This window comes from Serratia sp. PAMC26656, assembly GCF_016469055.2.
In the GTDB taxonomy this organism is placed as follows: Bacteria; Pseudomonadota; Gammaproteobacteria; order Enterobacterales; family Enterobacteriaceae; genus Serratia; species Serratia plymuthica.
On the sequence record NZ_CP150486.1, the window covers coordinates 1,946,286 to 2,000,205 of the forward strand.

The following is a 53,920-nucleotide window of genomic DNA, read 5'->3' on the forward strand; positions in this document are numbered from 1 at the left end:
TCTGCCAGCAGGGCGGAGATCACTTCGGGGTTTGCCGCATGCAGCCATCCCACAGTTGTTTTCCCGCCGTTGGTTTGCTGCCACGTCGCCATAGCCGCCGGAAGATGCTCTTTCAGTTCGCTGAATTTATCCATTGTTCTTGTCCCGCTGAAATTCGAAGAAGTCGCCGCCAGCGCCCATGTGGTACATCAGTTGCTGGTACTCGTTTGCGATAGCTTGAGATACCCGAAATTCATCACGTAGTGCCTGCGCTGCCGCCTGCCATGCGTCACGGTCTGAAAGCAGGGCGGATACGTACTCTTGCGAGTAGAGGGCGTGCTCCCCATATCCTCTAATGGTCACCTGGCCAAGTATCATTCGGCCAGATTGCATTAGCTCGATGTCTTCTTTCGCTGCATAACCCACAGGCTTGCTCAGTTCGCTCAGCTTATTGTCCATCTTTGGCCTCCCGAACCTGTACGCTTATCACCAATTCACGACCGTCTCTTAACTGATAAACCTTGCTCTTTTTCGTGGTATACAGATGCTCTGCAACGGCAGAACACGCCATGTCTGTTACGTCAGTTTTCTGCCCAACCCACAATCCCTTTTCAGTGTTCAGCGTACCGTAGTAGATGTTTCCAGTTATAGCACTGGCACCCATCGTCTTTATCTTGCTCATCACTCACGCTCCAGGGCGATTGCGCCTTCTTCCGGATACTCAGCATCGTGAGCGATTAGGCCGTGATAGTCAGGACCGCCTTGTTCACCAGCGATAGTGCCTTCACCGATCCAGACTTCAGTATCGAGTTGACCGGCATCCGGTTGTTCGTAGTTGATGCCCATCAGGTCGCAGATGTCGCAAATTTGTTGGATTGTCAGATTCATAATGCTTTCTCCTCTGGTATCAGCGGCATAAACGACAAATCAGCAAAAAATTCCCCGAACCCAAAACAGACGGAGTATGCCAATCGGCCGTGCGGTTTGAATCCGGGGTTAGTGATATCGGTTGTCGCGTAGGTCGCTGTGATTTCATCGACAACAGCCTGTGGTAGTGACGGCTCATCGACCCACGGAATGCAAATCAGGTCGAAGTCTCTGGCCATCGTCCCGTGAATAGCCATTGCATACCCATGTTTGCGAGCAATTTCAGCCAGCGCCGGGTAGAGTGAGCAGTAAACCGGTGCGAAATTTGCTGGTTTCATGATGCTTTCTCCTGGGCTTCAGCCCGTCGTACTGCGTTTTCAAAAGCTATGCACTGGCGGGACAGATAGAATCCTTCCGGTACAGACCAGCTTCTGGTTTGCGTTACAACCCAATCGCCGGAATGTTTGCATCTTCCCTGAAACTGGGTATTGCTGAGCCAGTGCGGCATTCCCATCACACGCCGTGCCTGCCTGTTGCTCTTACGCTTAGCCACAGCTCACCTCCGCATATCTGACTCGCCCGTAGTACATGCCAGTGCGCCAGCGGTAGTGCTTGCTCGGCTGCCACATGTCCTGTTCTGTCGTTAATTCGATGCCGCGCACCAGACGCGGTTTGCGCTTAGCCATGCTGGGCCTCCTCGCGGTAATCTCCGGCGGAATTTATCCCGTTCAGCCATACACCTTCTCGTTCTTCAATAATCGAACGAACCAGGTGAGCGGCACTCACGATACTTTCCTTGATGGTGGCCAGGTCGCGATTGCGGTCGGCGGCCTTCATCTTTTCACCTGCGATAGCGGCAGAGATATGCGCCGAAACAAGGCCATCTAACAGCTTGCGGATTTCCAAGCTGTCAAAGTCGCCAGGGTATTGGACTTTTGCTTTTTCATTTGCTGGCATCACTACCTCCCACACGCTTGAACTCGATCACCCACACCCAGGGGTTAACCTTGAAATCGTTATCTGGGTAAATTCCGTCCCACAAATCACGGAACCACAGCCATGGGTCATGCGCGCCACCATCCACTTCACGCTCCACTGGGTATCCCTCAGCCTTGGCATCCTCCTCGCTGATATCGTTCAGTCGCTCAACGCGCACGGCGGTGATTTCCAACAGGATGCGGCAGGCTTTACGCGGCATGTGAAGCGAAGGTGTCCACTTAAGCCCATACTCTTTGCGGACTTCATCGCCATAACTTCCAGCCGGGGTGTCTGCGCGATATGCGAACCCGTCAAATTTCCCGGTAGTGGCTTCAATGCCGGTGCCGGTTAAGTCCATGAACGTCTCGCGTACCCACAGCCGATCGCCTACCTGGCCGAATGGGCAACAATGCTCTTGAAAGAAATGATGGCAATCGGCAATAGGTGAGTTGCCTGGCATGAAGTCCGAAACATGAACCATGCTTTCTAATTTCTTCGACGAAAACCAAAAGTCTCCTGGCCGTGTTTTTGATGGCTTTGGCTGAACCTTCATAACCCGACGCGTCTGGGTCTTGCGTCCGTCGAGGATGGCGCGAACCATCTCACCGTTGAAAATCACTGGGCGCTCTTTCATTTGGCCTCCCGCAGTTCGTCGCCTTCGAATTTAGTTCCGCAGAGAGGGCAGTAACTCATCATGCAAAGGTGATCTGCTTTGGTCTGGTTGGTAGCGAGTCCGCCGCCCTTGCGCTTGCGGTAATAGCGGAATTTAAAATTCATCGCCACCGGAGACTGATCGCCACCGTTGAAGCTGTAGAGCGAGTTCTCGAACCCAGCATCTTCAATCTCACCAAGCGCATCGCCGACTTTCTCAGAAATGCGTTGCTTGAACAGCGCAGCTGTTTTTTCAAAGCAATTACAGGCCATGTTATTTACCCTCCCGCAGTTCGGTGGCGAACTCTTCACCTTTAGCTTCCAAATGGTCAGCATATTCACCAAAATGCACTAGGCTGTATCCATCTTCACCGCCAGCCGTGCGTAAGCGTTCAGCAACTTTGGTGACGAACTTCTCCACTCCCCGCGCTTCGATGGCGGCAAGGGCGGCGTCAGTGTCCGGGGTTTCTGGATTCCAATCATTGTCTCCAAACCAGTTATCAAGCGGTTCGGTTGCCCCGTTCAGGTGCCACCCCAAAACCTCAAACCCTTTTCCGTATAGTTCTTCGTTAAATCCGTCAACCGCCACCCGCAGCGTCGCATTCTCCACAGCCAGCGCATCGGCTCGTTTCTGCTGCGCATCGCGATCAGCCTTCACCAATTCCAGTTCAGAAAACAACGTTGCATAGTCACCGTGTGCCACGTAGCCGCCCTCCGGGGTTTCACGCATATAAGCGAGCTCATGGGAAATGCTCAGCGAAAAGTCAGGATTAAAGCGCTTGATCATCGATGGCCTCCTGGGCGGGGTTCTGCTGCCGGTACTCGTTGAGGATTTTGTTTATTTCCTCTCTGGTTCCCGGAGTGAGCAGTAACACATCACCTTCTTCACGAAGCATTGGGGCAGCGTCATAAAGCAGCTCGCATAATCTGCGTGCGCGGGTGGCACTGAATAGGGGGGTGATAAAGGACTTGGTGACCTTCTTCTTGCCTGCCTTCTTGGCCTTTTCGACGTCACCGGCAAGCACTTTTCCCGCTGCTTCGCCGTGCTCTTTCACGCGGTCCACAGCAGCATCAACGGCAACAGAACCTTCTCTAACAAGCGTCTGAACGTCGTGATTTGCTTGGCTGAATGCCAGCAACTTATCGACTGTCGCGCGACTCTTGCCGACCAGCGCCGCTATTTCATCAGGGGAAAGGTTAAACCCAGCCAGCTCTTTCACGACGAGCGATTGCTCGTAAGGGGATAGTGGTAACTGGGTGTTGCTGTTCATGATGCGTGCGATGCGCTCTACATCATTCCCAACGAATGGAATTATTTGTATGCGCTCTACCGGCTTACCCGCTTCTCGGCAGCGACTGTAAGCACGATGGCGGCGATGGCCTTCGACTACCCAAACACCACCTTCATCGCGAACCCTTACTTCGAGCGGTGGCACTTGCTTACCTTTCATCAGGTGCTGAAAGAGCTTTTCATCTTCGGCCTGAGAGTGTTCATTCTCCACGCGCTTGTTAAAGCCTTCCTGCACATGAATATCGTCCAGATCCATTGTCATGCGGCCGTCAGGGCGCTTTATGGTGCCGTCCTTTGCCATCTGCTTAAATGAGTTAGCCATTATTTGCTCCGTCAAATGAGTGCTTAAGCTGGATCATGGCGAGGTACCACAGAGAAGGGCTTTGAAGAGACTTAGCCGCCCGAGCTGCAAACTGAGCGGTTCTGAATTGGCAGTTTCTGTTCAAACTCACCATGCTGGGCTCCGTTGCTGAGCATGCAGGCGGCGCTGCAGGGTTTTAATGGTCTGCCGGGTGATGTAATAGTTAGAGCAGGTGTCAGCGCAGACGAGCATTCTCACAGTCTTATATCTGCCGCCTTCGTAGCGCTGAATGCTCACGCCTTTTTTCTCTACGTCTCGCGTCTTACCGCAGTGCTCACAGCATTGTGTGGTGGTTTGCATAACATGTCCTCTCATTGAAATTCACATGGGTAAAGGCGCTGCCTGGGTTGATGCGCGCGCTCGGTTTCCCTACGGTTCCAGCACTCCGGAGCAGTGGGCAGAGCCTTTATTGATGTGAAAAAAAGGCCCCGGCGAGCGGGGCAAAGGATGTAGCAAGGGAAGTGGTACGAGCAGGCTTGTGATAACTCACGCACCTGGTGGCACATCGAACCGGGGCTTTATACTGTGTAGGTTAAAAGGATGAACCGGAATGATGTGCCACCAGATAAGTGAGTAACGCCGGTGTTACCCGGCGAAATAGAAACCCGCGACTGACCAGAACGCGACGCAGATGACAACCACGCCCAGCCAAACGATTTGATTAAATGTCATGATTGCCTCGGTGAGCCCCGTAGGGCGCGGTTGGTGTTATTGCGGCTTACCTTTTGGGAAACATTTTTTGCAGAAAGATTCAGGCTGCGCTGCGGCCACCACGTTCTCGTCTATCTGCGTATTTCGCATTCCGCGATGTCCTGAGCTACAGCCAACGGCCTGCGGACCTAAGCGCCAATGAATAATACCGGTCCTGCTCTTCCCGTATTGCCTAACTCTGACGTAGTTGCTCATCGTGTAACCCTCTGCTGTGTAGTGGTCTTATGCCTACCGCCCCAAACTGGCAGCGGCAGGGTAAATCCACTCGTCATTTTTAGGCTGGTTGCTGCGTTAATGGGGCGCCATGCCAAACTGCCCAGTGCGCAATGCGCTTCCTTTCCCCTGGTGCGTCGCTGCGGGAACTTGGCCCTTACCGCTATGCGGCTGGACGGTATTTGCGGTCGTCCCGTTTATTCACTACATGATCAAGCCCTCCAGTTGTCTGCCTGTTCGTTGCTGGGTCAGGCTCCCGCGCTTAAGTCCCACGCACCCGTCATAGCCGAAGCTGATAAATGCGCTGGGGTAAAAGTTGTGCATGACCTGTCAGCCTCCCACTGCGTAATCCTCTCCGTAAGCTATCGCCCTCAAGCGACTCACCTACCTGCCTGGTATCCGTACCGGCGCTCTTTCAATTTGCCAGGGCGCGGCGGTCAGCCTGTCATGCGGTTCTGATTGTTAAAGAGCGTCCCGGTGGTTTGGGGTGACGTTGTTGCTGTCGATGGAATGAGTTTAATAAATAATAAACTTTATCGTCAAGTAAACACTAAACATAAAAGGGTGGTTAATCGTTAACTAATTGAGTGTTTAGAGAATTTAGTTTTTGTGATTTACTTGAAGGGAATGACTAGGCCGGGATATGGGTGTATTTTGAGTGAAATTTGTACGGAGGTGGGTATGGAAACGAACTGGGAAGACGAGCGGGCTGCTTTTATGGCGGGTGAAATCGGAGAGGCGGTGATGCAACTGGTAATTGATGGGGCAGAGATAAGTCAAGGCAACATCGTTGATTACCTGGAACTGAAGCGAAAGACCGTTGGCAACACGATTCACAAAGGGGTGTTGCGTGATGCTGCAGCTTTAGTTCGAAGGGGAGGGAGGTAGGGCATAAAAAACCCGGCACATAGGGCCGGGTGAGATGCTACTGAGTTACTGCCTTTATAATTGCCGGAATTGCAGGAATTAGCTGCGCAAAAACGACCGCCCCAACAACCCATAGAATTATGCTTGTTTTTGCATCGCTTACATCTGCTTTGGTAGCGTAATTTGAGCGCATGACAGCGATGTCAGTTTTCATGCTTTGCACGTCGTCTTCTAATTTTTTGATTCTACCGATCACGTCATCGCCTCCACCGTTGCCATCACCATGCTTGATAGTATGGGGGTGTTCAGGCTGATTTTCAATTGCGGATAGTTTGTTGGGGAACTGAAACATCTGGGCCATTAAGCTTCGTCCTTATGTTCAGCAACAATGAGAGAACAAGACTTTTTCTCAACTAGTTCTTTTTCACTTTCTGATTTATAACGAAATAGTTCAAGAACGAACGTATAAATGCCTGGCTTTTCTAAAGCAACCCCCCTCATATACATCGAAGAAATCAGTGCTAACTGATTAGGGATCGGGATGCCGTACAAAGGAACATCCATAGTGCTCTCTTCGTTTTTATCTACCTTCAATACAGATTGCCCATCATAGAAAACGTCAGCCGATGTCATGTATGCATGCTCATCTAAAAACATCAATCCTGCAGTTATATAAAATGAATATAGATTTGAAAAATCAATATCATAAAGAATAAGTGTCGGTAAGTGCAATCCTGACGCCGCAGTGCCCTCTTGTATTAAAGTGGGGTATAGAAAAGCTATTTTCTCTTGACGCTCTGACATATGGAGTCCTTTATGTCTTCAGCATTTAGCCATGTCGCTTAAATGCTTGGGATTGGCTCAGCAAAACCCTACCAATGACCTTAAGCTTGTGTTCATTTTCTTCGGTGATTGCCCAGTCGGTGTACTGAGAATTGTCAGAGTGAACCAGTAAGTGATCTGGAAGCATCTGGAGTCTTTTCACGTGCAGATGGTTTTTGTACAGAAATACATAGATGCCATCGCCACTGAAGTAGTCCTTGCTCACATCAACAAAAATCGCATCACCAAGCTCGATAGTGCCAGCCATGCTGTCACCATCTACGGTAATCATCTTTACCTGTGACGCTTGCTTGCCGCCGAACATCTGCAAAGCGTGCTCATCAGTGTATTCAATCGAACGTATTGTCTGAACCACTTCGCTGCTTATTACTCCCGGTCCAGCACTCGCCTGGACGTCCAGAACTTCGATTTTGTAATTGGAACTTTCCTGCTGCTCCAGCCGATCGTCGCTGACGTCATCTAGAAAGCCCGTAGGCATTCCATAAGTTGTTTCAAGCCGTCTTGCAGCTCTCTCACCAAAAGATGCCTTACCCGTCATCAACTGTGATAGGTAGCTCTTTTCATTGGTTGGTAGCGTCTTATCTGCGAACCAAGCCTTCAGGCGCTCACGCCGATTTTCAGTCGTATTCATTTTTCCATTCTGCTTAGTAGCTACTAAACAAGCAAATACTTGACGTTTAGTTTAGTGTTCAATAAACTTCAGTTAACTTATGAGGTGATCTATGCAACTAAAGCAATACATCGACGAATTAGAGCGTGGGGAGGCAAAAAAGCTTGCTGAGCGATTGCTTGTTTCCAGCTCCTACTTATCTCAGATGGCTTCTGGCCGGTGTTCCATTTCACCTGCGCGTTGCGTCGAGATCGAAACAGCAACAAACGGCAAAGTTAGTCGTCGGGATCTTCGTCCAGATGATTGGCAAAAGATTTGGCCGGAGCTATCTGCTGCTTAACAGGGACAATTATCAATGGAAAACAATGCAATAGCACGAAAGTCAGAACTACCGAAACTCAAGCCAGTTGAAATGGAAGGCTTAATTCTCAAACGCCTTGCGTCAGTTGGGCAAAAGCCAGTGGCGGACGCAATTAGCGTTGATGAATCGACGCTTAGTCGGTGGAAGGGAAAGGGCGGTCACATTGAGCAATTTTGCCGATTGCTGACGGAGTTGGGGATTCAGTTGGCACCACCAGGCGCGGTCCTCGTTCGTCGTGACTACCTCTTTTCGATGGAGACGCTTGCAGAGATTGGAATGAAAGCTGAACGCATGCGGCCAGAGCCGCTGGGATGGGACTAATGGCGTGGGACACATTCGTTTATGAAAACGTCAGGAAGCAACTGATAGCTGAGGGATTTAGTGAGGCTCTGGCGGTTGTGGGGGGCATCACGCAGCGGACCTGTATCGCCGGAAGTCACAGGCGAGCAAGAAAGCTGCGATGTATGACGACTGTCTCGCTATGGCTCGGCGGTATGTGCTGGGAAGTTGCACAAAGGACGAGAAGCCTGTGGCAGGGAAGAAAAAAAGCCGAACAGCTGTAACTGGTCGGCCATCACTTTTCTGAGAACTAATTCTAAGAGGCGAATTCATTATGGCAAACGTAGCGATCTGTGGCAACAGCCTGAAAATGACCAGCCGTGAAATTGCCGAGTTGACTGGCAAGCAGCACGGCCACGTCATGCGCGACATTGAAGCCATGCTTGAGCAGCTTGGTGAAAACGCTGAGGGGTATATCCAGCTTTGGGTACACCCCCAGAATAGCCAACATTACCGGGAATACGCTCTCGACAGGGAGCACACCGAATGCCTGGTTACTGGGTACAGCGCAGCCCTGCGCATGAAGGTAATTAAACGCCTGCATGAGCTGGAAGAGAAAAACTCCCTCGTACCTCAGACCCTGCCTGAGGCTTTGCGTCTGGCTGCAGATATGGCTGAGCAAAAAGCGCAGTTGGAGCTGAAGGTTCGGGCCGATGCCCCGAAGGTGGCATTTGTCGATCACTACGTCGATGCCTCGGGTTCAAAAAGCCTGCGTGCCACTGCCAAGGTGCTGAACATGCCTGAGAAGGCAATGATCGACGCTTTAATCCGCGACAAGGTGCTATTCCGCCAGTCAGGGAACTTGCTCCCCCATGCTCTACGCCAGCGTGATGGTCTTTTCACCGTCAAAACCGGCACATCTGATTTTGGTCACGCCTTTATGCAAACCAGGGTAACGCCCCGTGGCATTCAATGGATCGCTGAACGGTATGCCTCTGAGCTGATGGCTAGCTAACTGATGGAAGAAGAACGCATTGAGGCTTTGGATATGTATTTCCGCGACAGCTACGGCGTTGTAGTGCACGTCATTGGCGTGGACACGAATAACCAGAGGGTGATCTTCAATCGCCCGAGCTTCTTCGGTCGGCCCGGTTATGAGCATGGTCTGTGTGTCTGCCCGCGAAGAGATTTCAAGAAAAAATTCAAAAAGGTTGAAGTATGAAGCCATCCGATCTGGTGCGCGAATTTGGCAACCCGGTTGCGTATTACCCTGGGCTTGTGAAGCACTTGGGTAGCGTAAACGCGGTAGTCCTGTTCTGCCAGTTCTTCTACTGGACCGGTAAAGAGACGTCCGAATTAGGCATCTACAAGACCACTGAGGAGATCGAAGTGGAAACTGGGCTTACCTATGAAGAGCAGTTGAACGCGCGCAAAAAACTGAAGCGAAAAGGCGTGCTGATAGAAACAAATAAGCGTCTTGAGCACAAAATATACTATCGCATAGATACTGACAAATTGGACACAATCCTAACGCAAGCTATTGATATTTCCCCAAATGGGCAAAACCCATCTCGGGAAACCGGGAAAACCCATTTCGCGAACACGGGAAACCCTGATTCGCCAGCACGGGAAAGCCTCGTTGGCGGGGACGGGAAAGCCCATTCCGATCCTACAGAGAATACAACAAAGAATACTACAGAGATTACTACAGAGAAAAAGACTGTACGTCCGCCGGCTGCGCCGACAGACCAGTCGCCAGAGGATTCTCTGAAAATCGATTACGCCGCTGTGCTGGAAGCATTCCACACCACGCTGCCAGAGCTGCCTGTTGTGCTCAAGATGACTGATGGCCGCCGAAAGGGGCTGCGCAAACTCTGGAAGGACTACGACTTAACCACGGAGAAGTGGGGGGCCTACCTACGCTACATCGCGAAGAAATGCCGCTGGATGCTGGAAGACCGTGCAGATACCCAAACGGGCAGGACCTGGAGGAAAAAGGATTTTGATTACCTGATCACTGAGGCGTGCTACCTGAGCGTGAAAGAGGAGCGGGCCAACGACCTGCCGAAGGTTCAGCGCTTGGACAATGCGGCACGTGATGAGGCTTACACCCGACTGGTATCCCAGAGGCAGCAGCCACGTAACGAGGTGGAACGACTGGCGAAGGAAATGTCCGGGGCATTGGGCCGCATGAGCGATTTCGATGCCCGACGCGCATTTGTAGGAATTTGGGCAAAGGCCGTAGAAATGGCCAGTGAAAACGATTTAGCGAGGATTTCCTAATGAGAATGATTCTGAAGTCCAACGTGCAGCGAGACATGGGCATTGCTCTGATTAAGGCTGATCAAACCTTGCTGCCGTACCTGTCAGGACGAGTGATGATTTCAACCGTGCCTGACGAATACAAGGAATTGCCAGAGGGTGCCCTGCCCAAAGTGGAGCACGAGATAGCGAACGATCCCCGCTTGCAGTCTTTCTTCCAACATGAGCGGGTTATTGGCGCTGCTGGTGGTATTAGCTCGATAGAAGCCTGGGCAACGCGGTTTATGGGGTGTCAGTACTGCGGAGATGAGAAGCCTCGCCAGCTGGAAACTCGCCGCTATGGAAATTCGGCTATGCGAATGTGCTGGGGTTGCGACAACAAGACCGACGGGCATATCTCGCCAAAGCTTGATGAACTGGCGAATACGAACGCGGCACGTTGGGTTGTTGAAACAGCGAAATGGCGGCTCAAGTCACCAGGGCAACTGACGGTGCCGGAACTCGTACTGTGGGCGGCAATTTCCGGTGTTGTTGATCTGATCCCCAACGAGATATCGGCCGAACTTTTAGCGCTACCGAATCCGGTACGGGTATCTGGGGCAAGAAAGGAATCTGACATGGCTGTTGGCCCTGCACCCACTGAAATTCTGACCAGGAACGCGATGAAGGCTTTCAAGGTTGATCCTGAACCTCCGAAGGCTTTTATGCTGCGCCCCAAACTGACGCGCGTCGAAGACAGCAAATACACCCGGTGGGTAAAAACTCAGCCGTGCTGTGGTTGCGGTGCGCGTGCTGACGATCCTCACCACATCATCGGGCACGGTCTCGGCGGCATGGGCACCAAGCCAAGCGACTACCTGACAATCCCGTTGTGCCGCACCTGTCATCGTAACCTGCATGACAACCCAACAGCGTGGGAAGCAGAGCATGGTAGCCAAACAGACTTGTTTGCGCAGTTCTTCGATTACTCGGTAGGCATAGGAGCAATAGCGTGAGGACATACAACATCGTCCCGATCCCAAAACCACGCCAAACGCAAAAAGACCGGTGGGCCAAGCGCCCGCCAGTTCTCCGCTACCGCGCTTTTTGTGACGAGGTGAGATTGAACCGCATATCACTGCCTGAGTGCGGCTATCACGTGACGTTTGTATTACCCATGCCAGATAGCTGGAGCAAGAAAAAGCGTGCCGAGATGGCCGGTAAACCGCATCAGCAGAAGCCTGATAAAGACAACTTGGAAAAGGCTTTGTTGGATGCCGTTTTTGAGGACGACTGCCGGATCTGGGACGGTCGAGTAACAAAGGTTTGGGGCGAAGTAGGCAAAATCATTATCGGAGAAATAGCATGAGAATAGAGCACGCACTTTTAGCCAGCAGCCCAAAGTCTCCTTCTGTTATGAGTATGGCTCCAGACACGAAACCGCAGTCAAAGTTGCTAATCGGTCAGGATGGAATACAGCAAGAGAGGCGGATTGTTAGAGCCTCGCAGTGCCAAGGCGGCGGGCAAGGGGGCTATACCGATGTCATGGTTGCATTGGGGATCACGCAGTCCAGGGAGGCGCAAGGGCTCAGCCTGCTCTATGCAAAATTTAACAAAGACAGATCAGAGAGAGAAAAGGCGATAGAGCGGCTAGCTCAGCTTGCTCTTAAACAGGCCCCAAAGCTGGTGGGTAAAGCTGCCGGTAGACAGATGGCGCGTTGCATGGTGCTGTTGTCCAAGCTTGCGGTTGATGATTACTGCAGAACTGCGGACATAGTAAGGGCGCGCTGCAGATGTGGTGGAAGCGGGAAGGTATACGATATCGCGGCCACAAAGGCAGGAGGCAATGCCGTAGAAAAAACCTGCAGTAGATGTCACGGGACAGGGCTAAAGCCAACAACTACGGCCCCGGCGTACAAGGTGGTTAAGGGGTTAATACCAGACCTGAGCCAACCAACGTGGAATAGAAACTGGCAGCGCTTCTATCAGATGCTGATCAGCAAGTGTTACCAGGACGCTGAATCAGCTGAGATAGTGCTTGGCAGGGTGACATCAAATTCGCATGATTGAGTATTATGTCAACTAATTTGCAAATTTTAGAAACCAACTCTTGCATTTTTGAATAAATTTGGCTAGATTTGCTCTTAATGATGGGATTTCAATGTCTACGGGCTGACAAATCACCACCGACACATCAAAAGAACCCGCCTCCGAGCGGGTTTTCTCGTATCTGGAGGTAGGATGTCAAAACACGTTACCGAGAGTCTCGTTTTCCGACCCGCCAGCGAATTACCGACCGCTGATCTGAATGGCCGCGCGGTGCTTGTGTTCAATCCTTGCGATGGTTGGCATGATGGATTTATCCGTGCTCGAGAGGAGGACGGTGAGGTTTATCACGTTGGTATTTACCCTTGGATGGGTAGCGAGCTGCTGCCGCATGATTTTTATATCACCTGGGCTCTGCTGCCTGATGCAGATAAGCTAGCTGAGAAATTCGAATCAGAGAAGCGCTGCTGGTAGCGGTACAACAGGTAAGAGCACTGCAAGCGCTGGAGTATGGGCCGCTATCGGGCGGGCCTGAGAAACCTTGTTGCCTGATAGTTGTTGAATTAAGCAGTGCTCTTTCCGTTGTGATGTGTGCAAGCGCACTGCACCGCAGGCGGGAGGAAGACCGGAAATCGGCTGGGCGGCCACCATACCGCCAATACAGAAACCGAGCGGCCGGAAGTAAGCAGGGGTAGCGCCCTGGTGTCACAACAATCATTAATGGCTGCGCTTATGCATGGCCTTTTTGCATTTCAGCCCCAGCCAACATCCGACACACACTGGCACACCCCGTATCGCCGACTCGTTTACGGTTGGTGGCTGAAATTTGTTAGTTGGTTTTATAGGAAATATTTTTTTACACTCACTTTATTTATGCCAATTTTGTGTTAATTTTTCTCTAAAGGAAATTGACAAATTAAGGGTATAACGTGTTATCGAATCTTGACAGATGGGTTTCATTTTTTGATTTTTCTTTTTCACCCACGCACCCAGCAGCTCCTGATATACCCGTAAATGAAGTGTTACTAAGACTAAAGAATCTTGTAGATCAGGGCGATGCAGTAAAGCTGTACAATAACAGAACTAGAGCTGTCCGCATTTCAGAAATGACCTATGCTGATGGCGATCCTCATGCTGTAATGTTAGTTCAACTCTGCGATCAGAACGGGTCTGACCCTGTTTTTGGGGAGTTGGCAACAGGGGCGTTAAGGCTTGAGCCAAAGCTCGCAGGTGAGGGGATAGCCGTATCTAGCCATATAGTCATATCAACCTCGGTGGTTCCTTTCACAGCAGACCATTTTAAGACTCTAGTAGAGTCAGTGCCGGGTATCAGTAAGTCGATACTCGAACCGTTCCTAAACGCTCTACTTAAGGATGCTTTTGATGGGCAGGAATTTCAAAATCCGGCAACAAAAGCTAAATGTAAGCACCGTCCTAAATTGGCTATTGTTTCCCATGGGTCCCAGACTTTAATGGACGCTCTTCAGGGGGCCAAGCTTCACAACGTCAAGCTGGTTAGCACTAAGAAGATGGGTGGGATGGATAAGACCTCCTATACCGAACTAGCGGAAAGGTCTGTGAGATACAAAATCGTGAAACAGCCGCCGCCGAAGTACAAAGAAAAACTTCTAAGAATCCTCAGAAAGAAAGGCCAGCAGTCTGGGTACACTAAGGTATCAATCAGTTATTCTAAGGATGGGAAGCAGGCCAGCCTTGATCTTGATCGGAATGAGGATGCTGCTACCAAGCTCTTCACCAAGAGCGAGAAGGTCATTCTTGCTGGTGGGATAAATCAATGCGAGAGCGCCATACATCAGCAGCTTTCTGCAAGCATGGTAGGGCTTTTATAGATGAGGTTTCGGAATGAAACTGTTTTCACCATTGGGTTATTTGCGTATCAAACATGAAGAGAAAAAATGGTACGATTATATAATCCCATTTATTGGTAGTGTAATAATAACTATTGTTTATTATTTTTCTAGCAATAAAATTCCACTAATTGGCAATGGTGGACTACTATCTCAGGTCAACGGGCTGTTACAAGTGTTGATCGGTTTTTATATAGCTGCGTTAGCCGCCGTATCTACCTTCTCTAACGCAACAATAGATGAAGTGATGTCTGGAGACCCTCCAACTTTGATAGAGAAGTTCAGGGGGAAAAAGTTAAAGGTTACTCTTACAAGAAGACGGTTTGTTTGCTATCTATTTGGATATTTGGCATTAACCAGCTTTGTGCTTTTTTGCATCGGCCTGGTTTCCCTGCTTATAGGGAAGACGCTTTCAATATGGTTGCTTGCCACAACATCAATTCAAGTGTTGATGGTGCTAAAAACAGTATTCTTCTTCTTTTACTCTTTGATTTTGCTTAATGTTATAACAACAACCTTGTTGGGGTTATATTTCCTCTCAGTACGGTTCCATCAGTCATCTCTTTAGCCTACAGCTAAGATATCAAGAACATTAGGCCCGCTCTACGCGGGCCTTTTCTTTTACTACAGCACAGCCCGATAACCGGGAGGTGGAGTCATGAAAATGCACCCAGACAACCCAAACCTGCCGTACTGGTGGTCGGCACTGCTCGGCTTCTTTTCGTTGCTGTCGCTGCAGGATTACATATTTATCATTGGCGCGGTGATATCGGCCTTCTTCACGATCAAGACGTACTACGCAAAGCGAAAAGAAGAGCGTGAGCGCTTGGCCGAGGAGCGGCGGCGCACTCAAATTATGCAGGACTACCTACACGGCGTGTCAGTTAAGCCAGAAGGGGAGCGTCCTGCAGCGGTGGAAGTAGTGGCGGAAGCAATGCGCAGGGCAGAGGGCTGATATGGCGATAAGTAAATCCAAACTCAGTGCCGCGATACTGGCATTGATCACCGCTGGTGCTTCAGCGCCGGTGATAATGTCGCAGTTTCAGGATGAGAAGGAAGGACAGCGGCTAACGGCGTATCAGGATGCTGGCGGGATCTGGACAGTCTGCGGTGGGGTGACAATGGTCAACGGCCAGAAGGTTGTGAAGGGCCAACGCCTTACCGCCGAGCAGTGCAAGAAGATTGACGCGGCCGAGCAGAAAAAAGCGCTGGACTGGGTAGAACGCAACGTCAAGGTGACGCTGACCGAACCGCAAAAAGTCGGAATTGCCTCGTTTTGTCCGTGGAACATTGGCCCCGCGAAGTGTTTCACCTCCACTTTCTACCGGAAGCTGAACGCCGGTGATCGCCTTGGGGCATGCCGAGAAATCCGCCGCTGGATATTCGACGGTGGCCGGGATTGCCGGATCCGCTCGAACAACTGTTTTGGTCAGGTGTTACGGCGCGATCAGGAATCAGAGCTCGCTTGCTGGGGGCTAGACAAATGAACCGATTAACGGCGGTCATTGTTGCCGTTCTGCTGATCATCTTCATTGTGCTGGCATGGCTGGCTTTTCACTTCCACGGTAACGCGGTAAAGGCTGGTGAGCAGGCTAAGCAGCTTCAGAGCGATAACAGCCTGCAGGCGACTACCATTGCTACCCAGTCGTTTCAGTTCCAACGTGCCAACGCAATCAGCACCGCAGCAAGCCAGTACGGAATAACCACCGACGCGGCCACTCAGAGGAAAGAAATTGAATACCGGACAATCCTCAAAAATCAGCCTACGTGCGATTTGGCTGTGCCTGCCGCTATTGCTGGTGGGCTGCTCGACTACACGAACAGTTTACGTACCCGCGCAATGTCAGCCGATACCGGCGACGCTGACGCAACCGGTGCTGGCACCACTGCCTCCGGCACCCTGACATATTGCCAGGCGGTGCTGTGGATTGATCCGCTGCTGGCTGCGCTCGACAAGGCGAACAACCAACTGCTGGCGATTCGTCAGTTAGACGCGGAAAGGATAAAGCAATGACATGCAATCTGGTATGTGAAGTCAGGCTGCGCCGCTGGGTAATGCCCATTCTGGTTATCGCTTATTTAACAAAATGGGATTGGCTGATGATGAAGTGCATCAGCATGAAGGTAAAAACAGTCCCAAAAGGGCGGAACTATGAGCGAAATTGAGAGTGCCTTGATGTACCTCGGCCTCGGTTTTGCATTGAGCGTGATATTTATTGGCAAGCGTAGTGGGGGCTGCATGCGCAATCCTCCGCCGCCAGCCAATTACATCAAGCCATCGCCTCCGCCGCCACCTCCAAGGCCACGGCAGAATTTTTGTTGCATGCAGAAGTGCGGTAGAAATCCGCCACCACCGGAGCACTATGTCAAGCCAGCCCCGACCCCGCCGCCACCCAAGGTGCAGTGAGGTATTACAGGTGGCATTCACTGAGTGCTACCGATAATGCTGATGTATAATCCTCCCCAATAGGAGGATCCCATGTCATACAATCTCGGCAATCTGCCAAAAGAAGAAATGGACAAGGTAAACGTAGACCTTGCAGCATCAGGCGTTGCGTACAAAGAGCGCATGAACCAGCCAGTGATAGCTGACCAGGTGGAGCGAGAGCAGCCTGAGCATCTGCGTGAGTACTTTCGCGAGCGGGTGGCGCACTACCGTGAGGTGAGCAAAAGGCTACCTACCGGCTCCGCACCGGTTTATCTGCAAATGGCTGAGGCCAACGGCAAGAAGTAACAGAGCTTCGATAACGACCCGCTTCGGCGGGTTTTTTTATGCCCGCAAGAATAGGAGGCTTTAATGTCCGAAACGAAAGAAGTCACTCAGGCGCAGAGCATCCGCCTCAAGTTATTGAGCCTGGTTGGTTATGACACCGCAGCAGCAGCCGACGCCATTGCGTTTGTGGCAGACGACCCTTTTAGCGCAGAGCTTTTTGAGAAACAGTTTGAGCGCCCTGAATTGATGCACCTTGAGGTAATTTCCAGGGCGCGGAAGGCTATTCAGGAAAGCAAAGAGGCACTGTTGATTCTCAACGGCCCAGAAGCGTAAGCATCGCAACAGCCATTCAGTGAGTGGCTGATTCAATGCTACTAACAACCGGCAGGAGAAAGACATGGCGAAGCAAGTTCCGGATGACAGCCATGACCGGCGGCCATATCCGCCCCTGCAGTTCATCGAGTCACATCAGCTAATGCCATATATCGGCCTTGTTCCAGCAAATGAAGTACAAGAGTGGGTGCGCAGCCAAATCTTGGGTGACACCGGCAGCCTGCATAACCCTGACCATATTCACCTGATGGATGCTGACATACGGTTTATGTGGGCATCATCCGCGTTTGAGAAGAAAGGGCGCTATGTGCTCGGTCAGGCTGAAGAGGTGGCTATGCGTGCCGGTGGTTGGCAAAAAGCCAGGATGGAGCAGCAGATGCATGAATGGTTCGGCGAAGTGCCGAAGTTCATCATCACGCTGGCAGCGGATTACGTCGCTCAGTGCTCCGATCTGGAGTTCTGCGCGCTGGTTGAGCATGAGCTCTACCATATTGCCCAGGCTACTGATGAATTCGGCGCTCCGAAATTCAACAGGGAAGGTCAGCCGGTGCTGAAGCTGCGCGGCCACGACGTTGAAGAGTTTGTTGGCGTGGTTCGCCGGTACGGTGCAAGCGTGGAAGTTCAGGAACTGGTTGATGCGGCCAACAAGCCTGCGGAGGTGGCACACCTAAACATTGCCAGGGCATGCGGTAACTGCATGTTGAGGCTGGCGTAAATATTGGACTGTATTGGACGGATGGTGAAACATGGCTGCATTAAAACCAGACGTAAAAGCCTTCATCATTCAGTCGCTTGCGTGCTTTGATACCCCTTCACTGGTGGTTGAGTCCGTCCAAAAAGAGTTTGGGCTAAAAATAACCCGTCAGCAGGTTGAGTCTCACGACCCGACAAAGGTCAGCGGAAAGACGCTTGCGAAGAAATGGGTAGAGCTGTTTTACGTCACTCGAGAACGTTTTCAGACTGAGATTTCAGATATTCCGATCGCTAACAAAGCCTATCGGCTGCGAGTGCTTGATCGTATGGCGACCCGCACCGAATCAATGAAAAACTACGCCTTGGCCGCTCAGATTGTTGAGCAGGCAGCAAAAGAATGCGGGGACGCCTACACCAACAAGCAAAAGATTGAAACCAAGCTATCCATTGAAGACGAAATGGTGGACCTGTTGAAGGAGATATCTTCTGAGGCGTGATTTATGGCTGATCTTAATAAGCAATTCAGCGAGCTGAAGAAGAACCTTAAAGACCGATTCTGGCGCTTAAATAACCTCTACTTCATCACCGACAAATCGGGGAAGAAGGTTAAGTTCAGGATGACTCCTGAACAGCTCGAATACTTCGAGGGCGTTCATACTCGCAACATCATTTTGAAAGCGCGCCAGCTTGGTTTTACGACGCTGGTTTGTATTGTCCAGCTTGATGCAGCCTTGTTCGAATCCGCCAAATGTGCGCTTATCGCCCATACCCTGAACGATGCAAAACGACTGTTTAGGGAAAAGGTAAAGTATGCCTACGATAACCTCCCAGCACTCATCAGAAAGGCAAACCCAGCCAAGAACGACTCTGTTGGAGAGTTGGTTTTCAATAACGGCGGATCACTCTACGTAAGCACGTCGTTTCGTGGTGGCACGCTGCGTTACCTGCATGTTTCTGAATTCGGTAAGATCTGCGCTAAGTACCCGGATAAAGCCCGAGAAATCGTTACTGGTGCTTTTGAAGCGGTATCTACCGATTGCTTTACCACTATCGAAAGCACTGCTGAGGGGCGTGCCGGGTATTTTTTCGATTACTGCCAATCAGCTGAAAAAGCTCAGTTGCAGGGTAAAACGTTATCTAACCTCGACTGGAAGTTTTTCTTCTTCACCTGGTGGAATAATCCGCAGTATGCAATCGACCCGGTAGAGCCACTCCCGCAGCGCCTGGTTGATTACTTCACCGAGATGGAGGCCAAGCACGGCGTTACTCTCGATGAGCGTCAGAAGGCATGGTATTACGCCAAAGAGAAAACTCTTGGCGATGACATGAAACGGGAATACCCGACGATACCGGCTGAGGCATTCCAACAGTCTGTCGAAGGGGCGTATTACGCCAAGCAGTTCCGCTGGCTGTATACCAACAAGCGCATTGGCACTCTGCCTGATAATTCACATCTGCCGGTTCACACGTTCTGGGATATCGGTGTGGGTGACTCTACAGCCATTTGGTTCGTGCGCGAGGTTGGTGAAGAGTTCCACGTCATCGACTACTACGAAAACTCCGGCGAAGGTCTGCGGCACTACATGAAAGTGCTTAAAGACCGAGGTTATGAATATGGCGACCACTGGGGCCCGCACGACATCGAAAACAGGGAGTTCGGATCTGATGCCAAATCCCGAAAAGAGCTGGCTCGCGAAGGCTACGAAATTGACGGCCAGGTTTATTCCATGACGTTCAAAGTGGTGCCGAAAACTGGCGTTGATACCGGCATTGAGTCCGTCCGTGAAATCCTCCCGAAATGCGTATTTGACGATCAGAAGTGTGCAGAAGGCATCACTCATCTGGAAGGGTATAGAAAGGAATGGGACGTCAAGCGGGGATGCTGGAAAGACAAGCCACTTCACGACCACACGTCTCACGGCGCTGATGGGTTCCGCTACTTTGCTGTAGCCAAGAACAACCATAAACAAGTCGGGGCAGTATTCTTCTAAGGAGTAATCAGTGAGTGAACAAAATAACGAGGCATTATTCCTCGTCAATGCCCTTGCTGATGCTATGGGGCGGCAGCGGGCGCTGTATGCCGGTCAGTTTAATGGCAATACGAAGCGCACAAAGTTATGGGACGAGTTTGGGTACCCGGACACCGTAAGCTTTGACATGCTATACCGAGCTTACCGGCGTAATTCAGCAGCCCATGCAGGCATCCATAAAACGTTGGACTCCTGTTGGGTCGATAAGCCAGTGGTAATTGATGGTCCTGTTGCAGACAAGTCCAAAAAAGAAACCCAGTGGGAAAAAACAGTAACCAGGCTGCTGAAAAAGCATTGGGCGAAAATCAAAGATGCCGATCGCCGAAACATGGTCGGACATTACTCCGCCATTATCCTGCAGATAAAAGATAATCGGCTTTGGTCTGAACCAGTAGACACTGTGCTTGCTGGTAAGCTCGGTGAGGCTGCTTTGGTTAAGCTAATTCCTGCGTGGGAATCTCAGATTAAGCCAGGTAACTACGACATTGATACTTTGTCTGATACCTATGGGCAGCCAATCAACTACACGTTCAATGAGCAACCTGTCGGCGATGATGGTACTTATGGCAATGTCCGTAGTGTCACCGTTCACCCGAGTCGAGTGATAATTCTCGCGGAAGGCTCAGAAGACGAAAACATGTTGTCTGGAATTCCGCTGAATGAGGCTGGTTATAATGACCTGCTTGATATTGAAAAGGCTAAGGGTGGTAGTGCCGAGGGTTTCCTGAAGAATGCCAGTCGTCAGTTGGGTATCCATTTTGATGGCGTGACAGATATGAAAACTATCGCAGATCAAGCCAAAGAAGCAGGCTATAAAACCCTGAATGAGGCTATGAATGACAAGATCAGCAAGTTAAATCGAGGGACGGACTCGGCGCTTGTTACCCAATCAGGAACAACCTCCGTTCTCTCAGTAGTCGCAGCAGATCCAACGCCAACATGGACCGTGTCCGCCAATAGTTATGCATCTACCATTCGCTGTCCGTTTAATATCCTGTTCGGTAAGCAGACGGGTAACCTCGCATCCACTGAAGATAAAAAAGCATGGGCTGCCACCTGTAACGAAAGGCGCAATGGCTGGCTATCATGGGTGCTTACTACGACTATTCAGCGCTGGTGCGATATTGGTATTCTCGCGCAGCCGGCGAATGGCGAAATTACGGTTGATTGGTCAGATTTGCTCGCACCAAGTGACAGTGAAAAGTATGAAATCGGCGCTAAGGTTGCAGATATTGCATATAAAACACAACAGGCATACGGAACACCATCAGTAGATGCTAATGAAGTCCGCGCTGCCTGTGGTCTTGAGCCTATAAAAGAGCCAACTACGCCAAATCCAAACGCAAAGCCAACCGGTAAGGATCCGCTGAATGATGACGACAGCGAAACCTAAAGTCGGTACGCCGATCATCCCCCGAAATAAAGCGGACCCCACTCAGTCCTACCGAGTCATTAATAAAATGTATCGTGATATCGAAGATAGGTATTACGGCATAAAAAAAGACCTTCGGGCTCTGTTTGACCAGCGATTAACTGGAAAGGATAGGGTGGGTAATGGCCAGTCGGCGTTGATGGCCTGCAATAATGATGAAGGAGAGCTTCCCAGCCTCTACCAGGTCAACGCGGGCACATTCATTTACGACATGACTGCTCAACAGTTGGCAGACCTTCTGCAGGTCATGCAGACGATTTTGGACGACTATCTATTAGCGGGTAACGGACAGGATATCTGGTCGCTTCAGTATGTCGCTACTGAGTATGAACGCGGCACGCTGGGGGCTTATACCAACCTGTCAGTTCAATCGCCCATCTATGCTTCGCAAACCACACTCAGCGCCTTGCTGTCTTCACCGGCATATCAAAATCAGGTAGCCGCTGCCTTTGTTTCCACATACAGCGACTGGAAGGGCATTAGCGATACGGCACGTACCGATTTAGCCAATATCATCGCTGATGCGGTGGGGCGCGGAGTGAGCCCTCGCGAAACAATGAAAGTAATCAGCAAGCGCCTGGATGTATCGATGTCCAAGGCTAAAACGATTGCCCAGACCGAACAGGTTGGCGCACTGCGTGAGGCTCAATGGAATGAAACAACGTGGGCGCAGGATAGGTTAGGTCTGCATACCAAGCTACTGCACTTATCCGCACTGAAGCCGACAACGCGAACATGGCACGCATCACGGCATGGAAAGCTGTTCACAGTTGAAGAAGTTCGGGAATGGTACTCGAAGGATGGCAATCGCTTTAACTGCTACTGCAGTCAGATTCCGGTGCTGCTCAACGAAGACGGCAGCATTTTCAACAAAGGGCTGGAGGAAAAACTGGCGGAAGAGCGTAAGAATTGGAAAACAGGTTGAAATCATTTTTTCAATAACATATTGCATGCAATTATTAAAGGGAGTTTTAATTTGGGGGAAGGCATGAAAAATATAAACGCTCTTGATGATTGGTTGGCTGGTCTTTGGCACACCTCTGGTGGATTAGACGATCGGCAGTTCAATATTGCTGTTTTGGAGCTAATTCGCTCCAATCCCGGTAGAATTTTAGATAGTGGACAGATAAGAGAGTACATCCTATCCAAGTATAACGGGGTCGCCGAAGAAGGAGGGGGTATTTGGAATACAGCATGTGAGAAAGCTTTCTTGGTAACAAATATATCCGAATTCATGGTGATAAATAACATCTGATCCAAAGGTCGCTAAGGCGGCCTTTTTTAATGCCTGAAATCCACCAAAGAGGACACAGCATGAAACGCAATCGCGTTAACGTGCTGACCGTCGTCAACTCCGCTTCAAATATCACTACCGAAATCATCGACGGGAAACCACACATCGTGGTTCGCGGCATCACGCCCGTTGTTGACGATATCGTGATGAACCGGAAGTTGTACCCGGCAGCAGAAATTGCCAAGGCCTATAACACCCTTGAGCGTAAACCGATGCCGCTGGGGCATCCAAAAATAGACGGAAAGCACGTATCGGCGGGTGATGTCCGCGCGGTGAACAACTATCACGTTGGCGCCTGGCTTCAAGACGTTCAGCACATCGATGGAAAGGTCGATGGTGATATGTATGTCGACCGCCGTTATGCCGAAGGCAGTGAAAAGGGTAAGCGACTGGTAAATCGACTGGATGAAATGATCGCTGGGACAAACATAGAGCCCATTCACATCTCAACCGGGCTTCTTTACTCAGGCATTGCGGCAAACGGCGAATCAAAGGGTAAGAAGTACAACGAAATCGCCACAAACATGGTGTTTGACCATGTTGCCGTTTTACTGGATGAGCCTGGTGCCGGAACACCGAGCGAAGGCGTGGGCATCTTCGTAAACGCTGACGGCGACGATCAAGAGATCGAAGTGGCAAGCCTGGCCGATGGGGCGGACTGCACCCGTGAGGGGCTGCTCAATAAAACCAAGTTCTTCTTCACCAACGCCTCTAATTTCTCATTCGATGAAATCCGCGATGCCATAAGCAACAAGCTTCGGGAAGGGCGCAGTGATGATTACTGGCCATGGCCTGAATCGGTATGGCCTGACAGCTTCATCTACCGCGAAAAAACAAAATATTTCAAACAGAAGTACCTCATCGGCGATGACGGCAAGGCCGTGTTCGTCGGCGAACCTGTAGAAGTCGTGCGCAAACCCACCGAGTACGAAATCAAAACCAACGGAGCTAACAACCCCATGAAAGAACTGATCGTCAATGCGCTCAAAGCCGCTGGTAAGCCGACTGATGGCAAGACCGATGCGGAGTTGATGGACGCATACAACCAGATGACTGCTGAAAAAGCAGCGGCAAAAAATGAGACACCGGAAGAAAAGGCGGCACGTGAGCAAAAAGAAGCTACCGGAAAGCCTGCTAAAGACAAAGTAAATAACAGTGATCAGGCACCGGCCTGGTTCGCTCCGTTTGCAGAAAAGCTGAACGCCATTGAGTCTGGACTGAGCGTTAACTCTGATAAGGAAAAATCAGAGAAGCGCGCAGCCGTCAAAGCCAAGTTTGGTTTTGACGACGTCACTGTAAACGCATTGGAAGGCGCTGCTCTGGACGGCTTGTTTGCCCAATGCCCAACCTCTACCGGCCTGAATGGTTCTTTCCGCCAGGTCAATTCCAAAGAAACTTTCAGCGAAATGCCGGAGTAAATAATGGCTAAAGATGGGAAACATATTATTCATGCAGGTGGCGTTTATCCTAACCCACTTCTGAATCGTGAAGGCGGTGCAGCTGCCTCTACTCTGCCAGGTACTGTTGGTTTTTTCAGTGCCGCTGACAAATTTACTGCCTCAGTGGCTGGCGCTGAAGGTGCCATTAAGTATGTGGCAAATAAAGATTACCTGCGCTGTTTGAGCGTAGATGATGCGATCGCCGCAAACGAGCTGGTGGTTGGTATTCATCCACTGCCAGGCATGTTCCTGAACGTGCGGGCCGCTGCGGGCACTTATACCAAAGGTCAGCCAGTAGCGGTTGCAAATGGTCGTATCACCGCCGTTGTCGCTGATGCCGTCGTATTCGCCTACATCGAAGAAGATAAAGCCGTCACTGCTGTGGCGGGAGATCTTGTTCGTGTCGTGTTCAAGTAAGGAGCACTGAATGTTTGTTTATTCGAAGAAAATCGGCCAGGAAACTGGCAACCTGGAGATTAACCAGGAGCAGTTCAATTCTCTGACGGCAGAACGCAACGCGGGCGCTCAGGCTGCTGCAGACTTTATTGCACGTGCCCAATTCCGGGGTATGGCAGAGCAAGCGCCGCGCCTGGATGCAGTTAACGCAGTAGACGACATCCGTCGCCTGTACCGCGCATTTGACACCACCGTTCTGCAGCAGTTTGAGCCAAACACTGAGTTCACCCTGCTGAATGACCTGATGCCGCTTTCACGCTCTGTTCGTCTGGAGCAATCCCGCTATGACTATGCTCGTACCGGCGGCCGTGGCTGGGCGCATACGTCCATGTCTGGTCAGGTTGGCGCGGCGCTGGACGCCCGCTCTTACACCTTTGACGGCACTATGGTTCCGATCCATGACTCCGGTTTTAAGTTCGAGTGGCGCGACCCTATCTTCAACAGTCCATCAGCATTGCAGTCTCAATCTGATGCACAGCGTGGTTCTGTAGAAGATGTTCAACGTCGTTATGTTGATTACATCTACAACGGATTCCGCGATAAAGCAGGCAGCTTTGCAGTATTCGATGGGCTGACATGGAAAGGGCTGAAAGATGATGAGCGCGTTGCTCAAATCGATCTTGGCTCCTCCGGGCTTAACGTCGACTTCACATCTGGGGCCGCCACCTCTCAGGCACTGCGTGCAGGTGCTATCGCGCTGCGTGATCAGTTGCGTCGTATCAACAACCAGTATGCAGACCAGACCTGGTATGTGTCGGGTGAGATTATTTCTAACCTGGAACGCTATTTCTCCGACAACTTCCAGTCAGGCACGATCATGTCAGAAATCCTGAAGCTGACTGGTATTTCGGCGATCAAAGAAGACGGACAGCTTTCCGGTAACGAAATCGTAATCGTTCCGCTGCGTGCAGGTGTTATCGCTCCGATCGTCGGCCAGGCGATTGGCACTGTTGCCTCTCCACGTCTGGAGTACAACAGCGACTATATCTGGCGTACCTGGGGTGCAATGGGGCTGATGGTCAAGCAAGACATCAACAACAAATACTCCGTCATTCATGCATCGAGCTAAGGAGCTCTTATGGCACTGGTAGAAATCTTGGCAAGCAGCCTGCACGCCGGTGCCAACCTCCGCAAACTGGAGGTTGGCTCAGTGGTGGAAGTTGACGATGCAACCGCTTCACGTTGGATTAGCTCCGGCAAGGCAAAGGAGACTGACCAGAAGGAAGGGGAAAAACTCTCCTTCGAGGTGCAAGCACCATCCGATTCAATCAGTCCGGGTGGGGCGGAGCTGCAGTCAAAATTGGATGAAGCGCTGGAGCAGTTGAAGCAGGCTCTGGCTTCATCCGAGGTAAAGGATAAAGAACATGCCGCGACGCTGGAGCAGTTGAAGCAGGCTCTGGCTTCATCCGAGGTAAAGGATAAAGAACATGCCGCGACGCTGGAGCAGTTGAAGCAGGCGCATGAATCCGAAATGTCAGTCGAGAAAAAACGCGCCGACACCGCAGAAGCTGCACTTGTAGCAGCAAACAAGAAGGATAAGTAATCATGGCAGTGCAGATAACGGCAGCGCAGGTGAAACAGCAGTTATCTGCGCTGGGTTACACCATTCCTGACTTTATGATCGATGCCTACCTGTGCAAGCTGGAAGTCATTAGCCAGTGCCTGGGGGCGGCTGGCTACGACGATTGCGATCTGATGCTGATACAGGTTTATGCCGTCACCCTCATGGCAATTACGGCCTTCAGCCAGCGCATTAAATCGCAGTCAGCGCCTTCAGGGGCGTCGCGGTCATTCGACTATAGCGGCGATATCAAAACCATGCGTAATACGCTGGCGGCGCTGGATACGGCAGGATGTACCACGAACCTGCCAATCGATGTTGGTACAAGCGTGGGATTCTTCGACGTTGTGGGAGGTTGCTGATGCCGAAAGAACTCGAAAGCGATGAAGAAAAACCAGATTGCGAAAAATGCCCTGATTGCCCCGGATGTCCTGACCAGTACGAGGAGTATCTCTCATGAGTGCTGCCGCGAATTGGAGCTATACCGCGGTCGCGACGGTCTGGAAGAAGTTGGGCATGGATGATTATGGCAAACCGTCATTCGCTGCGCCCATCCAAATTATGTGCGATTACGGCGGTGATGCTACTGCGCGGCTTGGTGATATCGGTCTGGAGTTTGTCGTAAAAAACACTCACTGGACTGAATATGCTGACGCAGGACAAGGCGATTATATCCTCATCGGCACGTCTGTGGATCTCGACCCACTCAAGGTAGATGGTGCTGACGAAGTTCGCCATATCATCCGTTACGCCGACACGTTCGACCGCATGGCTGACGACTACGCGATTATTACGGGAGTTTGATATGGGCGCTAAGGTAAAGGGCATCCGTGAGGCCCAGGCTAATCTGGATCGGCTGATTGGCAACATCCGAGGGCGCAAGGTAGTAAGGGCTATTCAGTCCGCTCTGCTGATTGGTGGTAGCCAAGCTGCGCTATACACCCCGATCGATACATCCACTCTTCTTAATAGCCAGTATCGCGAAATCTCGGTCAATGGCTCGAGGGTAACTGGCCGTGTTGGTTATTCAGCCAATTATGCCATCTACGTACATGACCCTAACGTTCCTCAAACATTTCGCCGCGCTACAGCTCAGAAAGAGTTCCTGACCGAGGGGTTTGGCGATACCAAAGCGCAAATAGACAGGGCTGTGAATAAGGAGATGCAGCTATGACGCCTGCAATGCATCGCCGGGTACGTGATTACTTTGTTGGTGCGGGACTGACTACCGGATTTATCACGCAGATGTTGCGCTGGAGGGATACCGGTAAGGATGTCGATAAATTCATTGTATTTAGGCCAAACGGCGGCAGCTCGATCCAAAAAGACCTATCCAGTGACTATTTAGTGCTTGTGGACGTAGTGGGGGCTGTCAACGAGGATGAAGACGTAGACAACGCTGTGCAGGCCATTATCAGCCACATCCAGAACAACCCCATGCCGAATGGATGCCTGGGACAGATTGAGAACGTGGGAGGAATACCGCCCCCGGTACCAACAACTGAGGGCCGATTAGTCTACCGTCTTCAGTTTTCCTGCCTATATGGCGGGTAAATAACAAAATCTATCAAGGTCGCCTGGAGCGGCCTTTTTTATTATCAGAAATGAGGTAAGCAACTATGCAAGGCTGCTCCACACAAAACGGTCAGTTAATTGGCCGCGCCAAGACGCTGGAATTAGCTTATGGCTGCCCAGACCAGGTGCCTGCCGAAGGAGCCTGGAAGCTTCTCGGTCTTCCTACATCAGCAACATGGGATTTAAGTCCCGAGGCTTTAACCTCTGATGCTGATAACGGTGGGTTCAGCTCTAACCTGATCGCAAGCTTAGATCCGACGTACTCAATTGATGGGGAGGTAAGGGTTAACGACAAAACTGACGAATTCGGTATTCAACAGTTTGTTAAATATGTTGTTGATGAAGTTCGCGCCCGCCGCCAACCGACGGTATGGATGCGATTCCAATGGGGTGATTATTACCACATCGGTTATATGGTATCGACTGGCTTAAGTGATGGCGGTGGCGTCAAGGAGATTGTTACATACAGCCTTGAGTTGAAGATCAACGACGGTTCCACCTTCCAGATCATCGAAGCGGCTGGGGATATCCCTGTAACTGGCGTCACAGTGGCTCCGACATCCAGTTCTATCGCTGCCGGTGCCAGCACTACCTTTGCGGTAACCGTTGCGCCTGCTGATGCAGATAACAAGCTGTTTACCGTTACCTCTTCAGTGCCAGCTAGGGCTACAGCAGCATTTGCTGGTAATACCGTTACTGTATCCGCACCTTCTGGCGCTACTGCGGGTACTGCGGTGATCACTGTTAAAACAGTCGATGGCGAATTCACTGCCACCCATACCGTGACTGTCACCGCGTAACTATCACAAAGGGCGTGATGCGCCCTTGATGATATTTATTCGAGGCAACCAAATGATACCGTTAACTGATTTAGGCGAGATGGTGATCTCTGACGCCTACCGCGAGTATTTCTTCCGGCCATCATTCGCCAACATGACCCGCATAGGCTCACCTGCGGAGATTGTGGAGCGTTTTGCCGATCTGCATACCAGTGACGCACCTCGCTTGCTTGAGGCTGCCTTAGAGGCATATGGAGAGATCCCTGGGTGGTTGCTGGCGCATATCAATGCACTTTCATTCAGTAGCGATGCCATCTTTGCAGGAATGACCGTTATGCAAGCCTGCTGCGATGATGACATCAGTGCGCTGGTGGGAGAGTTGCGGCCCAGCAAAAGAGGAAAGAGGGCGTTTGTATTCCGGCAGGGCAAGCTACCTCCAAGCGATATCATTATCCTTGGGCAAGCTCTCATCACTCACGGCATAATTGGCAAGGCAAAGGTGCGTAAGCTGCAGCGCTACGAGTCAAACAGCTATGTGAACGAGTTCAAAGCATTCGAGTACATCATCGCCGCACGCAACCACTTCAACATGCCACGTTCGGAAGCGGAACAGTTAACAATGACAGATTTTCAGCAACTCCTTGCTGCTAAATATCCTGAACAGAAGGGATACACTCGCGAGGAGTACGACAGCGCTGCTGATGATTACTTTGCGAAGAGAGCCCGCAGACGAGAGCGGCTGGCAAAAGCAGCGTGATTTGCGTTGAGTTGCTACTTTCCTCTGCTACCATGTAACGACTTGTTACTTGTCTATGGGGAAAGGACTAAATGAAAAAGATTGCAGTCGCCGCTATGGTGGCTTTTTTGATGGCAGGGTGTGCCTCGTCTGGGAATAAGCAACTTCAGAAAGAAACAGAAGTCAGCATGCAAAGCAAAATCAAAGAAGGCGTAACCACTAAAGCCCAACTGAAGACAATGCTTGGTTCTCCCGATAGCGTTAGCTTTACCGATGGTGGAAAAGAGATCTGGAAGTATGTTCATGCCAAGGTAAAAGTGAGCGGAAAAACCTTTATTCCGTTTTACGGTCTGTTCCACAACGGCACCAACGGAACTAAGAAAGAGCTGACTATTCTCTTCAATGGTGATGTTGTTGAGAAATACACCATGTCAGAATCTGCAATTGAAACAAAATCTGGATGGGCTGATTAATGGATGAAATGACAGGCTTTTGGACAATAACGATTATCTCTTGGATAGTCGGCCTTGCAATATCTTTCTTTTTGGTTCGCATGGCTGTGCGGGCAAACGAGCAGATAAATCTATTAAAAGAAATCAGTGCCAAACAGACAAAAATAATTGAAGCCTTGACGGTTAAGGCTGAGCTACCCCCACAAAAAGATTCTAAATCTGATGATGATTACTTAGAAGAGGCCAGGAAAAGGGCCGGTAACTAAATTACCTCGAATCAAACAAACCTCGCTCCGGCGGGGTTTTTTTATGCCTGGAGAATGGTATGGCAAGCGAAGAACAAGTTGGCAATATCGTTTATGAAGTAGAAATGAATGTTGCCAATCTGCTCGAGGCGCAACGCAAGGTAAACGAGCGCCTGGACACAATGGATGAGCGCTTTAAACGATCAGCCAAATCATCCGATACGCTATCCACCTCCGTAACCCGCCTGGCGGGTGCTGTATCTGCAGCAATTTCAGTTCAGCAAGTCGCCAAATACGCTGATGCATGGACGACAGTAAATAACAAACTCGCCAACTCCGTTAAGGCGAATGAAGATCTTGCTACTGTTACCCAGCGAGTATTTTCCATTGCGCAAGATACAAGGGCTTCGCTTGAGGCTACGGCGTCTTTATACCAGAGACTCGAAAGAGCTACTCGCAGCTATGGGACCAGCGTTGATGACGTTGCTCGCCTTACCACGATCATCAACCAGGGGTTTGTTGTATCTGGGGCAACAGCTCAGGAGGCCAGCAACGCAGTAATTCAGCTATCCCAAGGCTTAGCTTCGGGTGCTTTACGTGGAGAGGAATTTAACTCCGTCACGGAACAAGGCGGCCGGTTAGCGACCGCGTTAGCTGACTCTTTAGGCGTAAATATTGGGCAATTAAGGGCAATGGCAGCTGAGGGTAAGTTAACGACCGACGTTGTTGTAAACGGCTTGCTTTCTCAGGGCGATGCGATCGGCAAGGAGTTTGCAAATACAACGACTACGATTGGCCAGGCGCTGGAGATTGCCAACAACAATATAACGCAATTTATCGGCAGTTCTACGACGGTTAAATCAACAGTATCGCTCTTTAATAGCTCAGTTATAACGCTGAGCGAGAACCTTGATATTGTTGCCCAAGTGATAGGTTCCGTCGCCGCGATTGTCGGCACACGGTACGCAGCGGCTTTGACGTTAGCAGTTGCTGGCCAAGTCAGGTTGGCGGCTACAGCGTTTGCTGCTTCTACATCCCTTTCAGCGTTCGGCGCTGCTGCGGCTTTGGCGCGTGGTGCTTTGGCTTTAATTGGTGGCCCAGCAGGTGCAGCAGTTCTGGCCGCATCCGCAATATTTTATTTTTATCAAAGAGCCAAGGAAGCGCGCCAGGCGGCTATTGATTTGGCCGATGGAGTAAACACGCTCTTAGGTAAAATGAAGGATATGTCGGCGACAGAGATTGCTGCCAGCATTGCCAAGCTGCGATCCGCCATCCCTGAACTAACCAGTGTCGTTAGTGATGCGAGCGATGAGTATGACAAAGCATCGAAGCGAGTGGCTAATCTACAACGCGAGGTTGATAACTGGGGGGAAGGTACGAAGCGCGGACGCCAAGCGGCAATGGCGCTCAATGGAGCATTAGATAACCAAAGCATCGCGTACGCTGAACTCGAAAAGGCGCAGCGGAATCTAAGCCAAACTCAGAACGCCGTTGGCATAGCCTCCGCGCAGATGAATGGAACCTTTGAGCAAGGGATCGGTTTGCTATCAAGGCATGGGCAGCAGGCTAGCATTGCTGCTGGAATGATGAACCAGCTTGGGAAACAAATTGGCTTTGCCACTGGTGAGCAGGAGAAGTTCAACGCAACAAGCCTCAAGGTTACCCGCCCTAAAAACGTGCAGGATTACCTTGATGGATTGCAGGATCAGGTTGAATTGCAGGGCGAACTAAATGACAGGAAGCGTGCGCAGTTAAAAGCAGAGCAGCAGATAAGGAAACTGGGCGGGACAGAAGCGGATGTTGGTTTAGCGAGGGATAGAGCAGCAGCAGAATATGATTCTCTGCAAGCGCAGCAGGCACAAAAAAAGGCAGCCAAAGACTCAGCTTCAGAATTAAAAAAATCTGCTGCACAGGCAGAATCTGTCGCTCAAAAATTGGCAAACCTAAAGCAACAATCTGATCTATCCGCTGAATCAACAACCGAACTAAGTCGGGCGCAGTCCATATTAACGGCTCAGCAATCACTGGGGAAAGGAGCTACCCAGGCGCAAATAACCTTAGCTGGACAGTATGCAGCTCAAAAATGGGATACAGCGAACGCCATCAAGGCGCAGGCAGCAGCTGAGAAGCTTTTGCCAGAGGCCAAAGAGAACGCCAGTTATGCGCAGGATGTTAAGGATTTAAGCACTGCGCTTTCCGCGAAGAAAATCACCCAAGAGCAATACAATGCCACTTCTGAGCAGCTTGAACAGCAGCATCAGGTTGCTTTGTCACAAATCCGTGCAAACCAAGCAGTAACTCCGATGCAGGAGGCGCAAGGCAGTATAGATCCAGTCCAGGCACTCGCTAATGAGCACGCCAAGAAGCTTGCCCTAATACAGCAATTTGAAACCCAAAAAGGGGTGTTGACTGCGAATGGGTTGGCTCTGATGAATGCTGCAAATACTGAGTATGAGCAGAAGCGGCTGGCTGCACAGTGGGAATTGTGGCGTAACCAAAGCACTGCCAATGAAGCTCTGGCGTCCTCTCTTGATTCTTTGGCTGGCAATGCATCAAATGCGTTCACTGGAATAATTACAGGGAGTATGTCAGCCCAGGATGCAATGCAGTCTCTGGCAAGCAATGCCATAAATAGCCTGGTCAATAGCTTTGTTCAGATGGGTATTGAGTGGGTTAAATCAGCCGTGATGGGCAGTACCGCCCAAATATCTGCCACAACAGCCACAACGGCCGCATCGGTAGCAGGCACGGCAACCACCACCGCAGCCAGCACTGCGGCAGCAGCAACAACCACAGCCGCATGGACTCCAGCGGCAATTGTGGCATCAATAGGATCCTTTGGTGGCGCTGCCGCTATCGGTATCGGTGCAGTAATCGCGGCAATGGCGTTATCCGGTGGCATTGCTGGTAAGCGCAAGAATGGCGGCCCTGTATCTGCTGGAAGCATGTATCAGGTAGGTGAAGGCGGCATGCCTGAAGTCTATCAAGCATCTAACGGCAGTCAGTACATGATCCCTGGTGATAACGGCAAGGTGATCAGCAACAAGGACATGCAGGGTGGAGGGGGGATCGTTATCCACAACAACATTCAAAATTACACTGGAGCTACCGTAGATTCTCAGGCTAGGGTTAACCCCGATGGTTCCGTGTCTATCGATACCATTGTTGCCGATCTGAATAATGGCGGCCCAATCAGCCAAGGAATATCACGAAACCATCAGGCCCCACGCAGGGCTACTGAATAGCAGAAACACCCCCCATAACCCGCTTCGGCGGGTTTTTTATTACCGGGAGAAAACCGTGGCAATACCTTATCCCGACTGGCTATCCCTTCCTCAGAAGGCCAACAAGAGCCGCACGATTGATACCGGGTTTCGCACCGATCAACCGGCAGTGGGTGCGCCTATATTCCAGCGGCTGACTGATGACCTTAAAACCACCTGGTCGCTAACTTGGATTTTCACCCTACAGGAAGATCGGGCGTTCGAGCAGTGGTATCGCAGTCCCCGCTATCTCGATAACGGAAACCAGTGGTTCACCATGCTGTGCAATCTTGGGGGCTCAGGTCTGCAGATGCAGGAGCTGCATTTTGTGGCCCCGCCGGTGCAGACGAGCATTAACGGCAATACCACGACATGGACTGCCAGCGTCATCACTCGGAACGTATATAACCCGGATGATGAATTTTCAGATGTCATTGTTGAGCTGCCGTCGAATCAGTGGGGGATCATTGATGAGGTGGTTAACCGCGACATGCCGGAGTATTAAATGCCAACGTTACGTGAATTTCAGTCCCAGCGGCCAAACCGCATCCTGTACGACACAATGACGTTCTATCACTCGACCTTTGGCTATATCCGCCTGGTGAATCGCCAGATTTACCCGAAGACATTTGCAGGGCAGGTCTACACGCCGTGCCGAATGGAAGTATCAGAGAGTCAGCAGAGCAACACGCCGGTAATCAATGCCACGGTGAAGTTTGGTCGCCTGGCACAGGACTTTAAGCAGCAGTTGAAGCTGTGGCGCGCCTACTCGCGGATAACGCCGATATCGGCCACATATCAGCGCTTTGATGCCGCCGATATGAATACGCCGCTTAAGCCGTGGACACTTTACGTCAAGGACGTGTCGATGGATGAGAGCGATGTCACTTGCTCTTTGACGCTACAGAACCCACTGAACAACAACATCGCTTTCCTCTACAACACAACCGACTTCCCAGGACTAGCCAATGCATAAAACTGACTTTGTAGCCGCGATGGAAGGTAAGCCGTGGCGCGATCGGGCGTGTTCATTTGAGGCGGCAGATTGCTGGGGGCTGGTGGTTCTGTATTACCGCCATGTACTTGGCATAGAGATACACCAGACTCCGGACTACGAAGCCGGTAGCGACTTTCTGACCTGCTTTGCGGGTGATGTTGTGTTCTGGCAGCGGGCCGAAAAATCGGCCGATAGTAGCATTTTTATCGCGTATTACGGCACTCAACCAAGGCACGTTGGCCTGGTGGTGGATGGGCAAGCATTCCACAGCCGTGGCGAAGCGGGGCAGGTGCGTTTCGACAAGCTGCGAACGTTAGAAAAGGTGTTCACCAAACTGGAGTTTTACGACTATGCCGTTGATCGAGGTTCAGCGCGTGCCGGGGATACCGAAAGAACGGTATAACCTTCCCGCCGGCAGTATGTTCTACCCCTGGCTGAAAGAAGCCAAACTGCACTGCGATGTTGAAATACGGAGGAATGGAGAGAAGTTAAAACCTGATGATGAGCTGAATTTCCCCCTCAACCAGGGCGACATTATCAGTGTGTTTGACCAGCCCAAAGACGGCGTTGTCGGAACTCTTCTCAACCCTCTCGAACACTTTAATCCGATAAAGTTTACTCAGAAAATCCTGTCGGCACTCATCAAGCAACCAAGCGCCAACGCAGCCAGTAATAACTCCAAAACCTCACCAAACAACAGCCTCAAAGGGCAAACGAATATTGCCCGCAACGGTGAGGCAAAACCGGATAACTACGGCCAAGTGAGGGCATTCCCAGACCTGATCCAAGAGTCTCTATTCGAGTACACCAATAACATCAAAAAGGTGACTGAATGGATGAACTTTGGGCTGGGGAAGTATGACGTCACGTCAGTTCGCTATTCAGAGTCGAACCTCGGAGCGCTGGCGGGGGCCTCGTACCAGATCTTCCAGCCAGGGCAAAACATACCGCTCATCAATGAGGGGTTTGCGTTCGATGACATCGACGGTCAAGAGCTTCCAGGGCCAAACGAAAGCGAAGACTTCCCTGCAGAAACGGCTACGACAACCACGGATATGGTTTCTGGAGAATTTGTTGCCGGTCAGGCCCAGGTGAAGATTAAGCAAAATAGTGACTTCGACTACTTCTATGATCTGCCGAAACCGCACTCAGTTTCATTCGTGGTTAACGTCACCTACAACACGGTATCTGGCCCAGTAACGCGGGATATCACAGTGTTTGCTGACCTAACCAACGCTACGACTACCGATGATGGTGCACCGGTAGATCCACAACATTTCTATGAGTTTACTTTTTCAAACCTGGGCGGCAATGACATTGGGCAGATACCAGGTGATGCGGTTATCAACTCGACGATATTCACGCTGAACGATAACGAGCCTCTGGTGATTGGCCCGTCATTCTCTCCGGTTGCCGGGGAGCAGCTCTGGATACACCTTCAAGCTCAGTTGGGGCATGGTGATTATGCCAGGACAACAGTGACGTGGTGGAAAGTTGATGATGACAATAACCAGATACCCGGCACATCTGAACTACTCAACATTGGTCTGAACAACGATGATGAGAATTCAGACACCAAATACGGAACATTCAAGATAACTCCAGCCGCTGGCTATGGGCGTTATGCATTGCAATTTGTCAGAACGAATAACAGCAATGATCACTCCGTCCTTAAAGTTGAAGCTGTTCATATTGTCAGAACGCGAAACAACGTCACATACCCAAATGAAACATTAGTCACTATCACTGTCACGGCGACGGAAAGGGCAACGAGTTCACGCGACAGGAAATACAACGCGCTCATCACCCGTCACGTTATCAGTTATGACCTTGCAACCCAGACTGTCGATTACACCGAAAGGCCATCACGCTCGTTTGCAGATGCTGTGCTGCACACCTGGCTAAAAATGGGCGGGCAGACTGAGTCAAGCATCGATATCTATGAGTTGTATTCGATAGCCGCCTCACTCCCGGATCCACGGCTAGGCTACTGCGATTTCACATTTGACGATGAGGATATTTCTCTCGGGGCCAGGGTGCAGACCATTTGCGACGCGGCCACTGTTACAGCCTTTTGGGATGACGGTGTGTTGTCGTTCACGCGCGACGAGCGCAAGCCAAACGCGGTGACCGTGTTCAACCGCGCCAACACCAAGGCGGAGGATTACAGCCTCTCATACGACATGACGCTGCCTGGAGGCTTTGACGGCGTCGAGGTCACATATAAAAACCCGGTAACAAATAAACAGGCATTCATTCGTTATCGAATTACTGGTGACCAAATAGAGGAGGGTGCGGCGGTTAAGCCGAAGAAGTTCAGCATGCTATATGTGCGAAACTCGTATCAAGCGCGGGATAGGGCACTGAAAGAAGTAAGGAGGTTGCTCTATTCCCGGCAGACGATGTCGATTAAAGCGCTGGCTGACGGTGAATGGGTAAACGTCGGGCAAATGGTTCAGGTGGCGGACACTTACGATGTGAACCAGCAAGCTGGGTATATCAGATCACGACAGGGAAATGACTTTGTTACCAGTGAGCGAATTGAATGGCAGGGCGATATGTTTGTCATCGTCACCGATGTGCACGGAACACCAACTGCGCGAGTCCAAGCATTTCCCCGCTCTGACACAATATTTGGCTTTACCGCAGCAGTCCCAGAAATAAATCTAAATATCTTTGATGGCTACAACATTCAGTCACCCTCCCGCTATGTCATCGCCACGGAAGTGGAGATGGATGCGACCAAGTGGACGATTACCGAAAAGAAACCAAATGGCGACGGGACTACCTCGTTAACCATGTCTGAATATAACGACGAAATGTATAATTATGAGGTTGCCGAATAAATGACAGCGCCAACATCCAAACCAATACCAAGTAATGATGTAATCGACTTAAAGTTCAACGCAGAAAAAATTGATGAGGTTGTTAACTCTGGTGCTGAAAAATACACCGATAGATTCGGTGTTGAGCGATATACAATACAAGGCATCAGGAAAAATCTAGCTCCTTTAGGGAAAAATTACACGAAGGATGAAGCGTTAGCAGCAATAGCATCTGGAGAAATTCCAGATGGTGCCGTTTATTTTGTTTGGTCTGATGATATGAGGTCCATCGCCGATAAGTATAAAAACATTGGCGGAATTTCTACCTACCAAGGAATTGAATATCCAAGGACGGAGTATGTAACAGCAGCATATGACCGTACAGACGATATAATTCAAAACTATCCTGATAGTGCAATATCAACCCCGAACATTAGTGCAGTTGTCGAATCTGAAGATGGCGTTATTGCACCTTTTATGAACAAAAAAGGAAGGGTAGGTAGTGTTGACGAGTTTGGAGAATGGCAAGATGCAGCATTCGACAATTCTCTGATAAACAAATTTACTTATAAAGCTCAGGATTTGGTTTTATCGGATGGCTCAATTTGTCGCGAAGTTATCTTAGATGAGGATAAACGAGTAATTGAGGCCTGGACATATGATGGAGGATATTACTTAGCATCTGATTCAGGATTGAAAAGGGTTTCAGGTGGTGACCCCGAAAACAAAGAGGCCGCGATTGTCTATGCGTCAGCCGTAGCTACAATTGCGGGTGGAGTTGGCACGCGGGTTTCAGTAAATATCGATGATAACGTTTGCTTCATCTTCCCAACATGGGGTCAATCACTTGCTCAGGGCTATAACGGTGACGCATCCGATACATTAACAGCCGTAACGCCTCTTTACCCCAATAACTGCCTGATGTTCGCAGGAACGCGTCCAAACAGGGGATCTACAGAGATTACCTCTCTCACCCCACTGAAAGAGGCTCTAAGTGCAGGCGGTTTGAAAGAGACGGCAGCAAGCGGCCTTGCCTCTCACACATACCAAATGGTTCAAACGATCACCGGTCACTCTATTCGCACGCTGTCATTTGTTGCAGCTGAAGGTGGGAAGGCATTTCAAGACCTGACGAAAGGGGCTCCAGCTTGGCAGGCAATGATTCAGGGCATTGTTGATGCAAAAAACATCTGCATCCAGAATGGCTGGAAGCCTATTGTAGCTTGCCTGGACGTTATGGCTGGCGAGACTGATTCAGAGAATGTTCCTGCGATGACCACTGAACGCTACAAGCGCCAGCTTCAGCAGTTGGATGCTGACTTTAACTCAGAAGTAAAACGCATTACAAAACAGAGCGTCAACGTCCGCATTATCGTTTGCCAAAGCGCATTTACACCAAACTCTCGCGGCCTGTGGGATCAACCAGTGCGTCAGGCTCAATATGATCTCGATGGTGTAGGTAACATTCGTCTTGCAGGGCCAGTTTACCCATTCCCATATGCTGATGTAATTCATATCAACAGTTTGGGACAGAACCGGCGGGGGCAAATGGTTTCGCGCGCGTTGATGTGGGACTTCTTCGGAACTGGATGGAGGCCGATAAAACTGGTTAATTATATCTGGAGGACTCCGACGCTATTAAGTCTTATTTTTGATGTTCCGACTCCGCCGTTAGTTATCGACTCCACTGGAGAGACAATTACAGTCTCTGGCCTCGGCAATGGCATGGGATTTGTATTGGATGACAGAAGCTCGACACCTATCGTTATTTCGAGCGTCACGCTGGCAAGCAACTCCGTGATTGATATTTCTCTATCTGCCGCTCCTATTAATCCATCCGGGGTCCGCGTTGGCTATGGGATTAAAAGAAACGATGGTAATACAACTCAGGATGGCCCTGTAATTGGCGCTCGTGGCTGCATTCGAGACAGTACAAACCATGTATCCCTTTATGACTCTGCAGCTAATCACAACTGGATGCCAGCGTTTATCAAAGAAATTCCATTTTAAAGGGTAACCCAATGATTGTATCAATTAAATCAAGAACGAAAATCGTAAATCCTAGCCTGCCTGTTTTGAACCTGTCGCCTGAAGAAGAGTTTATTTTACGGAAAATGCCGTCAGCGTGGATCTCTTCTGCGAATGGTCTGCTGTCAGATGATGGAACAAACGTTAAGCTTATTCTTGATCGCGGCGGTAATGAGAACTGGGAACCATTGCTTTCAAACATGCCACGTAAAGCCCTATCAAATGGGAAGCCAATTCTTAACTTCGGAGCTCCCGGACCAACCAACAATGGTTCTGTAATTTCTCAGAATGAACATGAAGCATTACCGGAATCCGGCGTTATGACCGTAGCGGCTTTATATCGTATTCCATCAGGACTCAAGGGCGGTAACCTCTTTGGTAACAATTCCGCCGACCCGAATCGCTTGCGCGTAAGATTTGGTTCGGATTCTTATAACGGTAATGCTCTGTGGATAAACCACGGCACGGCATCACCAATTAGCGATGATAACTATCCAATTAATACTACGCTGGAATTCCGGGATAACACCTGGCATATCGCGCTGATTGAAATCAATGCCGGGATGCACAGGTGGGAGCATGACGGCACTTTACTGCAGCAGAAATCTGTTGGAGCGATACCGTTTGCGACAACTGATAGCCGCAGATTGGTGGTGGGGAGCGCAGGCAACCCGATTTCCAATGGGTTTATCGGTGACCTTGCGGAGTTGTTGGTGATTCCTTCGACCATCGATAGCGTAACGAAGACCATTATTTACTCGTGGTTCAACGCACGGAAAGCGAGTTTGACTGCGTAAACCATAGACCCTGTCCACTCTCAAAAACTATCTTCCGTTAACGATCAGAGCCCTATCATTTTTGGGCTCAATCGGTCTTCACATCGGTTTTTTCTTACGTATATACTGTATGCATAAACAGTATTTGTTGTGAGGTAAAACACTATGCCATCAAAATTCGCAAGCCCAGCGGCTGACTACGTCGAGAAGCGTTTGAGTCTGGATGAGATCTGCATCATGAGTCCACACGCGACGTATTTCATGCGCGCAGCGGGCCAGGCGCTGGCTGTGGGTATCCATGACAGCGCCTTGCTCGTTATCGACTCATCAGTAACGCCTGTGCATGGCAGCATAATCATTGTTGACGTCGGCGGCGAGCATGTTCTGCGCCGGCTTCGGCTGTATCCATATCGGGCACTGGAATACGTGGACGGATCGGGCATGGAAACGATGTTAGGTAACGAAGAAGACGGCGAGGGGATCCAAGTGTTTGGTGTTGTGACTTGGGCTGCGAACGATATGAGGTCGTGCGAGTTTGATGATGTGCCTGTGATTTAGAGGTCATTGAGGTGGGACAAACTTGGGACAGGGATGTTTTCACATCTGTTGATATGGTTTTCCGACTTTTTGCATCTTGGGACGTGTGAGCGCGGGCTGATGCGGTAAGTTGGTGATATAAATACTAAATCATACAACTCTTAATCAATTGGTCACAGGTTCGAACCCTGTACGACCCACCAACAAAAACATGTGGTTACAACACCTTCTTGATTCCTTATTCTCTCTGTCGTGTCGTATTTGTGTCGCGATACGAAAAAATCGTGCCGACTTGCCATGTATGTTCAGAAAGGTGATCTGGCGCAACATGAGTCTATCTTCGCACCCTTCTATCGACCCACAATCCCCCAATATCCAGCAAAATTGATAATGGAAGTCTGAGGGCATTTGCTTTGCCGAACCCTAGGTTCGCTGCGGCTGAAAGACGATCACGATTTTTTTGAAGGTTGCATAGGTTTTTTCATCCGGCGGTGCCGGAATCTCTGCCGAGAATACGGCGGTCATGCCCGCTTCGCACAGCGGCGTAAAACCCTCAACATTATTGATGTCGGTGACCTTACCCTGGCGGTTCAGGGATATGGACATACTGCATTCTTGCCCGTAATAGCTGTCCTGTATGATCGTTTCAGTAAGTATTGCGTTGGTCACATCGTGGTAATAATCCGTTATCGCGACGCCGGTGCGTTTTGGCTCAGGGTAATTGCTGTGGCATGCGGTTAAGCTGAGCGCTGCCAGGAGGGCGGTGGTGGCGATTCGCAGGAGAGGCATTTTATTCCCTTAAGTGCTGAGCAGCTTCATCTGAAGCTCGTATCCCATCTGAAGATAAACATTATGTTACCCCATAATTCGACCTCTTAGAGCTTATCGCAGCGGTCTTTTGAAAGGTGTTCGCTGTTCACAGTAGTTGGCCAACGGACATCAACGCCACCGCCCAAATCCCGGCGGAGAGCGCACTGGCGCAGTAGACCTGCTTGCGCGACAGCGAAATCATGCCGGCGACCAAAGGCACGGTGTAGCGCATCACGGCCAAAAAACGCGAGATAAACAACAGTACCACGCCTTTTTGCTGCAAGGCTGACTTAGCCTTGTGCAACGCGCTGTGATATCTGGCCGGCAACCACTTCCCGTGTTCGCGGCCCTGGAGCAATGCACCGCAATGGAAAGATAAAACGGAACCGAGCATCGCCCCCAGAGCAATCGCCCCCCAGACGTAACCGTCGGCCAGCACCGGTTTGCCGGCGACAATGCCCAGCATCAGCGTAATCGATGCAGGCGGCAGCAGCGACGAAATGAAAATAACCGACTTGCCGAACGAAAACAGAAAGATAATCAGCAGCAGAAAGCCCGGCTCTGGGCTGTATTTGGCGATAATATGGGTCCATTCCGCCATAAAAAATCCTCATAAAATGTGTCTGAGGACCAGTGTCCCATTGCTCGCTTCAATAAAGGTTAAATATTGGGCAAGGCGCGACGTTTTACCCGGTAACTTGCGTTATCTACGGTGCTGATGCGGTGCCGTTCGGGTGCATAAGGGTAAGGATTCGGGGTAGAGTGGGCTCACATGATAGATACGCTAAAAGGAAAAAGGCGCCATGCTAAAGGTGATTGCTGAGGATTTTATCAAGATCGATTGTGTTGAAACGGTAATGCCGCTGTATCGAGAACTGGTGGAGAAAACCCGGCAGGAGCCGCTTTGCCTCTCCTATGAACTGTTTATCGATCACCAGGACCCTGGGCATTTTATTTTTGTCGAGGAGTGGCCCGATCGGGCTGCATTGGACGTGCATTGCCAAACCGAACATTTCACGCGGCTGGTCCCCTTAATCAACCAGCACCAAAGCAAGCCCTGTACCTTTCTGTTTATGAAGCCTTTTTCTTCGACGAAGGATTAAAAGGCCAAAAAAATCCCCGCAGAGCGGGGTCAATGGCTTCTCAAACATGGTCTTGTAGTGCTTAAACGTTAGACTGCGAATGATTACCATTCATTAAGAATGTTCTCAAAAGGAGGGGGCTGCCGCTTGCCGTACCTGTTCAACCCAGCTTTGCTGGTAGCCAAACGACGGCGTCTCATACTGCGTTAATCCATAACGGACGATGGCCTTCACAGCCCGGCTGGCGAGCGGATTTTTTTGCGCGATGTGCCGGGCGATGCTCAGCGCTTCATCCCGTGCCGAACCTTCGCTGATGCGAGAAATAGCGCCGTGCCGCCAGGCCTCCTCCGCGCTTATTGTTCGGCCGGTCAGCAACCAGTCGAGGGCGATATACGGTGAGATCCGCGCAGGCAGCCGCGAACAGCCGCCTTGTGCCGCAATCAGCCCCAGCCCGGTTTCCGGGAAACTGAATCGTGCGCTGCGGTTGGCGACGATCAGGTCGCAGGCCAACGCAATCTCGAAACCGCCGCCGTAGGCAATGCCATCAACGGCGGCAATGAGGATCTTGGCGAGTTGGGCATGCACGATGCCGCCAAATCCCTCAGGCTCGACCACCGGCAACTCCCCCAGGCGGAACGCCTTCACGTCCATCCCGGCGGAAAACGCCTCAGGCTGACCCGTCAGCACAATCACCCGCACCGCGTCATCCTGTTCAGCCCGTTGCAGATAAGTTTGAATCAGACGCGCCATATCCAGATTGATGGCGTTCTTTTTCTCCGGTCGATTCAGGGTAATAACGGCAACGCCGTCATCATGGCGCTCATAAAGCACCGTAGGCAGCAGGTCATTCATGAGCTTTCTCTCCCTGGAAGAAGAACAGCGTCAGCAGCAGAGCGATGGCCCCCAGCGGCAGCGAAAACAGCGGCAGATAATAGGCTGGCAGCGTATACAGCGTCAGGCCGCCGAGCATGCCGCCGGCAGCGATGCCTGCATAGAGCACGGAGCTGTTCAGTGAGACGGTCAGTGCGCCAAAGCGTTTCGATAGCGACAGCAAGTGGTGTTGGATCGGCACCAGATACATCCAGCCGGTAATGCCCCAGACCAGAAAGATCGTCAGCACCCACCAGGGGGAGGTAACGTAAAAGGTGAGCAGAAACAGCGAAACCGTCTGAATAGTCACCGAAAACAGCAGCACAAACTTGCTGCCGAGGGTATCGGTCAACACGCCGGAAACGAAATTGCCGATAACGGCCCCAACGCCGAATACCAGCAGTGCGATTGGTAAAATAGCCTCCGCGCCCAACTGGGTATTTTTCAGCAGTACGCTGACATAGCTATAAACAATATGTTCGGAACAGACGGCAAAGAAAGTGATCAGCAGCGTGGTCAGTACCGCCTTTTGTCGCAGCGGGGCAAGCCGCTCCTTCAGCGTGTGTTTACCCGGTGCGGCAATGGCGCGTAGCGCCAGTGAAAGCCCCAGCAGTGAAACGGCGCCCAGCAAGGCAATCAGCAGAAAAATCTCCCGCCAACCGATCAACCTGGCCAGGAAGGTGCCAAAAGGAATGCCAAGGGCGATTGCCAGCGTCATGCCGCCGTAAACTATCGAGATGGCCAGCCCGCGCCGCTTTTCCGACACCAGCCCGACCGCGGCGGCGGCGGCTTGCGGCGTGTAGGCTGCGGCCCCCAGCGCCGCCAGCACGCGACCGGCAGAGATTTGCAAAAAGCTGTCGGCAAATGCGCAGGCCAGATTACCGGCGATAAATAATACCAGGGCGATCTGTAAAATATGCTTGCGGTTGAGGTTACCAAACAGCCAGGCGGTCAGCGGGGCAAACAGCATATAGGCGAGGGCAAATACCGAGATTAACTGCCCCGCCTGAGCGGGGCTGACAGTAAAGGTATCTGAAACCTCGGTAAGCACGCCGGCAACGATAAACGCATCGGTGCCAATGGCAAAGGTGCCGGTCGCCATCAGGCAAAGCGTGAGAAAATGACCGTTATAATCCGTCAACTTCATCCTGCTCTCCGTAATTCATTGGCGGCCCAGACTTTGCTTAATGCCGCCAGGAAATAATCCACATCCTCATGAGTATGGGCAGAGGTCGGCGTGACGCGCAAACGCTCGCTGCCTGCCGGTACCGTCGGGGCGTTCACCGGCTGCACGTAAATATCGTACTCGTCGAGCAGCACCTTGCTGATGTGTTTGTTCCGGTGCGGATCGCCGACCAGCACCGGCAGAATGTGGCTGTCTTCCGAAACCAATGGGATACCGGCGGCGCGCAGGCCGGACTTAAGATGAGCGATAATCGCCAGCAGGTGTTTGCGTTGATTGTCATGCTCAAGATTGTATTTAAAGCTGGCTAGCGCGGCGGCCACCACCGGCGCAGGGGACGACGTACTGAAGACAAACGCCGGCGACCAGCTGCGTACCGCCTCAACCACCACGCGTGGTGCGGCGATATAGCCCCCGGCGGCACCGTAAGATTTGCCGAAGCCGCCCTGGATAATAGTGATCTTATCCAATAGGCCCAGTTGCTCGGCATAACCCAGGCCGCGATGGCCGTAAACGCCGGCGGAGTGGATCTCGTCCAGGTAGGTCAGCGTTTGATATTTCTCCGCCAGTTCCACAATCTGCGCCAGCGGTGCGAAGTCGCCGTCCATCGAATAGAGCGACTCGAAGGCGATCAACTTGGGGCGGTCGGGATCGGCTGCCAGCAGGAGCTCTTCAAGGTGGGCCACATCATTGTGGCGGAAGATTTTTTTCTCCGCCTTACTGTAGCGAATGCCGTAGATCATCGAGGCGTGGTTAAGCTCATCGGAAAATACGATCAGATTGGGAATGGCGTCGCAAAGGGTGGACAACGTGGCGTCATTGGCCCCAAATCCGGTGGTGAACAGCAACGCGGACTCTTTGCCGTAGGCGCTGGCCAGCAGCGTTTCCAGCTCGCTGTGGTAGACCGAGGTGCCGGAAATGCTGCGGGCGCCGCAGGTGCCGAGACCGACGCGATTCACCGCCTCGGTGGTAGCCAGGATGACTTTGGGGTGATGACTCATTGCCAGGTAATCATTCGAGCACCAGACGTTCAGACGACGCTCCCCGTTCTGCCCGTGGCTGGTGGCCCAGGGTTTATCCACCACGCTGCGTTCGAGGTTGAGGAACTCGCGGAACCGTCCCTGTTTTTTGGTTTCGGCCAATTTTTCTTCAAGAATGTTTAATACGCTCATACGGAATTCCTTGCATTAGAGGGCTTTAATAACCAATGAAACGCCTTGGCCGACACCGACACACATCGTCACCAGCGCGTTGTTTACCTGCCGGGCGTTGAGTTCCAGCGCGGCGGAAAGCGCCAGCCGCGCGCCTGACATTCCAAGTGGATGACCGAGGGCGATGGCGCCGCCGTTTGGGTTGACCCGTGTATCGTTGAAATCGATACGCCAGTTTTTCAGCGCGGCCAACACCTGTGCGGCAAACGCCTCATTAATTTCAATCACGTCAAAATCGTTCAGGGTAAAGCCGGTTCGCGCCAACAACTTGTCGGTGGCGGCGATCGGCCCGATCCCCATCACCGACGGGGCAACGCCTGCACTGGCGCTGTCGCCAATCTCCGCCAGCGGTTGCAGTGATTTGCGTTTCACATAACGGCCGGAAGCCAGCAGCAGTATCGCCGCTCCGTCGTTGATGCCGGACGCGTTGCCGGCGGTGACCGATCCCTCGACGCTAAAGGCCGGTTTCAGCGCATGGAGCTTTTGCAGCGTGGTCTGGCGTGGAAATTCATCCTGTTCGAAGATCTTGCGGGTTTTACGATCCACCTGCACCTCGAGTGGCGTGATTTCCCTGGCCAATCGGCCATTTTCAATGGCCCGCCAGGCTTTTTGCTGTGAGTTCAGGGCAAAAATATCCTGATCTTCACGGGATATTTGGTGTTGCTGAGCCACGTTCTCCGCCGTAATGCCCAGCGGATCGCAACCATAGCGCTCCGCCAACTGCGGATTGACAAAACGCCAGCCCAAGGTGGTGTCGTACAGCTTGACGTTCTTGTCGAAAGGCGTTTCGCTTTTACCCATCACATAGGGCGCCCGGCTCATGCTTTCTACGCCACCGGCCAGCACCAGTTCGCTGAGGCCGCTTTTTATTTTTGCGCTGGCGTAGATCACGGCATCCAGCCCGGATGCGCACAGCCGGTTCAACGTGATGGCCGGCACGTTCTGATCCAGGCCAGACAACAGCGCCGCCATGCGGGCGACGTTGCGGTTGTCCTCGCCGGCCTGATTGGCGCAACCCAGGATCACTTCATCGATATCCGGCTCTGCATCAGGGTGCCGTTGCAGCAGTGCCCGAATAATGGCCGCCGCCATATCATCCGGACGCGTCAGCGCCAGACTGCCGCCGTAAGCGCCGATCGCCGTGCGTGTGCCGTCGATCAGATAGACCCCGTCGTCTTTAATCGTCATCATTTTTCCTTAGGGCGCTACAGCCAGCTCAGGCCGGGCCGCGTTCAGCAATGAGTAATGTGGGTAATAGCGCGCGGAGTGCAGCAATTGCGCCATGTTATCCAGCGTCGACTTCACGTTTTTCTGCCCGAGCTGCGCCAGCCAGGCAAAAATGCCGTCGGCATAGTTCACGCCGGCCACGGCGGCGATATCGATATCCGCCCGGCTGCAAACGCCGCTCTCCACCATGATCACCGATTCATTGATCAGGCTGCTCAGTACGCGGGCAACGATCAGGGCAGGGGAATCTTTGATAAACTCCACCTGAGCGATGACGGTTTGCAGCAGCGACAGAAACAGCGCTTTATTCGCCTCTGTGGCATGTTGATTGTGGGCGGCCACCAGATAGGCGGTGTCGGCGTAATTCAGCGCAGCGTCAATCACGAAGGTGTCGAGAGCGGTTAAGCCGGCGAGCAGGTTCGCCGTTCTGCCATCGGTGATTTTGATCGCCAGCGTGTTATTCACCAGGATAAAACGCCCCAGTTCCGGCCGTTCCGGCAACCGCTGAACGCGCAGCGCAGGCCAGGTGGCCAAAGCGCGCTGTTGCAGGTGATCGAATAAAGCGTGTTCACCATAAAAATGCAGTGAAGTTGGCGTGTTGCTCTCTGTGGCCGGGGTGGGCGGTGTAGCCGGTAGGGAAGCAAAAAAAGAGCGCCCGTTTTTCCTCCCCAGCAGCCCGGCATCCACCAGCGAGCGTTGCAAATGGCCGGGGGTATAGCGGGGGTCGAACTGCATATCCTGCCAAATCTGCTTGCTGACCTGATAGTTGATATCCTGGCCAATAAAATCAGTCAGTTCTAAGGGCCCCATGCGAAAATGCCCGCCTGCCTTGAGGGCGCGGTCGATCTGTGGAGCCAGCGCCACGTTTTCCTCCAGCAGCCGGAACCCTTCCAGATAGAAAGGCCGCGCCATGCGATTAACAATAAAGCCCGGCGTGGCTTTGCAGACCACAAACTGTTTACCCAACGCTATTACCAACTGCTGGCAGCGTAGGCTGGTGGTGTGGGAGGTAAAATAAGAGGGAATGATTTCGATCAACTTCATCAGCGGCGCCGGATTGAAAAAATGCAGGCCGATAAAGCGCGGATTGTTTTCCACCCCCGCCGCCAGTTTGTTCAGCGACAACGAGGAGGTATTGGTCGCAATGATCGCCTCTGGTTTTACCGTAGCCGCAATGGCTGCCAGGATTTCATGCTTGGTTTGCTCATCTTCCGCAATGGTTTCAATCACCAGATCGCTGTCGGCTATGGCGTCAAAGACGGCCGAGAAAATAATATTGGCTAATATCTGGCCTTTTTTCTGCAGGGTTATTTTTCCGTTATCCATTTTTCTGTCCAGGTCACTGACAATATAGTCACGGGCCTGACTGAGATTATTACCATTGCGATTATAAAGTACGGTTCGTATGCCGTTCAGCGCCAGGAGATAGGCGATGCCTCTGCCCATGGTTCCCGCACCAATAACGGCGGCTGAACGGATTGCCGAATTATTCTCTGCCATAGAAAATCCCCGTGAGTATTTTTCTGCATTGCCAAATTCGCAAATGCTTATAATTTATTTGGATTTGGAACGACACTGGGTGCCTATGGCGAAGGTAATGGGTGGCGAGATGACTGTCTAACGGTAAAACTGACAGGTTTACAATAATAGGCGGTTATGGTATTCGCGTAATTCCGGTTATTAGTCAGCGTTAAAAGCGCTATTTATTAGCATTCGGATGACCATAGCTTCTTTTGTTATAGCCATCGTATTTTTTATTCTATCAAACGGCTGTTGTAGCCTGAATGCCCCCACTATAGTTAATGTCACTTATCGATTGCCCGGCCCCGCTTTCTGGAGAACGTGCTTTATGGACACCCGTATTCAGCCTTTGATGGACGCTTTACTCGGCAACGTGCAAGACCGCGAACTTTTTTTACGCCGCCTGGATTTCTGCGCCCAGGCTTTGGGCTTTGAATACTATTCCTATACCGTGTTTTCTTGCTATCCGGCCAGCCGACCAAAAATGCTGATAGAGGGAAATTATCCTGCAGAATACCTGGAGGACTACCGCAAGCTGCGGGTGTATTTGCAGGACCCGGTTATCGATCAGGCCCATCATTCCACGCTGCAGTTTCATTGGGACGAAGAATTCTATCAAGATAAACCGGAACTGTGGTGGCGTATGGCACAGTTCGGTATCCGTGAAGGTTGGTCACAGTCAATCAAGGACTGCTACGGTCGGTTGGGCATTCTCACCTTTGCCGGCAAAAAAATTCCTGAGCAGTCGCCGGAGGCCGGTGCGCGTAACGAAACCTTTTTCCTGTGGTTGGCGCAGATTACCCATAAAACGTTGCGCGAAGCATTAATATCGGTGAACGACGAGGCGATCAAAGACGTGCTGACGTTGCGTGAAAAGGATATTTTACGCTGGTGCAGCGAAGGCAAAACCTCAGAGGAAATTGCCATGCTTATGGGGCTGAGTGAAAGAACGGTGAATTTTCATATCGGTAATTCGATTAAAAAATTGTCAGTGGCCAATAAAACTGCCGCCACGGCGAAAGCGGTGTATTTGCAACTCATTTAACTGATGTTGCAATAATTAATCGACTAGCTGTTAACCTCGCTATGTTTATATTTTGTTAAATAGTCAATTATCCCAGCCAGGAGTTACCGGCGATCACAAAAGCACGAGAAAGCGGTTCACGCACCATTCTCCCGGCAGTACCCTGTAGGCACCAAGGTTTACATAGAAGGGATGTAATATGTACAAGACCATACTAGTGCCGATAGATATTGAAGAAGATCTGCTGACAGAGCATGCGTTGAAGAATGTCGAGTACCTAGCGAAAATTTCCGGAGCCAAAGTGCATTTCTTCCACGCGTTGCCGGATGCCTCGGCGTTCGTTACCGCCTATTCGTTTGGCATCAAGGAGTTTGAGAATCAGGCGGAAGTAAAAGCGGTCGATAAGCTCAAGAAAATCATGTCGGAAATTGATATTCCACTGGAGCGTCTGGATTACACCATCAGCTTTGGCTCCCCGCGCGATCAGGTGCTGGAATTGGCTGAGGAAATCAAAGCGGATTTGATCATCATCGGTTCGCGCCGGCCGAGCGTGAAAACCTACTTGCTGGGATCTAACGCCGCGGCGATTGTGCGTCACGCCAATATCTCGGTCATGGTAGTCAGATAATTCGTTAAATCAGGCCCGCAGTGCAGTTTGCGGGCCTGTATCATTTAGTGGCACAGAGCCACAATTTCCTCATACAGCGCCAGCGGCAAGGTAACGCCGTGCTGCTCGCTGTATTGCCGCATCTGAAAACGTCGTTCCCCCGGAATACGTGCCCCTTGTCCGGACATATCGGCGAACAAGGCTTCCGCTCTGGCAAAGTGAACCGCGTTGTCGGCCCCCATAAAACGATCAGGATCCATGGCGATAATCAATTCGCCGCCGTAAGGGGAGGAACCGGTCTGCCGATCGTAGGCCAGTGATTCCTTACTGGTCATATCGCCAATCAACGGCCCGGCGAGCAGTTCAACCATTGCGGCCAGCGCAGAACCCTTATGGCCGCCAAAGGTCAGCATCGCACCCTGCAACACGCTGGCCGGATCGGTTGAGGGTTGCCCTTGCTCATCGATGCCCCATCCCTCCGGCAGCGGTGTGCCGGCGCGGCGGTGCAGCTCGATTTCGCCACGTGCCGCGGCGCTGGTGGCCATATCAAAAATAAAGGGCGGGCGTTGCGGGCGCGGCCAGCCAAAGGCGATAGGGTTGGTGCCGAACAACGGACGGGTTCCCCCGGCGGGGGTAACCCAGGCATGGCTGGGTGTGCAGGCCAACGCCACCAGCCCTTGCTCGGTTAAGGGTTCAATATCGGCCCACAGGGCGGAAAAATGCACACAGTGGTTAATGGCCAATGCCGCTATGCCGTTAGCGCGCACTTTGTCGACAAAAGCTGGGAGTGCGCGGCGATAAGCCAGCAGTGAAAAGCCGTCGTTGGCGTCCACCCGCAGGATCGCCGGAGCGCTGTCGATAAGCACAGGAACGGCGTCGGCAGACACCTTGCCGGCCAGTAGCGAGTGCACGCAGCCAAGCACCCGGTACAGGCCGTGCGAGGCGCAGCCATCACGTTCACCGGTGGTCACATTTTGTGCGACGGCATCTGCATGTTCAGTGCTGAAACCGTTGCTGCGCAGTGCGCGCAGCGCGAGATGATAGGCCTCGTTCAGCGACAGAGTCTGGGTTTGCGTCATGAGATTTCTCCTTTGCGGCTACTCTTCTTCATCACCGTCGAAATTCGCCTTGGGCAAACAGGTATAGGCACCCCAGTAATAAATCACCAGCGCAATGACTGCCACCGTAAGGGTATCCCACGGGTGGCCGATGGCGTTGATACCGCCAAAGCTACCGAGATAAGACGCCACAATAATCAGCGCGTAGAAACCGATCAGCCACAGTGAGGACCAAATCTGCTGCCGCAGGCTGACGGCATGGGTGGGCACCTTGTTTTTGAACAGGATATAGACCACGAACATCAGGATCTGCAAGCCAAGCAGCCAGGAAACGGTGTTCCAGCCGGACCAGTAGACGATAAGTGCCGAGATGATGAATGACACCGGGCCGAGCACGCAAAAGCCCCTCACGAAGAACGGGCGATGCAGGTCCGGCGCATTACGCCGCAGGCCGGCGGCAGTGACGGGCGCAATGGCGTAACTCAGTACCAGCGCGGCGGATACTACGCCGATCAGCTTCTCCCAAGAGGGGAAGGGCAGCGTCCAGAAGATCGACAGACCAAAGGTCAGCCACAGCGCGGGGCGTGGAATGCCGGACGCCCCGTCGACGCGGGTAAAGATTTTAAAGAAGGTCCCGGCGCGCGCCCAACCGTAGATCACGCGTGGCGTGGCGTTCATATAGATATTGCCGGTGCCGCTTGGCGAGATAATCGCATCGCTCACCACCAGGAACGCCAGCCAGCCCATGCCCAGCGTGATGGCGATATCGCGATAAGGCAGTGAGAATTGCTGGCTGATGTCAGCCCAGCCACCGCTAAGCATTTCACCGGGAATGCTACCGAGGAAAGCCACCTGCAACAGCACGTAGATGATGGTGGACAACACCACCGACAGGAGCAGAGCGATGGGAATCGTACGCTGCGGGTTTTGCACCTCGCTGGCGACCGAGATAATCGGCGTCAGACCGAGGTACGCGAAGATAATCCCGCCCGCCGAAATGGCTGCTTCCACCCCGGCGGAACCAAAGGGTGCAAAACCTTGGCTGTACAGATTTTCGGGTTTGAAGAAGTTGAACAGCACCACGATCACCAACAACGGCACCATGAATTTAATCACGCTGATCAGGTTATTGGATTTAGCAAAGGTTTTGACGCTGTAGTAGTTAAGGGCGAAGAAGAAACACAACAGCACTAGCTGTACCCCCCAGCCGAATAGCGTCGGGTCGCCGGAGCCGGGTTGGCTCAAAAAGGGAAACCAGGCGGCGGCATACTGGCGGGCGGCGACGATCTCAATCGATATCAGACTGGAGAAGGCGATCAGGGTGATAAATCCCAACAGATAGCCCATCAGCTCGCCGTGGGAAAATACCGGATAACGGATGATGCCGCCGGCGCGCGGCAGCGCCGCACCCAGTTCGCAATAAACAATGCCGAGCAGTAAAACGGCCAGGCCGCCGATAAGCCAGGAGTAGATGCCCGCCGGGCCGGCAATGGAGGAGACGTGGCTGGCGGCGAACAGCCAGCCGGAACCAAATATAGCGCCCAGACCAATAAACGTCAGATCGGTGAGCGTAAGCTGCTTCTTGAATTTGCCTTGGGTTGTCATAGGGTTACCCTTTTGTTATTTGATGGCATGCAGATACGGCCTGGCTAGTCATTGGCAGATAAGGTAATGGGATCCCGGGTATAAATGCCGTTAACCAGCCGCAACAGGCCAAGTGGGTTGCTGTCTTGCAACGGCGGAGGCAGTAACGCCGCGGGGTAATTCTGCAGGCAGACCGGGCGCAGGAAACGTTCGATGGCCAGCGTGCCTACCGACGTGCCGCGTGCATCGCTGGTTGCCGGATAAGGGCCGCTGTGCACCATGGCGTCACAGACTTCTACTCCGGTGGGATACCCGTTGAACAGTACCCGCCCGGCCTTGCGAGTCAGCAATTGGGCCAGCGGTGACGCGTCGGCGTGATCATCTTCCTCCGCCAGCAGGGTGGCGGTCAGTTGCCCTTGCAGGCTTTCCAGCACGGCGGCCAGTTGACGGTTGTCTTCCACTGCCACCAGGATCGCCACTGGACCAAAAACTTCCTCCTGCAGCAAAGGGTTGCCGCTCAGCAACAGGTTGACGTCGGTCTGATACAGTTGCGGTGCGGCAAGGTACGGCTGCTGCTCGCGGGTGCCGGCCAGATGGCGAATGCCCGGCACCTCATCGAGTGTTTTTAATCCATTACGGTAATGCGTCAGCGTGTCGGCATTCAGCATTGGCTGGGGTGCGGCAGCATTTATCTGGGTGTTTAACTCGTTAATCAGCTGGCTGAATGCTGCACTCTGTAGGCCGAGAATCAACCCTGGCTTGGTGCAGAACTGGCCACACCCCAGGGTGAATGAGGCAACCAGTTCCTGAGCGATTTTCTGCCCACGTCGGGCCAGAGCCTGGGGCATCACGATCAGCGGGTTAATGCTCGACATTTCGGCGAACACCGGAATAGGCTGCGGGCGGCGCATGGCCAGATCGAACAGGGCTCTGCCACCCCGGAGTGAGCCGGTAAAGCCCACCGCCTGAATTGTCGGGTGTTGCACCAGCTCTGCGCCGATGCGATCGCCGTAAATCATGTTGAACACCCCTGCCGGGATTTGCAGCTGCACTCGGGCCTGTTCAATCGCCTGCGCGGTCAGTTCTGCGGTGATCATATGACCGCTGTGCGCCTTGAACACGACCGGGCAACCCGCAGCCAGCGCGGCCGCCGTGTCACCGCCAGCGGTGGAGAACGCCAGCGGAAAGTTGCTGGCGCCGAACACCGCTACCGGGCCGATAGCGGTGCGATACTGCCGCAGATCCGGGCGCGGTAATGGTGTTCGCTGCGGCAGGGCGCAGTCTATGCGTGCGCCGTGCATATCACCGCGACGCAACAGAGTGGCGAATAACCGCATCTGACCGCTGGTTCTGGCGCGCTCACCGCTCAGGCGAACCAATGGCAGGGCGGTTTCCTGCATGGCGAACGCGAAG

Annotated in this window: 71 protein-coding genes (2 of these 71 only partly in view); 46 read left to right on the plus strand and 25 right to left on the minus strand. The window is 51.8% G+C overall.

Translation table 11 applies throughout. The features are described 5' to 3' along the window. The 12 genes in view from JEM67_RS09800 to JEM67_RS09855 are tightly spaced (at most 31 nt apart) and all read right to left on the minus strand, a layout consistent with a single transcriptional unit that may run on beyond the window. On the minus strand, positions 1-134 hold the beginning of the coding sequence (locus JEM67_RS09800) for a hypothetical protein (RefSeq protein WP_199635095.1). It extends 220 nt beyond the left edge of the window; 134 of the gene's 354 nt are visible here — the first part of the coding sequence; it begins with the start codon at positions 132-134; the stop codon falls past the left edge of the window. Then, positions 127-438, minus strand: a complete 312-nt coding sequence (locus JEM67_RS09805) for a hypothetical protein (protein WP_199635094.1) — start codon at positions 436-438, stop codon at positions 127-129. Before JEM67_RS09805 ends, JEM67_RS09800 begins: the two co-directional genes overlap by 8 nt. After that, positions 428-661 carry a DUF7446 family protein gene (locus JEM67_RS09810; protein WP_199635093.1) on the minus strand — a complete coding sequence of 78 codons (234 nt, stop codon included), beginning with the start codon at positions 659-661 and terminating at the stop codon, positions 428-430. The genes JEM67_RS09805 and JEM67_RS09810 overlap by 11 nt, the downstream gene beginning before the upstream one ends. Then, positions 661-867 carry a hypothetical protein gene (locus JEM67_RS09815; RefSeq protein ID WP_199635092.1) on the minus strand — a complete coding sequence of 69 codons (207 nt, stop codon included), beginning with the start codon at positions 865-867 and terminating at the stop codon, positions 661-663. The genes JEM67_RS09810 and JEM67_RS09815 overlap by 1 nt, the downstream gene beginning before the upstream one ends. Then, positions 864-1,184: a hypothetical protein gene (locus JEM67_RS09820; protein ID WP_199635091.1), complete on the minus strand. Its 321-nt coding sequence runs from the start codon at positions 1,182-1,184 to the stop codon at positions 864-866. Before JEM67_RS09820 ends, JEM67_RS09815 begins: the two co-directional genes overlap by 4 nt. Then, complete coding sequence (locus tag JEM67_RS09825) at positions 1,181-1,360, minus strand: hypothetical protein (RefSeq protein WP_426406363.1); 180 nt, start codon at positions 1,358-1,360, stop codon at positions 1,181-1,183. Before JEM67_RS09825 ends, JEM67_RS09820 begins: the two co-directional genes overlap by 4 nt. A 31-nt stretch (positions 1,361-1,391) precedes the next feature. Next, positions 1,392-1,532, minus strand: coding sequence for a hypothetical protein (locus JEM67_RS09830; protein ID WP_199634932.1), 141 nt, complete (start codon positions 1,530-1,532; stop codon positions 1,392-1,394). Next, positions 1,525-1,803, minus strand: coding sequence for a hypothetical protein (locus JEM67_RS09835; RefSeq protein ID WP_199635089.1), 279 nt, complete (start codon positions 1,801-1,803; stop codon positions 1,525-1,527). Before JEM67_RS09835 ends, JEM67_RS09830 begins: the two co-directional genes overlap by 8 nt. After that, a complete protein-coding gene (locus JEM67_RS09840; RefSeq protein ID WP_199635088.1) occupies positions 1,790-2,458 on the minus strand; it encodes a hypothetical protein in 669 nt (222 codons plus the stop codon). The genes JEM67_RS09835 and JEM67_RS09840 overlap by 14 nt, the downstream gene beginning before the upstream one ends. Then, positions 2,455-2,748 carry a hypothetical protein gene (locus JEM67_RS09845; RefSeq protein ID WP_199635087.1) on the minus strand — a complete coding sequence of 98 codons (294 nt, stop codon included), beginning with the start codon at positions 2,746-2,748 and terminating at the stop codon, positions 2,455-2,457. The genes JEM67_RS09840 and JEM67_RS09845 overlap by 4 nt, the downstream gene beginning before the upstream one ends. A 1-nt stretch (position 2,749) precedes the next feature. Beyond that, positions 2,750-3,262, minus strand: coding sequence for a hypothetical protein (locus tag JEM67_RS09850; protein ID WP_199635086.1), 513 nt, complete (start codon positions 3,260-3,262; stop codon positions 2,750-2,752). Continuing rightward, on the minus strand, positions 3,246-4,088 hold the full coding sequence (locus JEM67_RS09855; protein WP_199635085.1) for a ParB/RepB/Spo0J family partition protein: 843 nt from the start codon (positions 4,086-4,088) through the stop codon (positions 3,246-3,248). The genes JEM67_RS09850 and JEM67_RS09855 overlap by 17 nt, the downstream gene beginning before the upstream one ends. Before the next feature lie 1,644 nt (positions 4,089-5,732). Here JEM67_RS09855 and JEM67_RS09860 point away from each other — a divergent pair. Continuing rightward, the gene (locus JEM67_RS09860) at positions 5,733-5,939 is read left to right on the plus strand and encodes a hypothetical protein (protein WP_199635084.1); all 207 of its coding nucleotides are present in this window, start codon (positions 5,733-5,735) and stop codon (positions 5,937-5,939) included. Between the two features lie 37 nt (positions 5,940-5,976). On the opposite strand, the gene JEM67_RS09865 is transcribed toward JEM67_RS09860, so the two are convergent. Genes JEM67_RS09865 through JEM67_RS09875 form a run of 3 tightly spaced genes read right to left on the minus strand, consistent with a single transcriptional unit; the run spans position 5,977 to position 7,392 of the window. Then, positions 5,977-6,279: a hypothetical protein gene (locus tag JEM67_RS09865; RefSeq protein WP_199635083.1), complete on the minus strand. Its 303-nt coding sequence runs from the start codon at positions 6,277-6,279 to the stop codon at positions 5,977-5,979. Continuing rightward, the gene (locus JEM67_RS09870; RefSeq protein WP_199635082.1) at positions 6,279-6,722 is read right to left on the minus strand and encodes a hypothetical protein; all 444 of its coding nucleotides are present in this window, start codon (positions 6,720-6,722) and stop codon (positions 6,279-6,281) included. Before JEM67_RS09870 ends, JEM67_RS09865 begins: the two co-directional genes overlap by 1 nt. A gap of 25 nt (positions 6,723-6,747) precedes the next feature. After that, positions 6,748-7,392, minus strand: coding sequence for a S24 family peptidase (locus JEM67_RS09875; protein ID WP_199635081.1), 645 nt, complete (start codon positions 7,390-7,392; stop codon positions 6,748-6,750). A gap of 91 nt (positions 7,393-7,483) precedes the next feature. Here JEM67_RS09875 and JEM67_RS09880 point away from each other — a divergent pair, with 91 nt between their 5' ends. The 42 genes from JEM67_RS09880 (at position 7,484) to JEM67_RS10085 (ending at position 40,351) form a co-directional block, all read left to right on the plus strand. Next, positions 7,484-7,711: a transcriptional regulator gene (locus tag JEM67_RS09880; protein WP_199635080.1), complete on the plus strand. Its 228-nt coding sequence runs from the start codon at positions 7,484-7,486 to the stop codon at positions 7,709-7,711. A 15-nt stretch (positions 7,712-7,726) separates the two neighbouring features. Beyond that, positions 7,727-8,053: a CII family transcriptional regulator gene (locus JEM67_RS09885; RefSeq protein WP_199635079.1), complete on the plus strand. Its 327-nt coding sequence runs from the start codon at positions 7,727-7,729 to the stop codon at positions 8,051-8,053. A gap of 292 nt (positions 8,054-8,345) precedes the next feature. Then, positions 8,346-9,026, plus strand: coding sequence for a phage antirepressor KilAC domain-containing protein (locus JEM67_RS09890; protein WP_199635078.1), 681 nt, complete (start codon positions 8,346-8,348; stop codon positions 9,024-9,026). Between the two features lie 3 nt (positions 9,027-9,029). After that, the gene (locus JEM67_RS09895; protein ID WP_199635077.1) at positions 9,030-9,233 is read left to right on the plus strand and encodes a DUF4222 domain-containing protein; all 204 of its coding nucleotides are present in this window, start codon (positions 9,030-9,032) and stop codon (positions 9,231-9,233) included. After that, entirely contained in the window at positions 9,230-10,294 is a 1,065-nt protein-coding gene (locus tag JEM67_RS09900; protein ID WP_199635076.1) for a hypothetical protein, read from the plus strand. The genes JEM67_RS09895 and JEM67_RS09900 overlap by 4 nt, the downstream gene beginning before the upstream one ends. Then, positions 10,294-11,268, plus strand: a complete 975-nt coding sequence (locus tag JEM67_RS09905) for a DUF968 domain-containing protein (protein WP_199635075.1) — start codon at positions 10,294-10,296, stop codon at positions 11,266-11,268. The genes JEM67_RS09900 and JEM67_RS09905 overlap by 1 nt, the downstream gene beginning before the upstream one ends. After that, entirely contained in the window at positions 11,265-11,621 is a 357-nt protein-coding gene (locus tag JEM67_RS09910) for a RusA family crossover junction endodeoxyribonuclease (RefSeq protein WP_199635074.1), read from the plus strand. The genes JEM67_RS09905 and JEM67_RS09910 overlap by 4 nt, the downstream gene beginning before the upstream one ends. Continuing rightward, positions 11,618-12,322, plus strand: a complete 705-nt coding sequence (locus JEM67_RS09915) for an antitermination protein (RefSeq protein ID WP_199635073.1) — start codon at positions 11,618-11,620, stop codon at positions 12,320-12,322. Before JEM67_RS09910 ends, JEM67_RS09915 begins: the two co-directional genes overlap by 4 nt. A gap of 171 nt (positions 12,323-12,493) precedes the next feature. Beyond that, on the plus strand, positions 12,494-12,772 hold the full coding sequence (locus JEM67_RS09920) for a hypothetical protein (protein ID WP_199635072.1): 279 nt from the start codon (positions 12,494-12,496) through the stop codon (positions 12,770-12,772). A gap of 455 nt (positions 12,773-13,227) precedes the next feature. Next, positions 13,228-14,148, plus strand: coding sequence for a hypothetical protein (locus JEM67_RS09925; RefSeq protein WP_233527584.1), 921 nt, complete (start codon positions 13,228-13,230; stop codon positions 14,146-14,148). 13 nt (positions 14,149-14,161) lie between these two features. Then, positions 14,162-14,734, plus strand: coding sequence for a hypothetical protein (locus JEM67_RS09930; protein WP_199635071.1), 573 nt, complete (start codon positions 14,162-14,164; stop codon positions 14,732-14,734). 90 nt (positions 14,735-14,824) lie between these two features. Beyond that, on the plus strand, positions 14,825-15,121 hold the full coding sequence (locus JEM67_RS09935; RefSeq protein WP_187961408.1) for a hypothetical protein: 297 nt from the start codon (positions 14,825-14,827) through the stop codon (positions 15,119-15,121). 1 nt (position 15,122) lies between these two features. After that, on the plus strand, positions 15,123-15,653 hold the full coding sequence (locus tag JEM67_RS09940) for a lysozyme (RefSeq protein WP_199635070.1): 531 nt from the start codon (positions 15,123-15,125) through the stop codon (positions 15,651-15,653). Then, positions 15,650-16,180, plus strand: a complete 531-nt coding sequence (locus JEM67_RS09945; RefSeq protein ID WP_426406351.1) for a hypothetical protein — start codon at positions 15,650-15,652, stop codon at positions 16,178-16,180. The genes JEM67_RS09940 and JEM67_RS09945 overlap by 4 nt, the downstream gene beginning before the upstream one ends. 465 nt (positions 16,181-16,645) lie before the next feature. Then, on the plus strand, positions 16,646-16,900 hold the full coding sequence (locus JEM67_RS09950; protein ID WP_199639702.1) for a DNA polymerase III subunit theta: 255 nt from the start codon (positions 16,646-16,648) through the stop codon (positions 16,898-16,900). Positions 16,901-16,963: 63 nt separating this feature from the next. Beyond that, positions 16,964-17,212: a DUF2560 family protein gene (locus JEM67_RS09955; protein WP_199639674.1), complete on the plus strand. Its 249-nt coding sequence runs from the start codon at positions 16,964-16,966 to the stop codon at positions 17,210-17,212. A 64-nt stretch (positions 17,213-17,276) separates the two neighbouring features. Beyond that, positions 17,277-17,927: a putative metallopeptidase gene (locus JEM67_RS09960; RefSeq protein ID WP_199639672.1), complete on the plus strand. Its 651-nt coding sequence runs from the start codon at positions 17,277-17,279 to the stop codon at positions 17,925-17,927. A 31-nt stretch (positions 17,928-17,958) separates the two neighbouring features. Next, positions 17,959-18,402, plus strand: coding sequence for a DUF2280 domain-containing protein (locus tag JEM67_RS09965; RefSeq protein WP_199639670.1), 444 nt, complete (start codon positions 17,959-17,961; stop codon positions 18,400-18,402). 3 nt (positions 18,403-18,405) lie between these two features. Then, the gene (locus tag JEM67_RS09970) at positions 18,406-19,896 is read left to right on the plus strand and encodes a terminase (RefSeq protein WP_199639668.1); all 1,491 of its coding nucleotides are present in this window, start codon (positions 18,406-18,408) and stop codon (positions 19,894-19,896) included. Between the two features lie 10 nt (positions 19,897-19,906). Beyond that, entirely contained in the window at positions 19,907-21,328 is a 1,422-nt protein-coding gene (locus JEM67_RS09975) for an anti-CBASS protein Acb1 family protein (RefSeq protein WP_199639665.1), read from the plus strand. Continuing rightward, complete coding sequence (locus JEM67_RS09980; protein WP_233527900.1) at positions 21,306-22,292, plus strand: phage minor head protein; 987 nt, start codon at positions 21,306-21,308, stop codon at positions 22,290-22,292. Before JEM67_RS09975 ends, JEM67_RS09980 begins: the two co-directional genes overlap by 23 nt. A 63-nt stretch (positions 22,293-22,355) precedes the next feature. Then, positions 22,356-22,622 carry a hypothetical protein gene (locus JEM67_RS09985; protein WP_199639663.1) on the plus strand — a complete coding sequence of 89 codons (267 nt, stop codon included), beginning with the start codon at positions 22,356-22,358 and terminating at the stop codon, positions 22,620-22,622. 59 nt (positions 22,623-22,681) lie between these two features. Next, the gene (locus tag JEM67_RS09990) at positions 22,682-24,079 is read left to right on the plus strand and encodes a DUF2213 domain-containing protein (RefSeq protein WP_199639661.1); all 1,398 of its coding nucleotides are present in this window, start codon (positions 22,682-22,684) and stop codon (positions 24,077-24,079) included. A gap of 3 nt (positions 24,080-24,082) precedes the next feature. Next, a complete protein-coding gene (locus JEM67_RS09995) occupies positions 24,083-24,517 on the plus strand; it encodes a hypothetical protein (protein ID WP_199639659.1) in 435 nt (144 codons plus the stop codon). Positions 24,518-24,527: 10 nt separating this feature from the next. Beyond that, the gene (locus JEM67_RS10000) at positions 24,528-25,625 is read left to right on the plus strand and encodes a major capsid protein (protein ID WP_199639657.1); all 1,098 of its coding nucleotides are present in this window, start codon (positions 24,528-24,530) and stop codon (positions 25,623-25,625) included. Between the two features lie 9 nt (positions 25,626-25,634). Next, entirely contained in the window at positions 25,635-26,099 is a 465-nt protein-coding gene (locus JEM67_RS10005; RefSeq protein ID WP_199639655.1) for a hypothetical protein, read from the plus strand. Between the two features lie 2 nt (positions 26,100-26,101). Then, on the plus strand, positions 26,102-26,479 hold the full coding sequence (locus JEM67_RS10010) for a DUF7370 family protein (protein ID WP_199639653.1): 378 nt from the start codon (positions 26,102-26,104) through the stop codon (positions 26,477-26,479). Positions 26,480-26,573: 94 nt separating this feature from the next. Further along, positions 26,574-26,921 carry a hypothetical protein gene (locus tag JEM67_RS10015; protein WP_199639651.1) on the plus strand — a complete coding sequence of 116 codons (348 nt, stop codon included), beginning with the start codon at positions 26,574-26,576 and terminating at the stop codon, positions 26,919-26,921. Position 26,922: 1 nt separating this feature from the next. Continuing rightward, positions 26,923-27,291 (plus strand): HK97 gp10 family phage protein, encoded by a 369-nt coding sequence (locus JEM67_RS10020; RefSeq protein WP_199639649.1) that lies wholly within the window; start codon positions 26,923-26,925, stop codon positions 27,289-27,291. Beyond that, positions 27,288-27,671, plus strand: a complete 384-nt coding sequence (locus JEM67_RS10025) for a phage tail termination protein (protein ID WP_199639647.1) — start codon at positions 27,288-27,290, stop codon at positions 27,669-27,671. Before JEM67_RS10020 ends, JEM67_RS10025 begins: the two co-directional genes overlap by 4 nt. 65 nt (positions 27,672-27,736) lie before the next feature. Beyond that, a complete protein-coding gene (locus tag JEM67_RS10030; protein ID WP_199639645.1) occupies positions 27,737-28,492 on the plus strand; it encodes an Ig-like domain-containing protein in 756 nt (251 codons plus the stop codon). Positions 28,493-28,544: 52 nt separating this feature from the next. Continuing rightward, positions 28,545-29,228: a DUF6246 family protein gene (locus JEM67_RS10035; protein ID WP_199639643.1), complete on the plus strand. Its 684-nt coding sequence runs from the start codon at positions 28,545-28,547 to the stop codon at positions 29,226-29,228. Between the two features lie 71 nt (positions 29,229-29,299). Continuing rightward, positions 29,300-29,680, plus strand: a complete 381-nt coding sequence (locus JEM67_RS10040; RefSeq protein WP_199639641.1) for a hypothetical protein — start codon at positions 29,300-29,302, stop codon at positions 29,678-29,680. After that, on the plus strand, positions 29,680-29,925 hold the full coding sequence (locus JEM67_RS10045) for a YebO family protein (RefSeq protein ID WP_233527899.1): 246 nt from the start codon (positions 29,680-29,682) through the stop codon (positions 29,923-29,925). The genes JEM67_RS10040 and JEM67_RS10045 overlap by 1 nt, the downstream gene beginning before the upstream one ends. A 59-nt stretch (positions 29,926-29,984) precedes the next feature. Beyond that, on the plus strand, positions 29,985-33,149 hold the full coding sequence (locus JEM67_RS10050) for a tape measure protein (protein WP_199639639.1): 3,165 nt from the start codon (positions 29,985-29,987) through the stop codon (positions 33,147-33,149). A gap of 55 nt (positions 33,150-33,204) precedes the next feature. Beyond that, positions 33,205-33,672, plus strand: a complete 468-nt coding sequence (locus JEM67_RS10055; protein WP_199639637.1) for a hypothetical protein — start codon at positions 33,205-33,207, stop codon at positions 33,670-33,672. Continuing rightward, positions 33,673-34,143 (plus strand): DUF1833 family protein, encoded by a 471-nt coding sequence (locus JEM67_RS10060; RefSeq protein ID WP_037419517.1) that lies wholly within the window; start codon positions 33,673-33,675, stop codon positions 34,141-34,143. Then, on the plus strand, positions 34,136-34,567 hold the full coding sequence (locus JEM67_RS10065; protein ID WP_233527898.1) for an NlpC/P60 family protein: 432 nt from the start codon (positions 34,136-34,138) through the stop codon (positions 34,565-34,567). The genes JEM67_RS10060 and JEM67_RS10065 overlap by 8 nt, the downstream gene beginning before the upstream one ends. After that, positions 34,515-37,010 carry a host specificity factor TipJ family phage tail protein gene (locus JEM67_RS10070; protein WP_199639634.1) on the plus strand — a complete coding sequence of 832 codons (2,496 nt, stop codon included), beginning with the start codon at positions 34,515-34,517 and terminating at the stop codon, positions 37,008-37,010. Before JEM67_RS10065 ends, JEM67_RS10070 begins: the two co-directional genes overlap by 53 nt. Continuing rightward, the gene (locus tag JEM67_RS10075; protein WP_199639632.1) at positions 37,011-38,999 is read left to right on the plus strand and encodes a hypothetical protein; all 1,989 of its coding nucleotides are present in this window, start codon (positions 37,011-37,013) and stop codon (positions 38,997-38,999) included. An 11-nt stretch (positions 39,000-39,010) separates the two neighbouring features. Continuing rightward, the gene (locus JEM67_RS10080; RefSeq protein WP_426406352.1) at positions 39,011-39,814 is read left to right on the plus strand and encodes a hypothetical protein; all 804 of its coding nucleotides are present in this window, start codon (positions 39,011-39,013) and stop codon (positions 39,812-39,814) included. A 144-nt stretch (positions 39,815-39,958) separates the two neighbouring features. After that, positions 39,959-40,351 (plus strand): S24 family peptidase, encoded by a 393-nt coding sequence (locus tag JEM67_RS10085; protein WP_199637136.1) that lies wholly within the window; start codon positions 39,959-39,961, stop codon positions 40,349-40,351. 402 nt (positions 40,352-40,753) lie between these two features. Here JEM67_RS10085 and JEM67_RS10090 read toward each other — a convergent pair whose 3' ends face one another. Together JEM67_RS10090 and JEM67_RS10095 are read right to left on the minus strand one after the other, a co-directional pair. After that, positions 40,754-41,119, minus strand: coding sequence for a cell envelope integrity TolA C-terminal domain-containing protein (locus tag JEM67_RS10090; protein WP_199637138.1), 366 nt, complete (start codon positions 41,117-41,119; stop codon positions 40,754-40,756). A 127-nt stretch (positions 41,120-41,246) separates the two neighbouring features. After that, the gene (locus JEM67_RS10095; protein ID WP_199637140.1) at positions 41,247-41,741 is read right to left on the minus strand and encodes a DedA family protein; all 495 of its coding nucleotides are present in this window, start codon (positions 41,739-41,741) and stop codon (positions 41,247-41,249) included. 202 nt (positions 41,742-41,943) lie between these two features. Here JEM67_RS10095 and JEM67_RS10100 point away from each other — a divergent pair, with 202 nt between their 5' ends. Beyond that, positions 41,944-42,243, plus strand: coding sequence for a putative quinol monooxygenase (locus JEM67_RS10100; protein ID WP_062870426.1), 300 nt, complete (start codon positions 41,944-41,946; stop codon positions 42,241-42,243). Positions 42,244-42,348: 105 nt separating this feature from the next. Here the strand turns inward: JEM67_RS10100 and JEM67_RS10105 are convergent, their stop codons facing one another. From JEM67_RS10105 to JEM67_RS10125, 5 genes are read right to left on the minus strand one after another with little or no spacing between them, the layout of a single operon-like run. Beyond that, positions 42,349-43,074 (minus strand): enoyl-CoA hydratase-related protein, encoded by a 726-nt coding sequence (locus tag JEM67_RS10105; protein WP_199637142.1) that lies wholly within the window; start codon positions 43,072-43,074, stop codon positions 42,349-42,351. Then, positions 43,067-44,239, minus strand: a complete 1,173-nt coding sequence (locus JEM67_RS10110; RefSeq protein ID WP_199637144.1) for an MFS transporter — start codon at positions 44,237-44,239, stop codon at positions 43,067-43,069. Before JEM67_RS10110 ends, JEM67_RS10105 begins: the two co-directional genes overlap by 8 nt. Further along, complete coding sequence (gene hemA, locus JEM67_RS10115; protein ID WP_013812377.1) at positions 44,236-45,447, minus strand: 5-aminolevulinate synthase; 1,212 nt, start codon at positions 45,445-45,447, stop codon at positions 44,236-44,238. Before hemA ends, JEM67_RS10110 begins: the two co-directional genes overlap by 4 nt. Before the next feature lie 15 nt (positions 45,448-45,462). Then, a complete protein-coding gene (locus tag JEM67_RS10120) occupies positions 45,463-46,674 on the minus strand; it encodes an acetyl-CoA C-acyltransferase (protein WP_199637499.1) in 1,212 nt (403 codons plus the stop codon). A 9-nt stretch (positions 46,675-46,683) separates the two neighbouring features. Beyond that, positions 46,684-48,213, minus strand: a complete 1,530-nt coding sequence (locus tag JEM67_RS10125) for a 3-hydroxyacyl-CoA dehydrogenase NAD-binding domain-containing protein (RefSeq protein WP_199637147.1) — start codon at positions 48,211-48,213, stop codon at positions 46,684-46,686. Positions 48,214-48,562: 349 nt separating this feature from the next. On the opposite strand from JEM67_RS10125, the gene JEM67_RS10130 reads away from it, so the two are divergent. Both JEM67_RS10130 and JEM67_RS10135 read left to right on the plus strand, forming a co-directional pair. Continuing rightward, entirely contained in the window at positions 48,563-49,279 is a 717-nt protein-coding gene (locus JEM67_RS10130) for an autoinducer binding domain-containing protein (protein ID WP_199637149.1), read from the plus strand. Positions 49,280-49,457: 178 nt separating this feature from the next. Then, a complete protein-coding gene (locus JEM67_RS10135; RefSeq protein ID WP_004942906.1) occupies positions 49,458-49,886 on the plus strand; it encodes a universal stress protein in 429 nt (142 codons plus the stop codon). Positions 49,887-49,930: 44 nt separating this feature from the next. Here JEM67_RS10135 and JEM67_RS10140 read toward each other — a convergent pair whose 3' ends face one another. The 3 genes in view from JEM67_RS10140 to JEM67_RS10150 are tightly spaced (at most 44 nt apart) and all read right to left on the minus strand, a layout consistent with a single transcriptional unit that may run on beyond the window. After that, positions 49,931-50,944: an Ldh family oxidoreductase gene (locus tag JEM67_RS10140; RefSeq protein ID WP_199637151.1), complete on the minus strand. Its 1,014-nt coding sequence runs from the start codon at positions 50,942-50,944 to the stop codon at positions 49,931-49,933. Between the two features lie 18 nt (positions 50,945-50,962). Then, complete coding sequence (locus JEM67_RS10145; RefSeq protein WP_199637153.1) at positions 50,963-52,528, minus strand: APC family permease; 1,566 nt, start codon at positions 52,526-52,528, stop codon at positions 50,963-50,965. Between the two features lie 44 nt (positions 52,529-52,572). Next, positions 52,573-53,920, minus strand: partial view of an aldehyde dehydrogenase (NADP(+)) gene (locus JEM67_RS10150; protein WP_199637154.1) — the 3' portion only. The gene runs 263 nt beyond the window's last position; only the last 1,348 of its 1,611 coding nucleotides appear in the window; the start codon falls outside the window, past its right edge — the gene reads right to left on this strand; it ends in the stop codon at positions 52,573-52,575.

Bases quoted from the DNA above. Each gene is read 5' to 3' on its own strand.
- JEM67_RS09805 (WP_199635094.1), bottom strand. From the start codon at position 438: ATGGACAATAAGCTGAGCGAACTGAGCAAGCCTGTGGGTTATGCAGCG.
- JEM67_RS09810 (WP_199635093.1), bottom strand. From the start codon at position 661: ATGAGCAAGATAAAGACGATGGGTGCCAGTGCTATAACTGGAAACATC.
- JEM67_RS09815 (WP_199635092.1), bottom strand. From the start codon at position 867: ATGAATCTGACAATCCAACAAATTTGCGACATCTGCGACCTGATGGGC.
- JEM67_RS09820 (WP_199635091.1), bottom strand. From the start codon at position 1,184: ATGAAACCAGCAAATTTCGCACCGGTTTACTGCTCACTCTACCCGGCG.
- JEM67_RS09825 (WP_426406363.1), bottom strand. From the start codon at position 1,360: ATGGGAATGCCGCACTGGCTCAGCAATACCCAGTTTCAGGGAAGATGC.
- JEM67_RS09830 (WP_199634932.1), bottom strand. From the start codon at position 1,532: ATGGCTAAGCGCAAACCGCGTCTGGTGCGCGGCATCGAATTAACGACA.
- JEM67_RS09835 (WP_199635089.1), bottom strand. From the start codon at position 1,803: ATGCCAGCAAATGAAAAAGCAAAAGTCCAATACCCTGGCGACTTTGAC.
- JEM67_RS09840 (WP_199635088.1), bottom strand. From the start codon at position 2,458: ATGAAAGAGCGCCCAGTGATTTTCAACGGTGAGATGGTTCGCGCCATC.
- JEM67_RS09845 (WP_199635087.1), bottom strand. From the start codon at position 2,748: ATGGCCTGTAATTGCTTTGAAAAAACAGCTGCGCTGTTCAAGCAACGC.
- JEM67_RS09850 (WP_199635086.1), bottom strand. From the start codon at position 3,262: ATGATCAAGCGCTTTAATCCTGACTTTTCGCTGAGCATTTCCCATGAG.
- JEM67_RS09855 (WP_199635085.1), bottom strand. From the start codon at position 4,088: ATGGCTAACTCATTTAAGCAGATGGCAAAGGACGGCACCATAAAGCGC.
- JEM67_RS09860 (WP_199635084.1), top strand. From the start codon at position 5,733: ATGGAAACGAACTGGGAAGACGAGCGGGCTGCTTTTATGGCGGGTGAA.
- JEM67_RS09865 (WP_199635083.1), bottom strand. From the start codon at position 6,279: ATGGCCCAGATGTTTCAGTTCCCCAACAAACTATCCGCAATTGAAAAT.
- JEM67_RS09870 (WP_199635082.1), bottom strand. From the start codon at position 6,722: ATGTCAGAGCGTCAAGAGAAAATAGCTTTTCTATACCCCACTTTAATA.
- JEM67_RS09875 (WP_199635081.1), bottom strand. From the start codon at position 7,392: ATGAATACGACTGAAAATCGGCGTGAGCGCCTGAAGGCTTGGTTCGCA.
- JEM67_RS09880 (WP_199635080.1), top strand. From the start codon at position 7,484: ATGCAACTAAAGCAATACATCGACGAATTAGAGCGTGGGGAGGCAAAA.
- JEM67_RS09885 (WP_199635079.1), top strand. From the start codon at position 7,727: ATGGAAAACAATGCAATAGCACGAAAGTCAGAACTACCGAAACTCAAG.
- JEM67_RS09890 (WP_199635078.1), top strand. From the start codon at position 8,346: ATGGCAAACGTAGCGATCTGTGGCAACAGCCTGAAAATGACCAGCCGT.
- JEM67_RS09895 (WP_199635077.1), top strand. From the start codon at position 9,030: ATGGAAGAAGAACGCATTGAGGCTTTGGATATGTATTTCCGCGACAGC.
- JEM67_RS09900 (WP_199635076.1), top strand. From the start codon at position 9,230: ATGAAGCCATCCGATCTGGTGCGCGAATTTGGCAACCCGGTTGCGTAT.
- JEM67_RS09905 (WP_199635075.1), top strand. From the start codon at position 10,294: ATGAGAATGATTCTGAAGTCCAACGTGCAGCGAGACATGGGCATTGCT.
- JEM67_RS09915 (WP_199635073.1), top strand. From the start codon at position 11,618: ATGAGAATAGAGCACGCACTTTTAGCCAGCAGCCCAAAGTCTCCTTCT.
- JEM67_RS09920 (WP_199635072.1), top strand. From the start codon at position 12,494: ATGTCAAAACACGTTACCGAGAGTCTCGTTTTCCGACCCGCCAGCGAA.
- JEM67_RS09930 (WP_199635071.1), top strand. From the start codon at position 14,162: ATGAAACTGTTTTCACCATTGGGTTATTTGCGTATCAAACATGAAGAG.
- JEM67_RS09935 (WP_187961408.1), top strand. From the start codon at position 14,825: ATGAAAATGCACCCAGACAACCCAAACCTGCCGTACTGGTGGTCGGCA.
- JEM67_RS09940 (WP_199635070.1), top strand. From the start codon at position 15,123: ATGGCGATAAGTAAATCCAAACTCAGTGCCGCGATACTGGCATTGATC.
- JEM67_RS09945 (WP_426406351.1), top strand. From the start codon at position 15,650: ATGAACCGATTAACGGCGGTCATTGTTGCCGTTCTGCTGATCATCTTC.
- JEM67_RS09950 (WP_199639702.1), top strand. From the start codon at position 16,646: ATGTCATACAATCTCGGCAATCTGCCAAAAGAAGAAATGGACAAGGTA.
- JEM67_RS09955 (WP_199639674.1), top strand. From the start codon at position 16,964: ATGTCCGAAACGAAAGAAGTCACTCAGGCGCAGAGCATCCGCCTCAAG.
- JEM67_RS09960 (WP_199639672.1), top strand. From the start codon at position 17,277: ATGGCGAAGCAAGTTCCGGATGACAGCCATGACCGGCGGCCATATCCG.
- JEM67_RS09965 (WP_199639670.1), top strand. From the start codon at position 17,959: ATGGCTGCATTAAAACCAGACGTAAAAGCCTTCATCATTCAGTCGCTT.
- JEM67_RS09970 (WP_199639668.1), top strand. From the start codon at position 18,406: ATGGCTGATCTTAATAAGCAATTCAGCGAGCTGAAGAAGAACCTTAAA.
- JEM67_RS09980 (WP_233527900.1), top strand. From the start codon at position 21,306: ATGATGACGACAGCGAAACCTAAAGTCGGTACGCCGATCATCCCCCGA.
- JEM67_RS09985 (WP_199639663.1), top strand. From the start codon at position 22,356: ATGAAAAATATAAACGCTCTTGATGATTGGTTGGCTGGTCTTTGGCAC.
- JEM67_RS09990 (WP_199639661.1), top strand. From the start codon at position 22,682: ATGAAACGCAATCGCGTTAACGTGCTGACCGTCGTCAACTCCGCTTCA.
- JEM67_RS09995 (WP_199639659.1), top strand. From the start codon at position 24,083: ATGGCTAAAGATGGGAAACATATTATTCATGCAGGTGGCGTTTATCCT.
- JEM67_RS10000 (WP_199639657.1), top strand. From the start codon at position 24,528: ATGTTTGTTTATTCGAAGAAAATCGGCCAGGAAACTGGCAACCTGGAG.
- JEM67_RS10005 (WP_199639655.1), top strand. From the start codon at position 25,635: ATGGCACTGGTAGAAATCTTGGCAAGCAGCCTGCACGCCGGTGCCAAC.
- JEM67_RS10010 (WP_199639653.1), top strand. From the start codon at position 26,102: ATGGCAGTGCAGATAACGGCAGCGCAGGTGAAACAGCAGTTATCTGCG.
- JEM67_RS10015 (WP_199639651.1), top strand. From the start codon at position 26,574: ATGAGTGCTGCCGCGAATTGGAGCTATACCGCGGTCGCGACGGTCTGG.
- JEM67_RS10020 (WP_199639649.1), top strand. From the start codon at position 26,923: ATGGGCGCTAAGGTAAAGGGCATCCGTGAGGCCCAGGCTAATCTGGAT.
- JEM67_RS10025 (WP_199639647.1), top strand. From the start codon at position 27,288: ATGACGCCTGCAATGCATCGCCGGGTACGTGATTACTTTGTTGGTGCG.
- JEM67_RS10030 (WP_199639645.1), top strand. From the start codon at position 27,737: ATGCAAGGCTGCTCCACACAAAACGGTCAGTTAATTGGCCGCGCCAAG.
- JEM67_RS10035 (WP_199639643.1), top strand. From the start codon at position 28,545: ATGATACCGTTAACTGATTTAGGCGAGATGGTGATCTCTGACGCCTAC.
- JEM67_RS10040 (WP_199639641.1), top strand. From the start codon at position 29,300: ATGAAAAAGATTGCAGTCGCCGCTATGGTGGCTTTTTTGATGGCAGGG.
- JEM67_RS10045 (WP_233527899.1), top strand. From the start codon at position 29,680: ATGGATGAAATGACAGGCTTTTGGACAATAACGATTATCTCTTGGATA.
- JEM67_RS10050 (WP_199639639.1), top strand. From the start codon at position 29,985: ATGGCAAGCGAAGAACAAGTTGGCAATATCGTTTATGAAGTAGAAATG.
- JEM67_RS10060 (WP_037419517.1), top strand. From the start codon at position 33,673: ATGCCAACGTTACGTGAATTTCAGTCCCAGCGGCCAAACCGCATCCTG.
- JEM67_RS10065 (WP_233527898.1), top strand. From the start codon at position 34,136: ATGCATAAAACTGACTTTGTAGCCGCGATGGAAGGTAAGCCGTGGCGC.
- JEM67_RS10070 (WP_199639634.1), top strand. From the start codon at position 34,515: ATGCCGTTGATCGAGGTTCAGCGCGTGCCGGGGATACCGAAAGAACGG.
- JEM67_RS10075 (WP_199639632.1), top strand. From the start codon at position 37,011: ATGACAGCGCCAACATCCAAACCAATACCAAGTAATGATGTAATCGAC.
- JEM67_RS10080 (WP_426406352.1), top strand. From the start codon at position 39,011: ATGATTGTATCAATTAAATCAAGAACGAAAATCGTAAATCCTAGCCTG.
- JEM67_RS10085 (WP_199637136.1), top strand. From the start codon at position 39,959: ATGCCATCAAAATTCGCAAGCCCAGCGGCTGACTACGTCGAGAAGCGT.
- JEM67_RS10090 (WP_199637138.1), bottom strand. From the start codon at position 41,119: ATGCCTCTCCTGCGAATCGCCACCACCGCCCTCCTGGCAGCGCTCAGC.
- JEM67_RS10095 (WP_199637140.1), bottom strand. From the start codon at position 41,741: ATGGCGGAATGGACCCATATTATCGCCAAATACAGCCCAGAGCCGGGC.
- JEM67_RS10100 (WP_062870426.1), top strand. From the start codon at position 41,944: ATGCTAAAGGTGATTGCTGAGGATTTTATCAAGATCGATTGTGTTGAA.
- JEM67_RS10105 (WP_199637142.1), bottom strand. From the start codon at position 43,074: ATGAATGACCTGCTGCCTACGGTGCTTTATGAGCGCCATGATGACGGC.
- JEM67_RS10110 (WP_199637144.1), bottom strand. From the start codon at position 44,239: ATGAAGTTGACGGATTATAACGGTCATTTTCTCACGCTTTGCCTGATG.
- hemA (WP_013812377.1), bottom strand. From the start codon at position 45,447: ATGAGCGTATTAAACATTCTTGAAGAAAAATTGGCCGAAACCAAAAAA.
- JEM67_RS10120 (WP_199637499.1), bottom strand. From the start codon at position 46,674: ATGACGATTAAAGACGACGGGGTCTATCTGATCGACGGCACACGCACG.
- JEM67_RS10125 (WP_199637147.1), bottom strand. From the start codon at position 48,213: ATGGCAGAGAATAATTCGGCAATCCGTTCAGCCGCCGTTATTGGTGCG.
- JEM67_RS10130 (WP_199637149.1), top strand. From the start codon at position 48,563: ATGGACACCCGTATTCAGCCTTTGATGGACGCTTTACTCGGCAACGTG.
- JEM67_RS10135 (WP_004942906.1), top strand. From the start codon at position 49,458: ATGTACAAGACCATACTAGTGCCGATAGATATTGAAGAAGATCTGCTG.
- JEM67_RS10140 (WP_199637151.1), bottom strand. From the start codon at position 50,944: ATGACGCAAACCCAGACTCTGTCGCTGAACGAGGCCTATCATCTCGCG.
- JEM67_RS10145 (WP_199637153.1), bottom strand. From the start codon at position 52,528: ATGACAACCCAAGGCAAATTCAAGAAGCAGCTTACGCTCACCGATCTG.